This is a genomic window from Enterobacter sp. V89_11 (assembly GCF_029967775.1).
Classification (GTDB): Bacteria; Pseudomonadota; Gammaproteobacteria; order Enterobacterales; family Enterobacteriaceae; genus Enterobacter; species Enterobacter ludwigii.
Window position 1 is genome coordinate 1 of sequence record NZ_JASCAN010000016.1, and the last position, 57671, is coordinate 57671.

General features: G+C 56.8%; 50 protein-coding genes and 1 pseudogene (1 of these 51 running past the window's edge). 25 read left to right on the top strand and 26 right to left on the bottom strand.

The annotated features are described in order from the left end of the window. Positions 1–176: 176 nt before the first annotated feature. A complete protein-coding gene (locus tag QLG09_RS13580) occupies positions 177–965 on the top strand; it encodes a phosphotransferase (RefSeq protein WP_282488983.1) in 789 nt (262 codons plus the stop codon). Between the two features lie 86 nt (positions 966–1051). On the opposite strand, the gene QLG09_RS13585 is transcribed toward QLG09_RS13580, so the two are convergent. Continuing rightward, positions 1052–1507 carry a hypothetical protein gene (locus tag QLG09_RS13585; RefSeq protein WP_025204709.1) on the bottom strand — a complete coding sequence of 152 codons (456 nt, stop codon included), beginning with the start codon at positions 1505–1507 and terminating at the stop codon, positions 1052–1054. Positions 1508–1853: 346 nt separating this feature from the next. After that, positions 1854–2735 (bottom strand): LysR family transcriptional regulator, encoded by an 882-nt coding sequence (locus QLG09_RS13590; protein ID WP_014169049.1) that lies wholly within the window; start codon positions 2733–2735, stop codon positions 1854–1856. A 105-nt stretch (positions 2736–2840) separates the two neighbouring features. Here QLG09_RS13590 and budA point away from each other — a divergent pair, with 105 nt between their 5' ends. The 5 genes from budA (at position 2841) to QLG09_RS13615 (ending at position 7570) form a co-directional block, all read left to right on the top strand. After that, complete coding sequence (budA, locus tag QLG09_RS13595) at positions 2841–3620, top strand: acetolactate decarboxylase (RefSeq protein WP_025204708.1); 780 nt, start codon at positions 2841–2843, stop codon at positions 3618–3620. Next, the gene (gene alsS / locus QLG09_RS13600; RefSeq protein ID WP_086463059.1) at positions 3592–5313 is read left to right on the top strand and encodes an acetolactate synthase AlsS; all 1722 of its coding nucleotides are present in this window, start codon (positions 3592–3594) and stop codon (positions 5311–5313) included. Before budA ends, alsS begins: the two co-directional genes overlap by 29 nt. Before the next feature lie 20 nt (positions 5314–5333). Continuing rightward, positions 5334–6104 (top strand): (S)-acetoin forming diacetyl reductase, encoded by a 771-nt coding sequence (locus QLG09_RS13605; protein ID WP_040016887.1) that lies wholly within the window; start codon positions 5334–5336, stop codon positions 6102–6104. 131 nt (positions 6105–6235) lie between these two features. Beyond that, positions 6236–6709: a cold shock domain-containing protein gene (locus tag QLG09_RS13610; protein ID WP_014169053.1), complete on the top strand. Its 474-nt coding sequence runs from the start codon at positions 6236–6238 to the stop codon at positions 6707–6709. Positions 6710–6871: 162 nt separating this feature from the next. Continuing rightward, positions 6872–7570, top strand: a complete 699-nt coding sequence (locus tag QLG09_RS13615; RefSeq protein WP_050737412.1) for a GNAT family protein — start codon at positions 6872–6874, stop codon at positions 7568–7570. A gap of 46 nt (positions 7571–7616) precedes the next feature. Here QLG09_RS13615 and betA read toward each other — a convergent pair whose 3' ends face one another. Genes betA through betI form a run of 3 tightly spaced genes read right to left on the bottom strand, consistent with a single transcriptional unit; the run spans position 7617 to position 11369 of the window. Beyond that, positions 7617–9281, bottom strand: coding sequence for a choline dehydrogenase (gene betA / locus QLG09_RS13620; RefSeq protein WP_050737411.1), 1665 nt, complete (start codon positions 9279–9281; stop codon positions 7617–7619). Between the two features lie 14 nt (positions 9282–9295). After that, a complete protein-coding gene (gene betB, locus QLG09_RS13625; RefSeq protein WP_014169056.1) occupies positions 9296–10768 on the bottom strand; it encodes a betaine-aldehyde dehydrogenase in 1473 nt (490 codons plus the stop codon). 13 nt (positions 10769–10781) lie between these two features. Continuing rightward, entirely contained in the window at positions 10782–11369 is a 588-nt protein-coding gene (gene betI / locus QLG09_RS13630; protein ID WP_020885037.1) for a transcriptional regulator BetI, read from the bottom strand. Positions 11370–11497: 128 nt separating this feature from the next. On the opposite strand from betI, the gene betT reads away from it, so the two are divergent. Beyond that, positions 11498–13531, top strand: a complete 2034-nt coding sequence (gene betT, locus QLG09_RS13635) for a choline BCCT transporter BetT (protein WP_282488984.1) — start codon at positions 11498–11500, stop codon at positions 13529–13531. Between the two features lie 84 nt (positions 13532–13615). On the opposite strand, the gene QLG09_RS13640 is transcribed toward betT, so the two are convergent. The 7 genes and pseudogenes from QLG09_RS13640 to QLG09_RS13670 all read right to left on the bottom strand — a co-directional run bounded on the left by QLG09_RS13640 (position 13616) and on the right by QLG09_RS13670 (position 23337). Further along, a complete protein-coding gene (locus QLG09_RS13640) occupies positions 13616–15721 on the bottom strand; it encodes a prolyl oligopeptidase family serine peptidase (protein ID WP_044866910.1) in 2106 nt (701 codons plus the stop codon). Then, positions 15718–17850 (bottom strand): annotated as a pseudogene (locus QLG09_RS13645) (peptidase domain-containing ABC transporter). The gene QLG09_RS13640 and the pseudogene QLG09_RS13645 overlap by 4 nt, the downstream one beginning before the upstream one ends. Then, the gene (locus QLG09_RS13650; RefSeq protein ID WP_044866907.1) at positions 17843–19117 is read right to left on the bottom strand and encodes an HlyD family secretion protein; all 1275 of its coding nucleotides are present in this window, start codon (positions 19115–19117) and stop codon (positions 17843–17845) included. Before QLG09_RS13650 ends, QLG09_RS13645 begins: the two are co-directional and overlap by 8 nt. Positions 19118–19266: 149 nt before the next feature. Next, a complete protein-coding gene (locus tag QLG09_RS13655; RefSeq protein ID WP_050737410.1) occupies positions 19267–19527 on the bottom strand; it encodes a hypothetical protein in 261 nt (86 codons plus the stop codon). A 102-nt stretch (positions 19528–19629) separates the two neighbouring features. Then, positions 19630–19800 carry a hypothetical protein gene (locus tag QLG09_RS13660; protein WP_154816602.1) on the bottom strand — a complete coding sequence of 57 codons (171 nt, stop codon included), beginning with the start codon at positions 19798–19800 and terminating at the stop codon, positions 19630–19632. Positions 19801–20304: 504 nt separating this feature from the next. Then, entirely contained in the window at positions 20305–20967 is a 663-nt protein-coding gene (gene entD, locus QLG09_RS13665) for an enterobactin synthase subunit EntD (RefSeq protein WP_049023501.1), read from the bottom strand. 120 nt (positions 20968–21087) lie between these two features. Continuing rightward, positions 21088–23337, bottom strand: coding sequence for a TonB-dependent siderophore receptor (locus QLG09_RS13670; RefSeq protein ID WP_020885035.1), 2250 nt, complete (start codon positions 23335–23337; stop codon positions 21088–21090). Between the two features lie 251 nt (positions 23338–23588). On the opposite strand from QLG09_RS13670, the gene fes reads away from it, so the two are divergent. Genes fes through entF form a run of 3 tightly spaced genes read left to right on the top strand, consistent with a single transcriptional unit; the run spans position 23589 to position 28865 of the window. Beyond that, complete coding sequence (gene fes / locus QLG09_RS13675; protein WP_049023503.1) at positions 23589–24788, top strand: enterochelin esterase; 1200 nt, start codon at positions 23589–23591, stop codon at positions 24786–24788. A 10-nt stretch (positions 24789–24798) separates the two neighbouring features. After that, positions 24799–25011, top strand: a complete 213-nt coding sequence (locus QLG09_RS13680; RefSeq protein ID WP_014169063.1) for an MbtH family NRPS accessory protein — start codon at positions 24799–24801, stop codon at positions 25009–25011. Further along, entirely contained in the window at positions 25008–28865 is a 3858-nt protein-coding gene (gene entF, locus QLG09_RS13685) for an enterobactin non-ribosomal peptide synthetase EntF (RefSeq protein ID WP_049023504.1), read from the top strand. Before QLG09_RS13680 ends, entF begins: the two co-directional genes overlap by 4 nt. A gap of 47 nt (positions 28866–28912) precedes the next feature. Here entF and fepC read toward each other — a convergent pair whose 3' ends face one another. Genes fepC through fepD form a run of 3 tightly spaced genes read right to left on the bottom strand, consistent with a single transcriptional unit; the run spans position 28913 to position 31703 of the window. Beyond that, positions 28913–29713, bottom strand: coding sequence for an iron-enterobactin ABC transporter ATP-binding protein (fepC, locus tag QLG09_RS13690; protein ID WP_014169065.1), 801 nt, complete (start codon positions 29711–29713; stop codon positions 28913–28915). Further along, positions 29710–30699 (bottom strand): iron-enterobactin ABC transporter permease, encoded by a 990-nt coding sequence (gene fepG, locus QLG09_RS13695; protein ID WP_074164903.1) that lies wholly within the window; start codon positions 30697–30699, stop codon positions 29710–29712. The genes fepC and fepG overlap by 4 nt, the downstream gene beginning before the upstream one ends. After that, positions 30699–31703 (bottom strand): Fe(3+)-siderophore ABC transporter permease, encoded by a 1005-nt coding sequence (gene fepD / locus QLG09_RS13700; RefSeq protein ID WP_049023506.1) that lies wholly within the window; start codon positions 31701–31703, stop codon positions 30699–30701. The genes fepG and fepD overlap by 1 nt, the downstream gene beginning before the upstream one ends. Before the next feature lie 108 nt (positions 31704–31811). Between fepD and entS the strand changes: the two genes are divergently transcribed. Beyond that, positions 31812–33059: an enterobactin transporter EntS gene (entS, locus tag QLG09_RS13705; RefSeq protein WP_282488986.1), complete on the top strand. Its 1248-nt coding sequence runs from the start codon at positions 31812–31814 to the stop codon at positions 33057–33059. A gap of 46 nt (positions 33060–33105) precedes the next feature. Here the strand turns inward: entS and fepB are convergent, their stop codons facing one another. Beyond that, a complete protein-coding gene (fepB, locus tag QLG09_RS13710; protein WP_014169069.1) occupies positions 33106–34065 on the bottom strand; it encodes a Fe2+-enterobactin ABC transporter substrate-binding protein in 960 nt (319 codons plus the stop codon). A 187-nt stretch (positions 34066–34252) separates the two neighbouring features. Here fepB and entC point away from each other — a divergent pair, with 187 nt between their 5' ends. The 5 genes from entC to entH are packed head-to-tail and all read left to right on the top strand — an operon-like array spanning position 34253 to position 39082. Further along, positions 34253–35428: an isochorismate synthase EntC gene (gene entC / locus QLG09_RS13715; protein WP_025204697.1), complete on the top strand. Its 1176-nt coding sequence runs from the start codon at positions 34253–34255 to the stop codon at positions 35426–35428. A gap of 9 nt (positions 35429–35437) precedes the next feature. Further along, positions 35438–37048 carry a (2,3-dihydroxybenzoyl)adenylate synthase EntE gene (gene entE / locus QLG09_RS13720; RefSeq protein ID WP_020885025.1) on the top strand — a complete coding sequence of 537 codons (1611 nt, stop codon included), beginning with the start codon at positions 35438–35440 and terminating at the stop codon, positions 37046–37048. A 10-nt stretch (positions 37049–37058) separates the two neighbouring features. Then, positions 37059–37913: an isochorismatase gene (locus QLG09_RS13725; protein ID WP_282488987.1), complete on the top strand. Its 855-nt coding sequence runs from the start codon at positions 37059–37061 to the stop codon at positions 37911–37913. Next, a complete protein-coding gene (entA, locus tag QLG09_RS13730; RefSeq protein WP_020885024.1) occupies positions 37913–38668 on the top strand; it encodes a 2,3-dihydro-2,3-dihydroxybenzoate dehydrogenase EntA in 756 nt (251 codons plus the stop codon). Before QLG09_RS13725 ends, entA begins: the two co-directional genes overlap by 1 nt. Beyond that, positions 38669–39082, top strand: a complete 414-nt coding sequence (entH, locus tag QLG09_RS13735; protein ID WP_079231289.1) for a proofreading thioesterase EntH — start codon at positions 38669–38671, stop codon at positions 39080–39082. A gap of 47 nt (positions 39083–39129) precedes the next feature. Here entH and QLG09_RS13740 read toward each other — a convergent pair whose 3' ends face one another. From QLG09_RS13740 to QLG09_RS13750, 3 genes are read right to left on the bottom strand one after another with little or no spacing between them, the layout of a single operon-like run. Then, positions 39130–40242, bottom strand: a complete 1113-nt coding sequence (locus tag QLG09_RS13740) for a M20 family metallopeptidase (RefSeq protein ID WP_049023510.1) — start codon at positions 40240–40242, stop codon at positions 39130–39132. A 13-nt stretch (positions 40243–40255) separates the two neighbouring features. Then, on the bottom strand, positions 40256–40720 hold the full coding sequence (locus tag QLG09_RS13745; RefSeq protein WP_014169076.1) for a YjiG family protein: 465 nt from the start codon (positions 40718–40720) through the stop codon (positions 40256–40258). Then, on the bottom strand, positions 40717–41439 hold the full coding sequence (locus QLG09_RS13750; protein WP_020885022.1) for a nucleoside recognition domain-containing protein: 723 nt from the start codon (positions 41437–41439) through the stop codon (positions 40717–40719). The genes QLG09_RS13745 and QLG09_RS13750 overlap by 4 nt, the downstream gene beginning before the upstream one ends. Positions 41440–41720: 281 nt before the next feature. On the opposite strand from QLG09_RS13750, the gene cstA reads away from it, so the two are divergent. Both cstA and QLG09_RS13760 read left to right on the top strand, forming a co-directional pair. After that, positions 41721–43826, top strand: a complete 2106-nt coding sequence (gene cstA / locus QLG09_RS13755; protein ID WP_014169078.1) for a pyruvate/proton symporter CstA — start codon at positions 41721–41723, stop codon at positions 43824–43826. Positions 43827–43884: 58 nt separating this feature from the next. After that, positions 43885–44082 (top strand): YbdD/YjiX family protein, encoded by a 198-nt coding sequence (locus QLG09_RS13760; protein ID WP_014169079.1) that lies wholly within the window; start codon positions 43885–43887, stop codon positions 44080–44082. Positions 44083–44135: 53 nt separating this feature from the next. Here the strand turns inward: QLG09_RS13760 and QLG09_RS13765 are convergent, their stop codons facing one another. Next, positions 44136–44879 (bottom strand): 3-oxoacyl-ACP reductase family protein, encoded by a 744-nt coding sequence (locus QLG09_RS13765; RefSeq protein WP_032681438.1) that lies wholly within the window; start codon positions 44877–44879, stop codon positions 44136–44138. Positions 44880–44936: 57 nt separating this feature from the next. Then, positions 44937–46025, bottom strand: coding sequence for an oxidoreductase (locus QLG09_RS13770; RefSeq protein ID WP_049023511.1), 1089 nt, complete (start codon positions 46023–46025; stop codon positions 44937–44939). A gap of 161 nt (positions 46026–46186) precedes the next feature. On the opposite strand from QLG09_RS13770, the gene QLG09_RS13775 reads away from it, so the two are divergent. The 4 genes from QLG09_RS13775 to QLG09_RS13790 are packed head-to-tail and all read left to right on the top strand — an operon-like array spanning position 46187 to position 51014. Continuing rightward, the gene (locus tag QLG09_RS13775; RefSeq protein WP_049023512.1) at positions 46187–47689 is read left to right on the top strand and encodes a sugar ABC transporter ATP-binding protein; all 1503 of its coding nucleotides are present in this window, start codon (positions 46187–46189) and stop codon (positions 47687–47689) included. Continuing rightward, positions 47686–48681 (top strand): ABC transporter permease, encoded by a 996-nt coding sequence (locus QLG09_RS13780; RefSeq protein WP_025204689.1) that lies wholly within the window; start codon positions 47686–47688, stop codon positions 48679–48681. Before QLG09_RS13775 ends, QLG09_RS13780 begins: the two co-directional genes overlap by 4 nt. Before the next feature lie 30 nt (positions 48682–48711). Continuing rightward, a complete protein-coding gene (locus QLG09_RS13785; protein WP_020885017.1) occupies positions 48712–49776 on the top strand; it encodes a sugar ABC transporter substrate-binding protein in 1065 nt (354 codons plus the stop codon). Then, positions 49773–51014, top strand: a complete 1242-nt coding sequence (locus QLG09_RS13790; protein WP_049023513.1) for an LVIVD repeat-containing protein — start codon at positions 49773–49775, stop codon at positions 51012–51014. The genes QLG09_RS13785 and QLG09_RS13790 overlap by 4 nt, the downstream gene beginning before the upstream one ends. A gap of 54 nt (positions 51015–51068) precedes the next feature. Here QLG09_RS13790 and mtnK read toward each other — a convergent pair whose 3' ends face one another. Then, on the bottom strand, positions 51069–52268 hold the full coding sequence (mtnK, locus tag QLG09_RS13795; protein WP_049023514.1) for an S-methyl-5-thioribose kinase: 1200 nt from the start codon (positions 52266–52268) through the stop codon (positions 51069–51071). A 105-nt stretch (positions 52269–52373) separates the two neighbouring features. Here mtnK and mtnA point away from each other — a divergent pair, with 105 nt between their 5' ends. Both mtnA and QLG09_RS13805 read left to right on the top strand, forming a co-directional pair. Next, positions 52374–53390 (top strand): S-methyl-5-thioribose-1-phosphate isomerase, encoded by a 1017-nt coding sequence (gene mtnA, locus QLG09_RS13800; protein ID WP_025204686.1) that lies wholly within the window; start codon positions 52374–52376, stop codon positions 53388–53390. A 43-nt stretch (positions 53391–53433) separates the two neighbouring features. Next, a complete protein-coding gene (locus QLG09_RS13805; protein WP_014169088.1) occupies positions 53434–53904 on the top strand; it encodes an SRPBCC family protein in 471 nt (156 codons plus the stop codon). A gap of 40 nt (positions 53905–53944) precedes the next feature. Here the strand turns inward: QLG09_RS13805 and QLG09_RS13810 are convergent, their stop codons facing one another. The 3 genes from QLG09_RS13810 to QLG09_RS13820 are packed head-to-tail and all read right to left on the bottom strand — an operon-like array spanning position 53945 to position 55784. Beyond that, complete coding sequence (locus QLG09_RS13810) at positions 53945–54487, bottom strand: acireductone dioxygenase (protein ID WP_049023515.1); 543 nt, start codon at positions 54485–54487, stop codon at positions 53945–53947. Next, positions 54484–55173: an acireductone synthase gene (mtnC, locus tag QLG09_RS13815; RefSeq protein WP_041162485.1), complete on the bottom strand. Its 690-nt coding sequence runs from the start codon at positions 55171–55173 to the stop codon at positions 54484–54486. The genes QLG09_RS13810 and mtnC overlap by 4 nt, the downstream gene beginning before the upstream one ends. Continuing rightward, positions 55170–55784, bottom strand: a complete 615-nt coding sequence (locus QLG09_RS13820; protein ID WP_049023516.1) for a methylthioribulose 1-phosphate dehydratase — start codon at positions 55782–55784, stop codon at positions 55170–55172. The genes mtnC and QLG09_RS13820 overlap by 4 nt, the downstream gene beginning before the upstream one ends. Positions 55785–55907: 123 nt before the next feature. Between QLG09_RS13820 and QLG09_RS13825 the strand changes: the two genes are divergently transcribed. After that, positions 55908–57068, top strand: a complete 1161-nt coding sequence (locus QLG09_RS13825) for a pyridoxal phosphate-dependent aminotransferase (protein WP_025204683.1) — start codon at positions 55908–55910, stop codon at positions 57066–57068. Positions 57069–57222: 154 nt separating this feature from the next. On the opposite strand, the gene QLG09_RS13830 is transcribed toward QLG09_RS13825, so the two are convergent. Then, a protein-coding gene (locus tag QLG09_RS13830; RefSeq protein WP_032677673.1) for a LysR family transcriptional regulator crosses the window boundary here: on the bottom strand, positions 57223–57671 show its end. It continues 451 nt past the right edge of the window; the window shows 449 of its 900 coding nt (coding positions 452–900); the start codon falls outside the window, past its right edge — the gene reads right to left on this strand; the stop codon is at positions 57223–57225.

Genomic DNA, 57671 nt, shown 5'->3' on the forward strand with positions numbered 1-57671 from the left:
CCAGAGGGACTCTGGACGTTTTCATGTCAGTTTTACTAGAAACTCAACGTCCTCTCATCGCTCTAAGCGGACCTTCCCACAACCCGCAACACTGCCCGTAAAACACAATGCCCCTGATCCCTCCGCATCACACTACACTTATCCCTTAAAGCCAAACCTGACACAGGGAGTCATGTATGTCTGCGGAGAATTTATCCCAAATGGGTGCGGCAAAAGTGCAGCGTTTGGTGGATCAATATGGTCAGCAAGTCATAGAAAAATGCCCTGTTAGCCCTGTGGAATACGCTTTCTACGAGCATGCGGCGGAAGAGCTCAACAGCAGGGGAATCAAAATCCCGACGCTGTTGCCTGCCGATCCACATCTACGCCGGTTAAGGCTGGAATATATCCCTGGAAAAGTGTCTCAGGATGAGGTGTCGGGGGATGACATATTGAAATGCCTTTCTCATCTTCATCGCACTCCACCGGACCCAACCTGGGTGTATCACCCTCATTCCTGGCCCGAGAAAGCGCTTGAAAAATCATTGGCGCTTTTGAGATTACCGGACCGCGCGGCCCACCAGATGCGCTGTTTTCAGCAAGCGGGCAGCGTTTTGTTTCGGCAGAAATGTTTAATCTCAGGGGATACCAATGCCGGTAACTGGGGGAGAAGAGAAAACGGAGAGTGGGTTCTCTTTGACTGGGAAAGGTTTGGCACGGGCAGTCCGGCTATCGACCTCGCCCCGCTGGTAAAGGGGATGGGCTCCAGGCAAAGCATTTTACAGCTTGCGGAGCGTTACAGCGTGCATTATCTGCATATGCCTGCCCGACAGCTAGCGACGGAAATAACCCTTGCTAAAGCATGGATTGTGTCAGAGGTGGTGTCCCTGCTCTATGACCGAAATAAAACAGATTTTGAGCTGTACCTGAACTGGTACAGAGAAACGCTTCCCGGCTGGCTGGACGAGGCTATCTCAGTACTTTAACATTTCGTCTGCATGGGATTTTTATATTATTAAGGCCGAAATACTGGCTTACAGACCAGCTGAATTTCGGCCCTTACGCACTGGCCTTAGTGCGCCGTGATATACGGCTCTTTCACGAACTCCGCCAGCAGCCAGACCATATCATGTAGCAGACCGGTCAGCTCTTTTGCCACGTTTGCAGGCAATGTTCCTCCCATTACCGCCTGCGTTAACGCCAGCGCATAGTCCACCTGGAGCGACGTATCCTGCCAGCAGTCCGGAACGCAGGAGACAATCTTCTCTCCTGCAATCAGCTGTTCGACCAGATAAGGCGGGAGGGCAGAATCACAACGCGCGCGAAGGCGTTTAAGGACTGCCAGCAAACGCGTGCACAGTGTTGCATGGGTGACCGCATCGTCGGTTTCTACCAGCACGCTTACATACGCGGTGCAGGCATCGGCCAGTTCGAAGAGATCTGCAGATTCAGGCAGTTGTAGATGAATCAGATGGTGTATAGCGCTTTCTTCAGAGAGCGCGTAAGACAGGGAAGGGACAGTTGTCATGTGATTTTCCATTTTAAAAAAACTCCAGACCATCCAATAAGTTCCTACGCTCATGGGTGGTAGCGCTGACGGAGGTAGGAATACCGCACACGACAAAAACGGCCAACCTTTCGGTTGCTCCGCCAGCGCGACCGTAGTGTAACGGGATGAGCGCTGCCGCGACAAAATAATTGTCGTATCGTGATATGCGGGTTCCTACGCCCGGTTGCGGATGTGCCGCAACGCAGGCACTTTACGGCCGGGAGGAGAGTAAGAAAAGCAGTAACCCTGAATTACACAGGGTTACTTGCAGGTTTGCGAGGCGGCTTCCAGAAAGGCCTTAGCGGGCGCAAGCAACGCCGCGCCATTACCCTTCACTCAGCATCGCCAGAAACCGTTTCACCGTCCGCGAACGTTCAAAACGCCGCCAGCACAGCGCGATATCGGTATAAAGCTCCGGTGATGTCAGCGCATGGTAGGTCACATTGGGGGGTGAAATGGCGGCCATCGACTTCGGCACCAGGGCGAACCCGCCGCCAGCGGACACCATGCTCAGGGAAGAGGAAAGTTGCGAAGACTGCAGCGTGTGCTGCACGTCAATTCCGGCCCGCTCGCAGCAGCCGTAAACGCGATCGTACAGCCCTGGCGCGACCTCCTGCGGGAACAAAACGACCGGCGTATCCCGAAGTTGCTCCAGCGCCAGCGATCCACACTTCGCCAGTGGATGGTCGCGATGCAGCGCCACAACCATTGGCTCACGGTCGAGAATTTTTAGCTCAAACGCTTTGCTGCTCTCACACGGCAGACGCACAAACGCGATATCCAGCTCACCCTCCGCCAGCATCGCCGTCAGCGAAGACATATTGGCTTCTACCTGGTGCACTCTCACCGCCATGTTCTGCAGCTGATACTGGCGAATAAGGGTGAAAATTTTGGGGTGAAAGGCGTCTGAACTGGTGATCCCAATCGACAGACTGCCGTTCAGCCCGCGGGCAATGCCCCGGGCTTTCTCCAGCGCGGCGTCGCTCAGCGCCAGGATCTTACAGGCGTCCTCATAGAAGGCTTCTCCCGCTTCAGTCAGCTCCACGCCTCGCGTCAGGCGTCTGAATAACGGCGTGCCCACTTCTTCCTCGAGCCGTTTAATCTGCTGACTCAGAGGAGGCTGTGAAATACCCAGCGCTTTGGCCGCTTTGGTGAAGTGTCGCTCACGTGCAACGGCGACAAAATACCGCAGATAACGAAGTTCCATATCAAAAACGTCTCAAACCAGCATGGATTCTATATTGGAACTCTATGCTGAATCGGGTCAACATTTATTTAACCTTTCTAAATAAAGTTGAAGAGGACGAGCATGATGGTGCATTCATCTGCATGCGACTGTGAGGCCAGTTTGTGCGAGACCCTGCGTGGGTTTTCTGCCCAGCATCCTGACAGCGTGATCTATCAGACATCGCTAATGAGCGCCCTGTTAAGCGGCGTGTACGAGGGGGATACCACTATCGCCGATCTGCTTGCGCACGGCGATTTTGGTCTGGGTACGTTCAACGAGCTGGATGGCGAAATGATTGCCTTCAGCAGCCAGGTGTATCAACTGCGCGCCGACGGGAGTGCCCGTGCCGCGAAGCCGGAGCAAAAAACACCGTTTGCGGTGATGACCTGGTTCCAGCCGCAGTATCGCAAAACCTTCGATGCGCCGGTCAGCCGTCAGCAGATCCACGACGTGATCGACCAGCAAATCCCCTCCGATAACCTGTTCTGTGCGTTACGCATCGACGGTAATTTCCGCCATGCCCACACCCGTACCGTTCCGCGTCAGAAGCCGCCATACCGTGCGATGACCGACGTGCTGGACGACCAGCCGGTGTTCCGCTTTAACCAGCGAGAAGGGGTACTGGTCGGGTTCCGCACGCCGCAGCATATGCAGGGCATTAACGTCGCGGGATATCACGAACATTTTATCACCGACGATCGTCAGGGCGGCGGGCATCTGCTCGACTACCAGCTTGAGAGCGGCGTGCTGACCTTCGGTGAAATTCACAAACTGATGATCGACCTGCCTGCCGACAGCGCATTTTTACAGGCCAACCTTCACCCCAGCAACCTTGATGCTGCAATCCGTTCCGTCGAAAACTAACAGGAGAACCACCGTGAACAGTGATAAACAGGCACGTCAGTGGGCGCATGGCGCCGATATGGTCGTAGGCCAGCTGGAAGCGCAGGGCGTGAAGCAGGTTTTCGGTATTCCGGGTGCAAAAATCGACAAAGTGTTTGATTCCTTGCTCGATTCCTCCATCGAAATCATTCCCGTGCGCCACGAAGCGAACGCGGCGTTTATGGCCGCAGCGGTAGGGCGCCTCACCGGCAAGGCCGGGGTCGCGCTAGTCACCTCCGGACCGGGCTGCTCAAACCTGATCACCGGGATTGCCACCGCCAACAGTGAGGGCGATCCGGTGGTCGCGCTGGGCGGTGCCGTGAAGCGGGCAGATAAAGCGAAGCTGGTGCATCAGAGCATGGACACGGTCGCCATGTTCAGCCCGGTGACGAAATACGCCGTAGAGGTGAGTTCACCGGATGCGATTGCCGAAGTGGTCTCGAACGCGTTTCGCGCCGCCGAGCACGGCAGGCCTGGGGGCGCGTTCGTCAGCCTGCCGCAGGATATTGTCGACCAGCCCGCCACGGGCGCGATTTTGCCGGGCAGCAGTACTGCCAAAATGGGGCCAGCACCGGAGTCCGCCATTAACGACGTGGCGAAGCTTATCGAAAAAGCCAAAAATCCGGTCATTTTACTGGGGCTGATGGCCAGCCAGCCTGCCAACAGCGCCGCGCTGCGTAAGCTGCTGGAGAAAAGCCGCATCCCGGTCACCAGTACCTATCAGGCGGCCGGGGCGGTGAATCAGGAACATTTCACCCGCTTTGCCGGACGTGTCGGCCTCTTTAACAACCAGGCAGGCGACAGATTGCTGCATCTGGCGGATCTGATTATCTGCATCGGTTACAGCCCGGTGGAATACGAACCGTCCATGTGGAACAGCGGCGACGCCACGCTGGTGCATATCGATGTGCTGCCCGCTTATGAAGAACGCAATTATGTGCCTGACCTCGAGCTGGTGGGGGACATCGCCGAAACGCTGAACCTGCTCGCGAGCCGGATCGCCCACAAACTGGAGCTCAGCGCACGTGCGTCAGAAATCCTGGTCGATCGTCAGCATCAACGGGATCTGCTCGATCGCCGTGGCGCCTCGCTTAATCAGTTTGCCCTGCATCCGCTGCGCATCGTGCGGGCCATGCAGGACATCGTCAATAACGACGTTACGCTTACCGTTGATATGGGGAGCTTCCACATCTGGATCGCCCGCTATCTCTATAGCTTCCGCGCACGTCAGGTCATGATCTCTAACGGTCAGCAGACCATGGGCGTTGCACTGCCGTGGGCGATTGGTGCGTGGCTGGTCAATCCTGGCCGCAAGGTGGTCTCGGTGTCCGGTGACGGCGGCTTCCTGCAGTCGAGCATGGAGCTGGAAACCGCCGTGCGTCTTAACGCCAATGTGCTGCACATCATCTGGGTAGACAACGCCTACAACATGGTTGCGATCCAGGAAGAGAAAAAATACCAGCGCCTTTCCGGCGTAGAGTTCGGCCCGGTCGATTTCAAAGTCTATGCCGATGCCTTTGGGGCGAAAGGCTTTGCCGTCGAGAGCGCGGATGCGCTGGAGCCTACGCTGCGTGCTGCAATGGATGTCGATGGCCCGGCCGTGGTCGCCATTCCCGTCGACTATAGCGATAACCCGCTGCTGATGGGCCAGCTCCATCTCAGCCAGATTTTGTGAATCAATATAAGGACAGAGAAATGCAAAAAGTTGCTCTCGTAACAGGCTCAGGCCAGGGGATTGGTAAAGCGATTGCGCTTCGCCTGGTGAAAGACGGTTTTGCCGTCGCCATCGCGGATTACAACGAAGAGACAGCAAAAGCCGTTGCCGATGAGATCGTCCGCAATGGGGGGAAGGCCGTCGCCGTGAAGGTGGATGTCTCCAGCCGCGAGCAGGTGTTTGCAGCGGTGGAAAAAGCCCGCACCGCGCTGGGCGGTTTCAACGTGATCGTCAACAATGCCGGGGTCGCGCCTTCCACGCCAATTGAGTCGATCACCCCGGAAATTGTCGACAAAGTTTACAACATCAACGTCAAAGGGGTTATCTGGGGTATCCAGGCCGCCATTGACGCCTTCCGTAAAGAAGGGCACGGCGGCAAGATCATCAACGCCTGTTCACAGGCAGGCCATACCGGGAACCCTGAACTGGCGGTCTACAGTTCCAGTAAGTTTGCGGTACGCGGGTTAACCCAGACGGCGGCACGTGATCTTGCGCCATTAGGGATCACCGTTAACGCTTACTGCCCGGGCATCGTCAAAACGCCGATGTGGGCGGAAATTGACCGCCAGGTCTCCGAAGCGGCGGGTAAACCGCTCGGCTACGGCACTGAAACGTTTGCCAAACGCATTACGCTTGGCAGATTGTCCGAACCCGAAGATGTGGCCGCCTGTGTCTCTTATCTCGCCGGGCCAGATTCCGACTACATGACCGGTCAGTCCCTGTTGATTGACGGTGGTATGGTGTTCAACTAAATACTAATAAGCTCTGACATGAGTTTTCCCCTGCCCCCGTGCAGGGGCTTTTTTTTGTCTCCTCAGCCATTGTGGATTACACTGCGCGCTGCAAAACTTTAGTCTTAGAGATCTGACAGGCGGTAACAGCGATGAACGGTACAATCACAACGTGGTTTAAAGATAAAGGCTTTGGATTTATCAAAGATGAAAACGGTGACAACCGCTATTTTCATGTGATTAAGGTCGCCAACCCTGATCTGATTAAGAAAGACGCAGCGGTGACCTTCGAGCCCACAACCAACAACAAAGGCCTTTCCGCCTATGCGGTGAAGGTGATCCCGGAAAGCAAACACCTCTATATCGCAGGCGAGCGCGTGAAGCTCACCTCGATCAAATCGTTTGTGGTGTTCAGCGAAGAAGAGCCAGCAGATACCGGCATCGATAAAGAGAACGCGGTACTGTCCGTGGGGCTGCTGATGAACAACATCAAACCCAAGTCTGACAAAAAACCGGGTGAAATGCGCACGGTGAAGAAGCTGGCTATCACCACCTTCCAGAATACGACGATGATCTTCACGGAAGATGAGATCGACATCGACGCTACGGTGAAGCTGCTGAAATAATGCTTTGCCGGGTAGGACGACGTCTTACCCGGCGTACCGCTGTCATCCTGGCGTGCAAACGCCACTTCCCCCGTTTTCCCGAGCAGGCGATACGCCGCGTCTCTTTTCGTCCGCTTTTTAACCTGCTATAACAAAACCCTTATCCTTCCGGGAGTCAACGCCGTGCCCGAGCTTAATCAACATGGTCAAACTGTTAACGATATCGTCCCCGACTGGAAATGCGCCCGTGCGTTAACCCGCACTCCGCTCGTCGGTCAGTATTGTCGTCTTGAGCCGCTGGATGCCGAACGCCACGCGGCAGATTTGTATGAGGCCTATGCGCTGGGGGACGACAGCGACTGGACGTGGCTTGTCAGCACCCAGCCCGTGAGCGTTGAAGACACCGCAGAATGGGTCCTTGGCAAAGTACTGGATGATGAGCTGGTGCCGTACGCCGTCATCGATTTACGTACCGGGCAAGCGGTGGGGCTGGTGAGCTATATGGCAATAGAGCGCATGCAAGGGTCGGTGGAGATCGGCCACGTCACCTGGTCACGCAAGATGAAAGGCTCCCGCCTCGGCACGGAAACCGTATGGCTGCTGCTCAGGAATGCATTCGAGCATGGCTATCGTCGGCTGGAGTGGAAGTGCGATTCAATGAACACTGCCTCGCGTAATGCGGCGGAAAGGCTGGGGTTTGTCTGGGAAGGCCGGCTGCGTCAGAAGCTGGTGCGCAAAGGGCGCAACCGCGACAGCGATATGCTGTCAATCATTGATGGCGAATGGCCACAGCGGGATGCCGAACTCCGCGCCTGGCTGGCTGAAGTGAATTTTGACGGGGAAGGGCGGCAGCGTAAAAAGCTGGAGGCGTTTCGTCTGTAAAATATGCCCCTCACCCGTTGGGAGAGGGGCTGCTTAGCAAACTGCGTTACAGGCGAACCGGTGCACCGTTGGCGACATGATATGCCGCGGTACTCTTCGCCAGCGGCTCGCGTCCGCGAATGGCATCGGCAATTTTCTCGCCAATCATGATGGTGGTGGCGTTCAGGTTGCCGGTGATGATCTGCGGCATAATGGACGCATCCACCACGCGTAATCCTTCCAGCCCATGAACGCGACCCTCGCCGTCGACCACGGCCATTTCGTCATACCCCATCTTACAGGTGCCGCACGGGTGGAAGGCGGTTTCAGCGTGGTTACGCACAAACTCGTCCAGCTGTTCGTCGGTCTGGCACTCAATGCCCGGGCTGATTTCCCGTCCACGGTATTTATCCAGCGCCGGCTGGTGCATGATCTCACGGGTGATGCGGATCGCATCGCGAAACTCCTGCCAGTCCTGTTCGTGGGACATATAGTTGAACAGGATCGCCGGATGCTGATGCGGATCGCGTGATTTAATCCGTACATGCCCGCGGCTTGGTGAGCGCATGGAGCCAACGTGGCACTGGAAACCGTGCTCTTTGACCGCGTTCGACCCGTTGTAGTTAATGGCGACCGGCAGGAAGTGGTACTGAATATTCGGCCATTCAAACTCCTCGCGGCTGCGGATAAACCCGCCCGCTTCAAAGTGGTTGCTCGCTCCCACGCCGGTGCCGCCAAACAGCCACTCCGCGCCAATTTTCGGCTGGTTCCACCACTGCAGGGCAGGGTAGAGAGAAACCGGCTCTTTGCACTCGTACTGCAGGTACATCTCTAAGTGATCCTGCAGGTTTTCACCCACACCCGGGAGGTCATGTACCAGCGGGATGTCAAACTGCTTCAGCAGTTCCGCGTTACCCACGCCGGAGCGCTGCAGGATCTGCGGAGAGGCAATCGCCCCGGCGCACAGCAGCACCTCTTTGCTGGCCGTCGCTTTTGACGGAATCGTGCTCTCGCCTTCCAGCCACTCGACGCCTGCCGCACGTTTGCCGTCAAAAATAATGTGATCGGTCATGGCATGGGTGCGAATGGTCAGGTTCGGGCGTGATTTCGCCTGATCCAGATAGCCGCGTGCGGTACTGGCGCGACGGCCCTGCGGCGTCACGGTTCTGTCCATCGGACCGAAGCCTTCCTGCTGATAGCCGTTAAGGTCGTCAGTACGCGGGTAGCCCGCCTGCACACCGGCTTCTACCATCGCTTCAAACAGCGGGTTTACGCCGGGTTTAGAGGTGGTCACGCTCACCGGGCCGTCGCCGCCGTGGTAGTCGTTTGGCCCCACGTCACGGGTCTCTGCCTTACGGTAGTAGGGCAGGCAGTTGAGATAGCTCCAGTGTTCCAGACCCGGCTCAGTTGCCCAGTTGTCCAGATCCATCGCGTTACCGCGGATGTAGCACATACCGTTGATCAGGGATGAGCCGCCCAGCCCTTTGCCGCGACCGCACTCCATACGGCGGTTGTTCATGTGCGGCTCGGGCTCGGTTTCATACGCCCAGTTGTAACGCTTGCCCTGCAAGGGAAACGCCAGCGCGGCAGGCATCTGGGTGCGGAAGTCAAAACGGTAATCCGGGCCGCCCGCTTCAAGCAGCAGAACGGTGGTATTGGGATCTTCCGTCAGTCGTGTTGCCAGTACGTTGCCGGCAGAGCCGGCACCAATAATGATGTAGTCAAATTGCAAAAAAAACCTCCCGGTTAAAATATGGACTGGAATTTACCCATCTCAACCTGGATGGACTTCACCTGGGTATAACTCTGGAGCGTCATTACGCCGTTCTCGCGGCCAATGCCGGAGTGTTTGTAGCCACCAACCGGCATCTCTGCCGCGGATTCACCCCAGGTGTTGATCCAGCAGATACCCGCTTCAAGCTGGTGGATCGCGCTGTGTGCGCGGTTCAGGTCGGCAGTCACGATGCCCGCCGCCAGACCGTAATCGGTGTCGTTGGCGCGACGAATCACCTCTTCGTCGGTTTCGTACGTGAGGATGGACATCACCGGCCCGAAGATCTCTTCGCGCACGATGGTCATCTCATCGGTGCAGTCGGTGAACACGGTGGGAGCCACCCACGCGCCGTTGTCAAAGCCTTCGCCTTTCAGCACGTCGCCACCGCACAGTACACGCGCGCCTTCTTCTTTGCCTTTGGCGATATAGCGCAGCACGTTTTCGCGGTGCGGGAAGCTCACCAGTGGGCCAAAGTTGGTGCGTTCATCGAACAGATCGCCCGCGCGAATACGTGCCACGCGCTCAACAATTTTCTGCTCAAACGCGGCTTTGAATTTCGCCGGCACGAACACGCGGGTGCCGTTGGTGCATACCTGGCCGGAACTGAAGAAGTTGGCCATCATGGCGATGTCCGCCGCGAGATCCAGGTCGGCATCGTCGAAAATAACCAGCGGGGATTTCCCGCCCAACTCCATCGTCACCTCTTTCAGGGACGAGGCCGCCGAATTGGCCATCACTTTTTTGCCGCTGGCAACGCCGCCGGTGAAGGAGACTTTGGCGATGCCCGGGTGCTCGGTCAGGAACTGGCCGGTTTCTGCGCCCACGCCCGGCAGAACGTTGAACACGCCGTCCGGCAGACCCGCTTCGGTGTAGATCTCGGCAAGCTTCAGAGCGGTGAGGGGCGTCACTTCGCTCGGCTTGAAGATCATCGCGTTACCTGCGGCCAGCGCTGGCGCGGATTTCCACAGGGCGATCTGGATCGGGTAGTTCCATGCGCCAATGCCCGCGACCACGCCCAGCGGTTCACGACGGGTATAGACAAATGAGGTATCGCGCAGGGGGATCTGGCTGCCTTCCAGCGCCGGGATCAGCCCTGCGTAGTACTCCAGCACGTCCGCGCCGGTGACGATATCAACGGTGCTGGTTTCTGAGTACGCTTTGCCGGTGTCGAGGGTTTCCAGCTTCGCCAGCTCGTCGTTACGCTCACGAAGAATGTCTACCGCACGGCGCAGAATGCGCGAGCGCTCCATGGCGGTCATTGCCGCCCAGATTTTTTGCCCGCGCTGCGCGCTTTCTACGGCGCGATCGACATCCTCGCGCCCGGCGGCCTGAACGATCGCCAGGACTTCACCGTTGGCCGGGTTGATGGTCTCGAAGGTGCGACCGCTGGTGGCCGATGTATAACCACCATTGATATAAAGCTGCTGTTCTGCCATTCGGGACATAAATTCTCCTCGGTTAATCGGTCGGTAAATGCTGGCTAATAAAGTGGCTGGTGAGCGACTGGGCCAGGGTTTTATCCAGCGGTTTGCCACTCAGCGCGGCGCGCAGCCACAGCCCGTCAATCAGCGCCGCGAGCCCGTAACCCGCCTCCTGCGCCTGTTCGCGCGGCAGCTCGCGGCGGAACTCATACACCAGGTTCGACAGCAGACGGCGGCTGCTCACCTGCTGCAGACGGTAGAGCATTGGCTGATGCATGCTGCTCGCCCAGAAGGCCAGCCAGGCTTTCATTGCCGCGCCGCTGATCTGGGTTTCATCAAAATTGCCGCCGACAATCGCCTGCAGACGCTGCTCAGCGCTGCCGTGCGGTAAGGCATGCAAACGGTTCAATACCGCGTCGCGCAGCTGGCCGGTGATGTCGCGCATGGTCGCTTCCAGCAGGCCATTTTTGTCCTTGAAATAGTGACTGATGATGCCCGTGGAAACGCCCGCCCGACGGGCGATCTGCGCGATGGTCGCGTCATGCATTCCCACTTCATTTATTGCTTCCAGCGTGGCGTCGATCAGTTGCCTGCGCCGGATTGGCTGCATCCCCACTTTGGGCATTTTTGCCACTCCATTCATCAGCGTTGGTTAACCATTAAAGCGGTTTTTGATTGGACGTTCAATATAAAATGTGTCTTAATTGTTGCGGTTTTGGATTTCAATAGTTACAAAAACAGTGGGGGTACTGGATGACAGATCTTTCGCAAGACAGAGAAAAGGACAAAATCAATCCGGTTGTTTTTTATACATCCGCAGGACTGATTTTGTTGTTTTCCCTGATGACGATCTTCTTTAGCGATTTTTCTGCCGAGTGGATTGGGCGCACCCTTAACTGGGTGTCGAAGACCTTCGGCTGGTACTACTTGCTGGCGGCGACGCTCTATATCGTCTTCGTCGTCTGCATCGCCTGCTCGCGCTTTGGCTCGGTAAAGCTCGGGCCGGAACAGTCAAAACCCGAGTTCAGCCTGCTGAGCTGGGCCGCGATGCTGTTTGCCGCGGGCATTGGTATTGACCTGATGTTCTTCTCTGTGGCGGAACCGGTCACGCAATATATGCAGCCACCGGAAGGGGCGGGGCAGACGATGGAGGCCGCGCGACAGGCGATGGTCTGGACATTGTTCCACTACGGCTTAACCGGCTGGTCGATGTATGCCCTGATGGGGATGGCGCTCGGATACTTTAGCTATCGTTATAATTTACCCCTCACGATCCGCTCCGCGCTCTATCCGATTTTCGGTAAAAAAATTAACGGACCGATTGGACACACCGTGGATATCGCGGCGGTGATTGGTACCATCTTTGGGATCGCCACCACGCTCGGTATCGGCGTGGTGCAGCTCAACTACGGTCTGAGCGTGCTGTTTGATATCCCGGATTCCATGGCGGCCAAAGCGGCGCTGATCGCGCTGTCGGTGATTATCGCCACCATTTCGGTTACCTCCGGCGTGGACAAGGGCATTCGCGTGCTTTCTGAGCTGAACGTCGCGCTGGCGCTGGGGTTGATCCTGTTCATGCTGTTTATGGGCGATACGTCATTCCTGCTCAATGCGTTAGTGCTGAACGTGGGTGATTACGTGAACCGCTTTATGGGTATGACGTTGAACAGCTTCGCCTTCGATCGCCCGGTCGAGTGGATGAACAACTGGACGCTGTTCTTCTGGGCGTGGTGGGTCGCGTGGTCGCCGTTTGTTGGCCTGTTCCTGGCGCGTATTTCGCGTGGACGTACCATTCGTCAGTTTGTGATGGGCACGCTGATTATCCCGTTCACCTTTACGCTGCTGTGGCTGTCGGTGTTCGGCAACAGCGCGCTGCACGAGATCATTCACGGCAATGCGACGTTTGCGCAGGAAGCGATGGTGCATCCGGAGCGGGGGTTCTACAGCCTGCTGGCGCAGTATCCGGCGTTTACCTTTAGCGCCTCTGTTGCGACCATTACCGGCCTGCTGTTTTACGTCACCTCGGCGGATTCCGGCGCGCTGGTGCTGGGGAACTTTACCTCGAAGCTCAAGGACATTAACAGCGATGCTCCTAACTGGCTGCGCATCTTCTGGTCTGTCGCCATTGGCCTGCTGACCCTGGGCATGCTGATGACCAACGGTATTTCTGCCCTGCAGAACACCACGGTGATCATGGGTCTGCCGTTCAGTTTCGTGATCTTCTTCGTGATGGCCGGGTTGTATAAATCTCTCAAGGTGGAAGATTACCGCCGCGTCAGCGCCAGCCGCGATACCGCGCCACGCCCGATGGGTGCGCAGGACAGACTGAGCTGGAAAAAGCGGTTGTCACGCCTGATGAACTATCCGGGCACGCGCTACACCAAACAGATGATGGAAACGGTCTGCTTCCCGGCGATGGAAGAGGTGGCGCAGGAGCTGAAGCTGCGTGGTGCGTATGTTGAACTGAAAAACCTGCCGCCGGATGACGGTGAGACTCTGGGACACCTGGATCTGCTGGTGCATATGGGCGACGAACAAAACTTTGTCTACCAGATTTGGCCACAGCAGTATTCGGTGCCCGGATTTACCTATCGCGCACGCAGTGGGAAATCAACGTATTACCGCCTTGAGACGTTCCTGCTGGAAGGGAGCCAGGGGAATGACCTGATGGATTACAGTAAGGAACAGGTAATTACGGACATACTGGATCAGTATGAGCGGCACCTGAACTTTATTCACCTCCATCGCGAGGCGCCGGGGAATAGCGTGATGTTCCCGGATGTTTGAGCGGGATAACTAAGTGAATAAAGCGGTATCCTGGAGCAGGGTACCGCTTTTTTTAATGGCGTGGCACATTCGTGCTGCGCAATATTAATGATTCTGAAAATGAATACCGGTTTTCCATATAAAGAAACTCACAGTGTCGACTAATTTTGAATCAGCTTCTGCGTAGGTGGCCGCATTGTGTCCTCCTTGACTGTAAGCTAATACCAGCACCGGAACATTCCACGGTTTGTTTATTGTCTGCAATCGGGCTGCGAATTTTGCTGTCTGCCAGGTGGAGACACGTTGGTCATGCAGGCCGACCGTTAACAACACCGGGGGATAGCGTTTACCTGGAACCAGATGCTGATAAGCGTCTATTTTTAACAAATTGAGCATACCTGATTGTGTAAAAGGTGAACCCAACTCTTCAAAATTCATCTCGCCTATTGGAATTTTATCCAGTCGACTGGTATTAAGTATTCCGACGTCTATCGCCACAGCTGAAAATAGTTCTGGGCGAAGCGTCATTGCCATACCAATTATAATCCCCCCCGCGCTCTCACCACTGATCACCAATTTTGACGGTGAGGTGTATTTATTATCAACGAGATATTCAGCGCAACGAATAAAATCATTAATAGAATTTTCTTTCTTATTCGCTCTACCTCCTTCATGCCATGCTGGACCCAGTTCACCTCCTCCTCGAACATGCGCGATTGCGATGGCTCCGCCTTGTTCAAGCCAGAGCAAGCGGGAAATATCAAATTCAGGAAGGGTACTTACTCCATAAGCGCCGTAAGCTGTCAACCAGATGGGGGTGGCACCATTGTGTTCAATTCCTTTATGATGAATTAAAGTTAACGGAACGCGGACGTTATCTGCTGTGAGAACCCATATTTCTTCCGTCACATAGTCTGTAAAGGATTGTTTTACCGGTGATATTAAATTCGTATCTCTGATGCGATTATTGACCGGGTTATACTGGAAAATAGCAGGTTGCGTGAGCCAACTCTGTCGGGTGAAGAGGATATCCTTGCGGTTATTGCTGGCGAATATTGCACTCACATTTTCATCTGCTGGTGCTGGAATGAACTGGTGTTTATTCGGGTCTTCAAAAGGAATACGTACGAATTTATTGGTACCAGAGTCATGGTATGCAATATAAAGTGAATCCCGACTGGTGGTTAGCTGGGTGAGCTCACCATTTGCCCAGCTCATCACATGCTCTCGTTTTGAAGTAGGAGTACTCAGATCGACTCTTGAGATATCGTAACCTGATGATGAATTCATGTTAGCAAAATAAATCCACTTTCCAGAGCAAACAAAGGCAGAAACATTCTCATCAACATCAATGATTTTGGCCCAGTGTAATATTCCGTTGAGTGCGGGATCGTTTTTTGCAGAAAAAAGATAGCCGCCATAACCACTGATTGATTTCGAAAAATAAACGATGAGATATGCAGAGTCGGGGGATGCAAACAAATTAACGTTTTCACATTTCTTCTGTGTCAATTCCGGGAGAGTATGCCAGTCAAAAGTCATAACATCATTTTGGCTCCCTAAATGATGGTAGTAGACTTTTCCGCATGTTTGTCGCCCGGTATCATGAGTTGTATCGTTAAGACTGTAATAAAATGACTGGTTATCCGCTGCCCAGACAACATTAGGATAGCGAACCGCGGAAATTTCATCTTTTAATACGACACCATCCGCAACTCTGATGACATTTATTGCCGTAGTTTCAGTACCATTTTTCGATAATCCAAAAGCCACATAGTGACCGTCTGGAGATGGGCTAAAAAAATTAATCCCATATCCGACGGGAGGGGTAATAACCACTCGTTCAGGTTTTCCCTTTTGTTGCACAAAAAGCCGCAGATAAGGATGTTCAGTTGTCGATCGTAGGTAGAAACGACGATCGCCCGCATCATAGATATCAGATAGAGTTGGTTCTGTGTTAACCAGTATGCTTAGTCTTTTCGCCAGTGCATTTCGCCAGGGGAGGGTGTGTAATATTTTAACCGCCTGGTCTGATTGATGGCTTAGCCAACGAGCTGTCTGTTGTCCGTCGGTTTCCATCCAGCGATAAGGATCTACGTTGTTGTCAACATCAGCGTTTCTCCCATGGGCATGAGTGAAAAAAACGCAGCCAAACAAAATGACTATTATGAATAATGTCGGTTTTATACTCAGTCTTACGCAATTTTTCATTCAGAGTGCAGTCCATGCTGTTCTGTCTGTGGCATTAATCGAATCACACGCTCAACAGATGCGATGGTTGATTGTCTGTGAGCAATGATTATTCGGGTGATGTTTAGCTTTTTGATAGCCTGATTAACATACGTTTCACTCTCTTCGTCCAAGGCACTGGTTGCTTCATCCATAAATAATATCCCGGGTTTACGATAAAGTGCGCGGGCAATAAAGATGCGTTGTTTCTGTCCTCCAGACAACCCCTCACCAAGTTCTCCAACTAATGTATCGTATCCCATGGGCATTTTTACAATAGCACCATGGATAAAGCTTGCGCGAGCGCACTCTTCCATCCATTCGTAATCGGCATTTTCATCGAAGCCACAAATATTTTCTCTAATAGAACCAGAAAATAACTTATCATCCTGCATTACGCACCCGATTATTTTGCGGTAATTGTTTAAACCAAGTTGTTGAATGTCATTACCATCGATCATTACTGAATCTGTCTGCGGTTCAAACAATCCACAAAGAACCCTCATAAGCGTTGTTTTACCTGCACCTGACGGGCCTGTAATTGCCACACTTTCTCCAGCTAAAACCTGGAAAGAAAGACCACGAAAGACAGCGGCCGAATGGTCATCATATCGGTAGCTTTATGCATTTATTTCTAGGGCTACAGGTTTCATCGTTTTTAATATTTCTCTATCGGGCTTTTTCTTTTCCTGAGTATTAAGTGCAATATCTGCCACACGTTCATTATGAAGGTGCATCATGCGCAACTTAGTCAGGAAATTAGTTAATGACCAAACTCTGTCGGCAAATTGTTCTCTGAATACACCGAAAGCGATGAACATCCCAATTGTTATATCGTTATCTATAATGAGTCTTGAACCCAGCCATAGCATTGCTATCTGCTCGCAAGCAGTGATAAGGGAGTTTACGCCACCAAAAAGCAAATCCATTTTGGTGATTTTTATTTCAGTGTTAATTGTGTCAATTTCCAGGTTCAGCCAGTGGATGCTTCTTCTTTCACTAAAACCTTGCATTTTAATGGTCGCTATACCGTACAACGTTTCCATGAAATAAGATCGGGTTCGGGCGTCTCTAACGAGAATTTCCTCCGATAATTCGCGGTAGGTACTGTACGTCATAAGACGGATGAGGACATACAGAGCAGTAAAACACATAACAACGCCTGTGAGCCAGCCGCCATAAAGTGCCATCATAATGACAACACCGATCAACATCGTTCCATCGATGAGTGCTCCAACGATACTACTGGTAAAGGTTTCCCGAAGAGTGTTCAACGATCCAAAGCGCGACTGAATGTCACCTAACTTGCGTCGCTCAAAATAACTCAAAGGTAGCCGCAGTAAATGTGAAAATAACCCGGATTGCCACTGAACATTGATGAGCGTAGTCATTAATAATGAAGACCATGAACGCAGTGCGCTCAATGCCAGGCGTAAGAAAGTAAAGAGTAACAGACCAATACAAATCAGTGTCAGTAAGCCCACATCTGCAGCGGGAATAGCATGATCCAGTGCAAGCTGAGTACCTATCGGGATAAGAAGATTTATGGATTCAATAATGAGCGAATAGAAAAATATTTTCGCTAGCGTACCCTTAAGACCATGTACCTTTGCTGCAAGGGCTTTGAGGCTGAAGTGGTGACTTTCTTGCTCTTCGGTAAATGTACTTCCAGGCCATACTTCGAGTGCTATGCCAGTGAAGTATTGAGACATTTCCTCGAGATTTATCGTTCTACGGCCTCTGGCAGGGTCGTGTAGGATCACTCGATTTTGTTTCACACCGACCAGAACTACAAAATGGTTAAAATCCCAATGTAAGATGCAGGGGATCTTAAGCGAGTTGAGTTCATGAAGTTCCAGGGATAAACAGCGAGATGCAAGTCCTAATTGTTCAGCAATTTCTTTCATTCCTGCCAGTGTTGTCCCACGTGCAGATAGGTTGAATTGTTGTCGCAAGGAGATGAGATTGCTATTTTTTCCAAAGTGATTACAAATCATCGCAAGACATGCCAAACCGCATTCTGAGGATTCCGTTTGATGAACTAGTGGAACCCGAGAACGCAGATGAAGATCGAGTTGTCCGAGAAGCGTTTTAAAAGCACGTTTACTCATTTATCGGGCCCTCTATGCTATTTTTCATATCGTAGAAGGGGGAAAGCATCCACTGATAGATCTTCCTTTTTTCCAGAAATAAGGTGCTTTGAGCTTGCATTCCATTACCCAAGCTCAGACGTTTACCCGCGTACGCAATATTTTGTCTGTCAGGTTTGATAATAACTTTGTAGTAGGGTGCAGCTGAAGATGAGGCCACTTTAAGCGCCCCTTGATAGGTTTGCATTTCCTGTGGGGAGGCTGGGGAACGTGAGATGACAGAAATTGCTCCGCCAAACATACCGAATTTTTCAGCAGGAAAGGCTTCATAGCGGATGTTCACGCGGTCTCCAGCATTAAGATAGGGGACTGCGTCATTCGGTACCCAAATGACAAGAGAGAAATGATCGATATTGTATGGGATGATTTGTAGCAGACTGTCGCCCGGCTTGATCATCTGCCCGACGGTGACGCTAAGGGAATCTACCCTCCCGTTAGCCATGGCTCGGATAATAATAGCGCCTCCAGCATCAATACTCAGACGTTCTTTTTGCAATTCATAGCGCTGAAGTTCCATTTGATGAATCTGGTTATCAAATTCAGCGGCCTGCGTCTGAATTTGACTCTCCAGTGTTGTTACCTGCAACGCGTTTTGGTCACTCTGGGCAGACAGGTTAATCATGTTATTCTGTCGTTCGTAGTATAAGGCTATCTGATTAATCAGCTGATCCTGAGTAATAAGACCACGCGCCTGATAATGCCGGTAGTTCTCCATGTTAGTTTTCATTACATGGAGGCCTTCCTGGGCTTGGGTGATAATATCTGAGGAACGTTTGAGAGCAGCGCTATATTGTTCTTTTTGTTTTTTGAGCATCTCAAGAGTGTTTTTTTTATTTTCCTGGAGAAGAGACATGATTTGAGATATACGTGTCAGCTGGTTGTCAACATCCATACGCTGATTATCGCTGACGACACCGCTACGTGTGCTTTTACTAACATCGATCATGTAAATAGCATCACCTACTTTGAGCAGTTGACCTTCTTTGACAAATTGTTTAACTACCACCCCCTGAACACTGGCGTAAACGTTAGATGAACGAGGATAGGTGGTTATTTCTCCCACTACAGTTATTCTTCTCGTATAGGTGAACGTTAGGACGAAGGTTAGAAAAGCAATAACAAAAAAAACAGATAGCCCTGCAACCAACCAAACAGGGATCCCAGACAGTAATATGGCTCTTCCTTGCCATCTCAATTTTTTGTGATCAACCGCTTTTTGGCGATACACGCACTTTTTCCTTTTTTTAAAAGATTTCGTGATTTTGTGTGGTTCACCAGGTGACAATTTTAAGTCAATTGCACCTGGTTATTCTGCATATCCAGGGGTATCGTGTTTTTTCCTGCATATGTAATTTGCTTTGCTGCGCTTCGGTAATACTATTTCTTCGACGACTCAACCATCCCTACCGTTACGGCCATCGTGTCCACCGGGACCACCTTTACCGCCTTTGCCCCCTTTCCCTCCAGGGCCACCATTTCCACCATCACCTCCGTTCCCGCCTCGTCCCCCGTTACCGCCATTACCACCATTTCCAGAACCACAGGTTCCTCCATTACCTCCGCGGCCGCCATTACCGCCTGCGCCCCCGTTACCTCCACTTCCACCATCGCATTGCGAACCCCCAGAAATACCTTCACTCTCTGATTTCAGTAGTTCTCGCATTTTTACTCCTGATAAAGTAATGCATCACGCACAGCGACCCGCCATGACAAACTTACAGCGGGTCGTCGTTTTGGTTTTTAATGATGGCTATCGACGACCGCCATTATTGCCACCGCCGCAGCTTCCGCCGTTACCCCCATTACCGCCATTACCGCCGCGGCCACCATTACCACCATTGCCGCCATTACAGGTACCACCATTACCACCACTATTGCCATTGCCGTTGCCACTGTGATTACCGTTCCCATTACCGGCACCAATACCACCGGCCACAATACTCATTTCATTTTGATTTAATTCACGCATTAGACTTTCCTTAGTTATATGGAGTTAAAGTAAAACAGCCTTAACATAATGTTCCTGAAATAAAGAAAATGGAAATGACTTATTTCATCTTTCACGGTTTTTTTATCTTTGGGTTTTTGACCTACCTCTAAGTTTCGTTGCGTAATTCTGTTATGGAAAGCATGGTGGCGAGTTGTGGATTATGTTCTAAAATTAAATTGGTTTTATCTAACTATTAAAAGTAGTAGGAAGGGATAGATTCTCTTAACATTTGCACTCAAGGGGTGTATGTTTCCCACATCGAGATAGGTTGTGAGGTGCTATATTTTTTATACATGATCGTAGGCGTGATAAAGCTGCAAGGATATTTCTTTGTGGTTGGGTTTTATATTAATAATTGTTTTGTTTTCAGTAATGATATTTTATCAAAAGAGTAGGGTGTTGAATTTTTCGGATAAAAGTCAAAACTATTCCTGAACGACGAGTAACGTGCATACGCTTTCGTCCATAATTTGCCATACCAGGTTAAAACACAATCCCTCGTAATAACACCCTATGGGTTGGGCAAGTTTTAATACCAGCGTGTTCTCATTCAATGCACTGACCCGTGCGCATTCAAATCCCATATATTCCCTCACTACAGGGAAAAGCGCTTTAAACAGGCTCTCTTTGGCGCTGAATGCGAGCGTCAATGTAAGCGCGAAAGGCTTGCCCGACTGCAAAAGGCGTGTTTCTTCCTGTGCGTCGATGACACCTTCCTTTATTTCGTGAGCTTCGTTTTCGGAAAGAATGGCTTCCAGATCAATGCCGATTAGCGTATGCGGATAGCGCGCAACCACCGCCATCGCCTGTGTACCGCTGTGGGTAATGCTGCCAGTGATGCCTTCCGGCCAGAGGGGTTCCCCGCTGGGACCGATGCCGGGAACGGCGCGTTCGTTAATCGCTCTGAGTGCGTGGGCGGCGGCGAGGCGACCGGCAAGGTGTTCGGTTTTTCGTTTTCGCCCGGCGTCGGTTAGCTGGGCCTGGTGAGGAAGCCAAAGGAGGTCGGCGTTGGTAAAGGTGGTAGGATCGAAGGTAATTTGATGGACCGTGGTTCCGGCAAGACGAAATGTGGAGTGGGTGGTGCGCATGTTTTCTCGTCCTGACGTTGAGGAATAGTGCGGCCTGATGCCTTCACCCCGATCCTCTCCTGCCGGGAGAGGAAGACATTCAGCCCCTCTCCCGGCAGGAGAGGGGAGACACAGCCTGCCTTAGAAGTGCGTGTTCACGCTCATAAACCAGGTTCGGCCCGGCTCATTATAGGTGTATGCACCCGCGCCGTACATATACGCACCGGTTGTGGCGTTGCCGGTGGTCTGGGCATTACCCGCGCGCCACTGGCGTTTATCAAAGACGTTATCCACGCCGCCGGTCAGGCTGACGTTTTTGGTCACGTCCCAGGTCGCACTCAGGCCAACGATGCTGTACGGGCTGACTTCGTCTTTCTCAGACCCGGTCACCGGCTGGCCTTTGTAGTTGTACTTCTTCGGCTGCTGCTTGCCGTACCAGGTGAAGGTCGACTGCAGTGACACATCCTGATGTACCTGCCAGCTCAGGGTTGAGTTCAGCGTGTACTCCGGAATGATCGACAGACGGTCGCCGGTCTCCTTGTTCTTGCTTTGCAGCATATAGGTGATGTTGTTGGTCCAGTTGATCGTGTCGCTGACCGGCACGTTCAGGGAGCCTTCCAGACCTTCAACCACCGCTTTAGGCACGTTTTCCCACTGGTAAATATCGGTGGTCACTTTACTGGTGGAGGTCTGGCCGACTGGCGCATACCCCGCTTCAATCTTGTTGCGGTAGTCGTTACGGAACCAGGTCACGCCCGCCAGCCAGCCGTCGTGTTTCCACTCCAGACCAATCTCTTTGTTAATGCTGGTTTCGGCTTTCAGGTCGTCGTTACCCATCATGTAGCAACCCACGCCGTCGGAGCTGGCGTAGCAGCCCTGGCCTTTGCTGTACAACAGATAGTTCGGGTTGGTCTGGTACAGGCTCGGCGCTTTATAGGCGCGGGCGATACCCATCTTCAGCGTAAAGTCGTCACCCAGGCCTTGCGACAGGTTCAGGGACGGGCTCCAGTTGTTACCGACGATCGTATGGTGATCGAAGCGCAGCGCCGGGGTCAGCATGGTGCTGTCCGTCAGCTCCATGTTGTTTTCGGCGAACAGGGAGAAGATCTCCGCCGAGGTATACGGGCTACGATCGTTGCTGAGCCCCGGAATGGTCCCGCCCTGCTGGGTTTGCGAGAAGGAGGTCGAGTCCTTCATGCGCTGCTGGTTCCACTCGGTGCCCAGCGTCAGGTTCTGGTTGACGAGGAAATCAATCGGCAGGTTGATTTCGCTGTGCAGCATCACATCAGCCAGGTCGGTGTCGGTGAATTTATTGCTGTTGAACAATCCTTCCGTACCGCCTGCCAGGCCTTCGCCGAGACGCGAATTGCGGGTGTGCTCGTACTGCGCCCAGTTGCTGGTGGTAATCCCATTATCCCAGCCGCCGTTCCAGGTCACCGCAAAGTTCTGGCGATAGATACGGTTAGTCTCTTTACCGTAGTTTTTCTTCACCAGTCCGCTGGAGCTGTTGTCGTTGTTGGTGTTCTGGGTATCACCCGCGTAGAGGTTGTTCTGGCGGCTGTAACCTGCTTCAAACTCCAGGGACTGCATGGGCGCGAAGTCCCAGCGGACCACGCCGTTAATGTCTTTGTTCTCGACCCCTTCACGGCCTGCTGGCAGGGTGTCAGCATAGGTACCGGTACGATCGGACTGGTGACCCTGGTTGATGTCCCACGCATCGGCCTGGGTTTTGTCCAGGTTACCAAACATGCGGAAGCTGAAGTCGCCGCCCAGCGGGCCGCTCAGGCTGAAGTTGGTACGCTTAGTGGAACCCTCATCCTTATGTTCTGGAGCATTCAGGTAGGTGTTCCAGGAGCCATGCCACTGGTTGTCGAATTTTTTGGTGATGATGTTCACCACGCCGCCTGCCGCACCGTTACCGTAGCGAGCTGCGGCCGGGCCGCGAATGACCTCAATGCGTTCAATCATCTCTGGCGGTACCCAGCCGGTGTCACCGCGGGTATCTCGCTCGCCGCGCCAGCCCAGACGGATGGAGTTGCGGCTGGTGACCGGCTTGCCGTCAATCAGGATCAGGGTGTTTTCCGGACCCATACCACGAATATCAATCTGACGGTTATTGCCGCGCTGTCCGCTGGTGGAGTTCCCGGTCAGGTTAACGCCAGGCATGGTGCGGATGATTTCGGCCACGTCACGTGCGGGCGGGTTTTTACGGATTTCATCGGCGGTGATGGTCGATACCCCTGGTGCCTGCAGGTTCTGCTCTGCGGCGGTGATCACCATGGTGTCTTCGTGCTGCGCGTTGGCGGTGTTGTCGTCTGCCAGCGCTGGCATCGCAACGCCGTAAATCCCTAAGTTGACCAGCAAGGCCAGGGAGTGAATCTTCTTATTCATTGTACGTCCTGCTTTTCGCGCCGCATCCCCGGGCTCCATTCCCGAAAGGGAGAGGAGGCGGCATGGTGTCACCCGCAGTTTGCGTAAGCAGCCCCGTCCTCGAGCGCACACAACGCGTGGCATGGTTGTTTTATGAGCGCGCTTCCCACAGCGCGGCCACTACGCTATTGCAAATGCAAATAGTTATCAATAATATTATCAATAAAATTTGTCCTGAAACAAAAAAGACTGATAAACATGAGGTTATACGGGTGACGGGGTTAAAAACGGGAAGTGAAGCCTGGTGGCAGTCGAAAAACGGACCCGAATGGACCCGCGAGAAGGGGCACTATCGCGTCACTTTCTGGTGGCGTGATCCGGCAGGAACGCAAAAGACCTCGCCGCTAAAACGCGTCTGGCTCTACATCACCGGCGTGACCGATCACCATCAAAATGCCCGTCCGCAATCCCTTGAGCGCATTCCTGATACTGACGTCTGGCAGTGGCAGGGCGAGTTCACCCCGCAATGGCGCGGCAGCTACTGTTTTATCCCCTCAGTGAACGAAGATGATTTTGCCGACGCGGTCTTCCACGGCGAGCAACCCGATCGTTTGGCGCTGCGTGAAGGCTGGCGAAAGTTGCTCCCCGCGGCGATGGCCGATCCGTTAAATCCGCAAAGCTGGCGCGGTGGGCGCGGGCATCCCGTCTCGGCGCTCGAAATGCCCGAGGCCCCGGTTCAGCCCGGCTGGAACACGCCCGCAACGCCCGGCAACGCGCCCGTCTGCTTTGAATGGGAAAGCGTGCGTCTGAATAACCGCCGCCGGGTGTGGGTTTTCACCACCGGTGAAGACAGCCCGGAGCGGCCGCTTGCCGTACTGCTCGATGGCCAGTTCTGGGCCGAAAGCATGCCCGTGTGGTCTCCGCTGACCGCGCTGACAAACGCGGGCAAACTGCCGCCTGCCGTCTACGTCCTAATCGATGTGATCGACATGGCGCATCGCAATCACGAGTTGCCCTGCAACCCGGATTTCTGGCAGGCGGTGCAGGAGGAACTTCTCCCGCGGGTGAACAGCCGCACTTCGTTCAGCGGCCGCGCCGACCGAACGGTAGTCGCGGGTCAAAGCTTTGGCGGCCTCTCTTCACTTTATGCCGGGCTTAACTGGCCCGAGCGCTTTGGCTGCGTATTAAGCCAGTCCGGCTCCTACTGGTGGCCGCACCGTGGCGGTCAGCAGGACGGGTTGCTCATCGAACAACTTAAAGCGGGCGACCTCACCGCGCGCGGGCTGCGTATCGTTCTTGAGGCCGGGCGCAACGAGCCGCTCATCTTCCGCGCGAATCAGGCGATCTACGCCGAACTGCACCCGCAGCAACCGGTTATCTGGCGTCAGGTTGACGGCGGACACGACGCGCTTTGCTGGCGCGGTGGGCTGACGCAGGGGCTGATGACCCTCTGGCAGCCGCTTATTCACTAACGGAGTCTGTATGGAATTCAGCAACCCTTTCGATAATCCGCAGGGTCAGTTTGCGATTTTGCGTAACGACCAGGGACAGTACAGTCTGTGGCCGCAGCAGTGCCAGCTGCCGGCGGGCTGGCGCGTGGTCTGTGAAGCGCAGTCTCAGGAAGCCTGTCAGCAGTGGCTCGCCGACCACTGGCAAACCCTGCAACCGTCTTATTTTGCGGGAGAGAAAGCATGAACCGTCTTCCCCTTGTCGCCGCCCAGCCGGGTATCTGGATGGCGGAGCAGCTTTCCTCCCTGCCAAACGCCTGGAGCGTGGCGCACTACACCGAGCTGAAGGGCAATATTGACGCACCGCTGCTGGCAAAAGCCATTGTTGAAGGGATGCGGCAGGCCGACACCCTGCGCATGCGTTTTGTGCAAGAGAATGGCGAGGTGTGGCAGTGGGTGGATGACGCTATGTCACTGCCTGAACCGTCCGTGGTTCGCGCCGAATCCCATGACGCGGCGATGGCCCTGATGGCAGCGGATTTAAACCAGAACCTGCGCGTGGACAGCGGTCAGCCGCTGGCGTTCCATCAGCTGATTCAGGTAGGCGAAGGGCACTGGTACTGGTATCAGCGATATCATCATCTGGTGGTGGATGGCTTCAGTTTTCCGGCTATTACCCGCCAGATCGCCGCCATTTATCGCGCATGGCAAAACGGCGAGCCCACGCCCGCGTCGCCGTTTACCCCTTTCGCCGAGGTGGTAGAGGAGTACCAGCGCTATCGCGACAGCGAAGCGTATCAGCGCGACGGGGCGTTCTGGGCGGAGCAGCGTAAGCAGCTTCCTTCCCCGGTCTCGCTGTCGTCGGCACCGCTGCCGGGCCGTGCGGCGACCACCGATATTCTGCGTCTGAAGGTCACGGCTGACCGCCGCGCCTTTACCCGGCTTGCTCAGGCGGCGGGGCCGGTTCAGCGTACCGATCTGGCGCTTGCGCTGGTGGCGCTGTGGATCGGGCGTCTGACCGGACGGCTGGACTACGCCGCCGGGTTTATCTTTATGCGCCGAATGGGGTCGGCGGCCTTAACGGCAACCGGTCCGGTGCTGAACGTGCTGCCGCTGGCGGTGAACATCGCCCCGCATGAAAGCCTGCCTGCGCTGGCGCATCGTCTGGCACACCAGCTGAAAAAAATGCGTCGCCATCAGCGTTATGACGCCGAGCAGATCGTGCGCGACAGCGGCCGTGTCGGGGGCGATGACGCGCTGTTTGGCCCGGTACTGAACGTCAAGGTGTTTGATTATCAGCTGGATATGGATGGCGTGGACGCCATCACCCATACGCTGGCCACTGGCCCGGTCAATGACCTTGAACTGGCGCTGTTCCCGGACGAGCAGGGCGGCCTGAGTATTGAAATCCTTGCCAATAAGCAGCGCTACGATGAAGCGACGCTAACGCGCCACGTTGCACGCCTGAACGCCATGCTGATGCAGTTTGCTGCCAACCCGGATTTGCGCTGCGGCGAAGCAGAAACCGTTTCAGAGCAGGAATACCAGCAGCTGGCGCGTATCAATGATACCGGGCTGGCGCTACCGTCAACCACGCTGGCTCAGCTGGTGGCAGACCAGGCGGGCAAAACGCCGGATGCCCCCGCGCTTGCTGATGCGCACATCGAACTGAATTACCGCCAGATGCGCGAGCAGGTGGTGGCTCTTGCGACATTACTGCGGGAACGCGGCGTTAAGCCTGGCGACAGCGTGGCGGTAGCCCTGCCGCGCTCGGTGTTTCTTACCCTGGCGCTGCACGGTATCGTGGAGGCGGGTGCCGCGTGGTTGCCGCTGGATACCGGTTACCCGGACGATCGTCTGCGCATGATGCTGGAGGACGCGAAACCGTCCCTGCTGATCGCCTCTGACGATCAGCTTTCGCGCTTTAGCGATCTGCCGGTCCCTGTATTGAGTTACAACACACTATTACCTCCTGCGGGCAGTGAACCGCTGCGGCTGGCAAAGCCGGCGCACACGGCGTACATCATCTTTACCTCAGGCTCAACGGGACGGCCAAAAGGCGTGATGGTAGGGCATACCGCCATCGTTAATCGCCTGATGTGGATGCAGGATCACTATCCGCTGGACGCGCATGACGTGGTGGCGCAAAAGACGCCGTGCAGTTTTGACGTCTCGGTCTGGGAGTTCTGGTGGCCCTTTATCGCCGGCGCGAAGCTGGTGATGGCCGAGCCGGACGCGCACCGCGATCCGCAGGCGATGCAGAACTTCTTCGCGCATTATGGCGTGACCACGACACACTTTGTGCCGTCGATGCTGGCGGCATTCGTTGCCTCGCTGACGCCGGAAAATGCCGACTGCTGTCAGACCCTGAAGCAGGTGTTTTGCAGCGGGGAAGCGCTGCCGACAGAACTGTGTCGGGAGTGGGAGCACCTTACTCATGTCCCGTTGCATAACCTTTATGGTCCAACGGAAGCGGCGGTGGACGTGAGCTGGTATCCGGCGTCGGGTCCGGAACTGGCGGCGGTGGCGGGCAACAGCGTGCCGATTGGCTTCCCGGTGTGGAATACGGGGCTGCGCATTCTGGATGCGATGATGCGTCCGGTGCCGTTCGGCGTGGCCGGTGATCTCTATCTTACCGGGATCCAGCTTGCGCAGGGGTATCTCGGTCGGCCGGACCTGACCGCCAGCCGCTTCATTGCCGATCCCTTTGCACCTGGCGAGCGGATGTACCGCACCGGTGACGTGGCGCGCTGGCTGGATAACGGCGCGGTGGAATATCTGGGCCGCAGTGACGATCAGCTCAAAATTCGTGGTCAGCGTATCGAGCTCGGCGAAATCGATCGTGCGATGCTTTTGCTGCCTGACGTGGCGCAGGCCGTAGCGCACGCGTGCGTCTTTAATCAGGCGGCGGCAACCGGGGGCGATGCCCGACAGCTGGTAGGGTATGTCGTCTCCGGGTCCGGCTTGCCGCTGGACCGCGATGCGCTGCTGCACTCGCTTAAAGCTCAATTGCCGCCCCATATGGTGCCGGTGGTGCTGCTGCAAATCAGCGCGCTGCCGCTCTCTGCCAACGGAAAGCTTGACCGCAAGGCGCTTCCGTTGCCGGAATTGACCCGCAAGACGTCCGGGCGGGCGCCAGACACAGACGCTGAAGTGGCCGTCGCGCAGGCATTTTCTGCCCTGCTCGGCTGTGAGGTGAACGACATCGATGCCGATTTCTTCGCCCTCGGCGGTCATTCCCTGCTGGCGATGCGCCTGGCCGCGCAGCTCAGCCGTACGTTTGCCCGCAGGGTCACGCCGGGGCAGATTATGGTGGCCTCGACGGTCAGCATGCTCAGCGCGCTGCTGGATTCATCGATGAATGACGAGCAGGCGCAGCGTCTGGGCTACGAGACCCTTCTGCCGCTGCGTGAAAGCAACGGTCCGACACTGTTCTGTTTCCATCCGGCATCCGGTTTTGCCTGGCAGTTTAGCGTGCTGGCGCGCTATCTCAGCCCGCGCTGGTCAATCACCGGCATTCAGTCGCCGCGTCCGGAAGGGCCGATGCAGCAGTGCGCTACGCTGGACGAGGTGATCGAACAGCATCTGCAGACGCTGCGCGCGCAACAGCCGCAGGGGCCGTATTATCTGTTCGGCTACTCGCTTGGCGGCACGCTGGCGCAGGGCATTGCGGCCCGTCTGCGCGAGCAGGGTGACGCGGTGGCGTTTCTCGGCTTGCTGGATACCTGGCCGCCGGAAACCCAGAACTGGGCAGAGAAAGAGGCCAATGGTCTCGATCCGGACGTACTGGCAGAAATCGAACGCGAGCGCCAGGCGTTTATCGCCGCGCAGCAGGGGCAAGGCTCTGGCGAGCTCTTTAACGCCATCGAAGGGAATTACGCCGATGCCGTCCGCCTCCTGACAACGGCGCACAGTTCACGGTTCGACGGTAAAGCGACGTTGTTTGTTGCCGGGCGCACGCAAACGCTGGATCCGCAGCAGGCCTGGGCGCCGTGGGTGGGGGAACTGGAGGTTTACTGCCAGGATTGCGCCCACGTGGATATCATTTCACCGCAGGCGTTTGAGACAATAGGACCGGTGCTGAAGGCGATATTGGGATAGCGGTTTCCCCTCACTCTCACCCTCTCTTCCAGGAGAGGGTGAGGGCATCAGACTGCACGCTTGCCCAACGGCACCACCAGCGGCGTACCGGCCACGGGATCGTCGATAATCATGCAGCGCATGCCGTAGATCTGCGCGATCAGATCCGGCGTCACAATCTCTTTTGGCGCACCCTGCGCCACAATTTCGCCGTCGCGCAGCGCAATCAAATGCGTGGCATAGCGGCATGCCTGATTTAAATCATGCAGCACGGCCGCCAGCGTATAGCCCTGCGTGCGGTTCAGCTCGCTCAACAACTCCAGCAGATCGATCTGATGGCTGATATCCAGCCACGTGGTAGGCTCGTCCAGCAGCATGATGGCGGTTTCCTGCGCCAGCACCATCGCAATCCACGCCCGCTGGCGCTGCCCGCCGGAGAGCGTATCCACGCTTTGCCGGGCAAGATCGGTAATGCCCGTCGCCTGCATCGCCCGCTTCACCGCCTCATCATCCTCTTTACGCCAGCGAGTAAACAGCGGCTGATGCGGATAGCGCCCGCGCGAGACCAGTTCCTGCACCGTGATATCCCCGGGCGTGGTGGCGTTTTGCGCCAGCAGGCCGATACGGCGCGCCACCTCTTTGCTGGCAAAGCGCTGGATCTGCTCGCCGTCGAGATACACGCAGCCCTCAACCGGCGTCATCAGGCGGCTGAGGGTGCGCAGCAGGGTCGATTTACCGCAGCCGTTCGGGCCGATAATCGCCGTAAAATGGCCGTCCGGGATAGCCACCGTCAGGTCACGGGCAATGATTTTTTTGCCATAGCCGAGGGTTAAGTGTTCGCCGCGCAAGCGGGTTGTGCTGTTTGTCATTTCTTGCGTGACTCCTGAACTAACAAGACGATGAGGTAAATCCCGCCGAGGCTGACGGTCACGACGCCTACCGGAAGTTGATAAGGCATAAATAACCGCTGGGCGCAGAGGTCAGCGGCCAGCAGTAACGCTGCGCCACACAGCGCCGCCTGGGTTAATCCCCAGCGCGCTGTGCCGCTGATGCGCCGGGCAATGTGCGGTGCAACCAGCGCGATAAACGAGATCGGCCCGGCGATGGCGGTGGCGGCAGCGGTCAGTAACACTGCCACCAGCATCAGCATCAGGCGCGAGCGCTCAACGCCCACACCCAGCGCGCAGGCGCTGTCATCACCCATCTCCAGCAGGCGCATCCGGCGTACCAGCAACACCGCGCCAAGAAACATCACCAGGATCAGCGGGGCAGCGGGCCAGGTTTTGCCCCACGTCAGGCCATTGAGTGAACCGGCATACCACAGACCGGCAGAGAGCGCGGTGTCGAGCGAAGCCTGCAGCAATAGCCAGGTGTTGAAAGCCATTAACATGGCGCGAATGCCGATACCGATAATGATCAGGCGGAAGGTGTCGATACCGTTGCGCCAGGCCAGCGCCCAGATAATGAGCGCGGTGACTATCCCGCCGGTCATCGCGGTGAACGTGATGGCCGTCAGGTGCTGACCAAACAGCACCATCGCCACCAGCACGCCGCTCCAGGCGCCGGTGTTCAGCCCCATTACGTCCGGGCTGCCAAGCGGGTTGCGCATCAACGACTGAAAAATGGCACCGCTGACGCCGAGCGACGCGCCCACCAGAATCGCCATCGCCACGCGCGGCAGTCGCCACTCGGTGACCACCAGGGTGACATTGCGCGGCGCACTGCCAAGCAGCGCGTTAAAAATCTGCGCGAAATCGAGCGTGACCGCGCCGCTGCGCAGGCTCCAGACCGCCAGCATCAGAATGACGACGGCCAGCAACGACATGCTGGTGACTAAACGTCGGGACGGGGCCATCATGCGCCACCTCCGCGTTTACGTCGCACGAGGAAGATCAGCACCGGTGCACCGATAAACGCGCTTACCACCGAGACGCGCAGTTCACCAGGCACCAGCAGGCGACCCACAACATCCGCGAACAGCAGCAGGGCAGGGGTAGCAAGCAGCGTGACCGGCAGCGACCAGCGGTGATCGGCACCCACCAGCCAGCGTGCCATGTGGGGCATCATCAGGCCGATAAAAGCAATGGGGCCGACTACCGCAGTTGCGCTGCCGCACAGTACGGTGATCGCGACAAGACCCGTTAGCTGCGTGCGCGCCACGCGGTTGCCGAGCGCGGTTGCGGTGTCGCTCCCGAGGCTCAGGCTGTTGAGCGCCCGGCTTAAACATAGCGCGACGGCGACGGCGATGACGACCGGGATCACCACCACTTTTAAGGTTTCCAGGGTGCGGATATCCAGCGAACCGGCCTGCCAGAAGCGCAGCTGGTCGTAAACATCCGGGTTAAGCAGGGCGATGCCGTTGGATAACCCTTCCAGCACGGCGGCAAGCGCCACGCCCGCCAGCGTCAGGCGTACCGGACTCAGCTGTCCGCCACCCTGGCTACCGGTAAACGCCACCACCAGCGACGCCGCCAGCGCGCCGCAGAAGGCCATCACCAGTTGTTCAGACGGAGAGGTAAAACCGAAGAGCGCCGCGCCAAGCACAATCGCAAAGCTGGCACCGCTGTTTACCCCAAGAATACCGGGGTCGGCCAGCGGGTTACGGGTGAGCGTTTGCATTAAGGCACCGGCAAGACCCAGCGCACCCCCGGCCAGCAGTCCGGCAAGGGTACGGGGAAGGCGGGCATCGAGCACGATGGTGCAGTCGGCGCTCTGACAGCTGCCAGTGAGCGCATCGACAATAACGGACGCGGGCAGCGGCTTCGCGCCGACCAGCAAACTGAGTGCAATCGCAAGGATTAACAGTAGCAATAACACGGGCACGGCAACGGCGCGCACCGCGGAAGAGGAAAACGACATAGCAACATCCATGATTTGATAATGATAGTGATTATCGTTATCTATCTTATTTGGCTATGTTAGCATGTGCGCCAATGGAATTGGTAGAAATACACTCAAGGCCTTGTCATGAATCAAAAATCCTGGCTGCTCAACCTCAGCCTGCTGAAGACGCACCCCGCATACCGCGCTGTCTTTATCGCCCGTTTTATCTCCATCCTCTCCCTCGGCCTGCTTGGCGTTGCCGTGCCGGTGCAGATCCAGTCCATGACCCACTCCAGCTGGCTGGTGGGGCTTTCGGTTACCTTAACCGGTGGGGCGATGTTTATCGGCCTGATGGTGGGCGGCGTGCTGGCGGACCGGTACGAGCGTAAAAAACTGATCCTGCTGGCACGCGGCACCTGCGGCGTAGGCTTTATCGGGCTGTGTCTGAACGCCATGCTGCCAGAGCCGTCACTGATTGCCATTTACGCCCTCGGTCTGTGGGACGGTTTTTTTGCGTCACTCGGCGTCACGGCGCTGCTGGCAGCCACGCCCGCGCTGGTCGGGCGCGAAAACCTGATGCAGGCGGGGGCAATCACCATGCTGACCGTGCGCCTCGGGTCGGTAATTTCACCGATGGTCGGTGGCCTGCTGCTGGCGACCGGCAACGTGGCGTGGAACTATGGGCTGGCGGCGGCGGGCACCTTTATCACTACGCTCACGCTCCTGCGTTTGCCGCGCCTGCCGCCTCCGCCACAGCCGCGCGAACATCCGCTGACATCACTGATGGCCGCGATCCGTTTTCTGTTCAGCAATCCGTTGATAGGTGGTATTGCGCTGCTCGGCGGTCTGCTGACGATGGCCAGTGCCGTACGCGTGCTTTACCCGGCGCTGGCGGGCGTGTGGCAGATGAGCGCGTCGGAAATCGGCGTGCTGTACGCGGCTATTCCGCTCGGCGCGGCATGCGGCGCGCTGACCAGCGGTAACCTGGCGCAGAGTGCGCGTCCCGGGCTGATCATGCTGCTGGCTACCCTGGCGTCGTTTATTGCGATTGGTTTCTTCAGCCTGATGCCGGTATGGGCGCTGGGCGTAATGTGCCTGGTGATTTTTGGCTGGCTGAGCGCCATCAGTTCATTGCTGCAGTACACCCTGATCCAGACCCAGACGCCGGAAGGGATGCTGGGGCGTATCAACGGTCTGTGGACCGCACAGAACGTGACGGGCGATGCCATTGGCGCGGCTATCTTCGGCGGGCTGGGGGCGATAATGACCCCGGTGGCTTCAGCGAGCAGCAGCGGCTTTGTCCTGGCTATGCTGGGAGTGATATTGCTGGTGGTCCTGGTTGAGCTGCGTCGGTTCAGGCAGGAGGTTGTGTTGAACGACAGTGCGGCCTGACGCCCTCACTCCGGCCCTCTCCCGAAGAGAGGGCCGGGTTAGCCTCTTACCTGAACAGTGCGTCTAAACGCTGCAGTACCCGCATTGCACTGTAATAATCCAGGCGGAACGTCTCTGTTCCCAGTGCCCAGACGCGCTTGTTTTGCACGGCTGGAAGGTGCGCCAGCAGCGGATTGGCGTAAATCGCATCCACATCTTTCTGATCACCGGCAAACAGGAACAGCCCTTCGCCGTTCAGCCCGGTCGCCAGATTTTCCCCGCCTAACTGAATAATATCGTGACGCTGACCCTGGCTTTTAGAGGTGTGCAATCCGGCAGGCAGTTCAGCCAGCGTAAAGCCCAGCTGCTGCAATAACTGGCCCTGAGCGGATTCCGCCGTCCACAGGTTTGCCGAGTGTGCGGCGGCGGTGTAGACGATGGCGTTCACCGGCTGCGGCGGTAATGTCATCTGCTGTTTCACCTGGGCAAGCTGCTTATCAAACGCGGCGATGCGCTCGGCGGCCTGTTTTTCCTGACCCGTGATTGTGCCGAGCTGTTTTAGCAGCGCCTGCCAGCTTTTGTCGTCGTAGTTAATAACAAGCGTCGGCGCGATAGCTGAAAGCTGGTCATACAACGCCAGCGCCGAATCCCCGCCGGTGGCGCTGATCAAAATCAGGTCTGGCATCTGGGCGGCCACCGCTTCGGCGCTCGGCTCGCCAATGTACAGACGCGCAAGCTGACGCTGTTTCGCAATATCGCCCCACTGGCGCAAGAATCCCTGCGCATCCGCCACGCGGTTGTTGGGCGTGGTGGCGCCGCTGGCAATAACCGGCGCGTCAATCGCCAGCAGGGAGCCGGTCAGGGTCACGCTGGTGGAGACGATGCGCGTCGGTTTGTGCTCAAGCGTATGCACGCCACGGCTGTCTGTCACCTGACGCGGCCAGTCGGCGGCAAGCGCTGAGGTAAGTCCTAAAACAAAAAGTCCGATGAAAAGCAGGGGATTACGGCAGACGGCAAGACATTTCACAACGTGGCATCCTGTTTCTGTTGAAGTTAATGCTTCTCATTTTCATGTTTGCGATGACGGGATGCAAGCGTTACCCGAAGAAGATGTTTGCTCTGCGGTTGACAGCGACGCGATGTGAGATTAGGTTAGCGAGCGTAAATATAAATGATAATCATTATTACTGCCTTTATCATTTTAGGAGGATGAAATGGATACGTCCCTGGCTGAGGAAGTTCAGCACACCGCCAGCACGCTGCAATCAGACAGCTTTTTCTTTATGTCGCCTTACCGCAGTTTTACCACGTCCGGCTGTTTTTCCCGCTTCTCTGAATCCGCCGTCGGGGGTGACGATCCGGCAGGACAGTTTCAGCAGAAATTAGCCCACGCTTTTCGCAACGCAAAAGCCAGCGGCATTGCCCATCCTGTGATGGTGGGTGCCATTCCGTTTGATACCCGCAAGCCGTCGTCTCTGTTTATACCGCAACGCTGGCAGACCTTTTCTCGCCCGGCGCGTCAGCAGTCCGCCCGCTATGTTGCTGGCTCACAGGCGCTGAAGGTGGAAAAACGCACCGAGATCCCGCCGCAGCCGGTATTTGAAGAGATGGTCGCCCGCGCGGCTGCCCTCACCGCCACGCCGCAGGTGAACAAAGTGGTGCTGTCGCGCCTGATTGATATCGTCACCGACAAACCGATTGATAGCGGTGCGCTCATGGAGCGGCTGATCGCCCAGAACCCGGCCAGCTACAACTTCCACGTACCGCTGGAAGACGGTGGCGTGCTGCTCGGCGCAAGCCCGGAACTGCTGCTGCGTAAAGAAGGGGCGCATTTTAGCTCTCTGCCGCTGGCAGGCTCCGCGCGTCGTCAGCCGGATGACGTGCTGGATCGCGAGGCGGGCAACAAGCTGCTGGCGTCCGAAAAAGATCGCCACGAGCATGACCTGGTGACCCAGGCGATGAAAGCCATTCTCAAACCGCGCAGCCATCACCTCAGCATGCCGTCCTCCCCACAGTTGATCACCACTCCCACGCTCTGGCATCTGGCCACGCCGGTGGAAGGTGAGGCGCGTGAAAACGAAAACGCGCTGACGCTGGCTTGCCTGCTGCACCCGACGCCAGCCCTGAGCGGTTTCCCGCATCAGGCTGCTAAGGCGTTGATCGCCGGGCTGGAGCCGTTCGATCGCGAGCTGTTCGGCGGCATCGTCGGCTGGTGCGACAGTGAAGGCAATGGCGAATGGGTGGTCACCATCCGCTGCGCACGTCTGCAGCAGAATACCGTTCGCCTGTTTGCCGGCGCGGGCATTGTCCCGGCCTCTTCACCCGTGGGCGAGTGGCGTGAAACCGGCGTAAAACTCTCCACCATGCTCAATGTTTTTGGTTTGCACTAAGGAACACTCATGACCCTTCCCTTTACCCGTTGGCCCGAGGATTTTGCCCGGCGCTACCGTGAAAAAGGCTACTGGCAGGATCTGCCGCTGACCCACATCCTGACGGATCAGGCGAATAACGATGCGGTGGCGATCGTCGACGGTGACCGTCGCATAACGTACCGCGAGTTTAACCAGGCCGTGAATAATCTGGCATCGCGGCTGCAGGCGTTGGGGCTTCATCGCGGTGAAACGGCGCTGGTGCAGCTTGGCAACGTGTGCGAGTTTTACATGACCTTTTTCGCCCTGCTGCAGGTGGGCGTGGCGCCGGTCAATGCGCTCTTTAGCCATCAGCGCTCGGAGCTGAACGCCTACGCCGCGCAGATCAAACCTGCACTGCTGATAGCCGATCGCGAGCACGCCCTGTTTGCGGGGGATGACTTCCTCAATACTTTTGTCGATGAGCACCGTTCGGTGCGCGTCGTGCTGCTGCGCGGCGACAAGGGTGAACATGCGCTGGACGCGGCGATTGCGCATCCGGCAGAAAATTTCATTCCGAACCCGACCCCTGCCGACGAAGTGGCGTTCTTCCAGCTCTCGGGCGGGAGTACCGGCACGCCGAAGCTGATCCCGCGTACGCATAACGACTATGACTACAGCATCCGTCGCAGCAATGCGATCTGCGGGATTACCGCGGACACGCGTTATCTGAATGCGCTGCCAGCGGCCCATAACTACGCCATGAGCTCACCCGGCTCGTTAGGCGTCTTTACGGCGGGGGGCTGCGTGGTGCTGGCAAACGATCCGAGCGCCACAATCTGCTTCCCGCTGATAGAAAAACATCAGATTACGGTTACCTCGCTGGTGCCCCCGGCGGTCAGCCTGTGGCTGCAGGCGATTGCCGACGGTGCAGGGAATGCTCCGCTCTCATCGCTGACGCTGCTGCAGGTCGGTGGGGCGCGCCTGTCCGCGTCGCTCGCGGCGCGTATTCCGGCAGAAATTGGCTGCCAGCTGCAGCAGGTGTTTGGTATGGCGGAAGGGCTGGTGAACTACACCGCGCTCGATGATACGCCGGAACGCATTATCAATACGCAGGGGCGCCCGATGTGCCCGGATGACGAAGTGTGGGTGGCGGACGAGCACGGTAATCCGCTCCCGCGCGGTGAAGTCGGGCGTCTGATGACCCGCGGGCCGTATACCTTCCGCGGCTATTTCAACAGTCCGGAGCACAACGCCAGCGCCTTTGATGCGGACGGCTTTTACTGCTCCGGGGATCTGATCGCCATTGACGAACAGGGCTACATCACCGTTCAGGGACGGGAGAAAGATCAGATCAACCGCGGCGGCGAAAAGATTGCCGCAGAAGAGATTGAAAACTTGCTGCTGCGCCACGACGCGGTGATCCACGCGGCCCTGGTGAGCATGGAGGACAGCCTGCTGGGTGAAAAGAGCTGCGCGTATCTGGTGGTGAAAGAGCCACTGCGTGCGGTGGAGGTGCGCCGCTTCCTGCGTGAGCAGGGCGTTGCAGAATTTAAACTGCCGGACCGCGTGGAGAGCGTTGATGCGCTTCCGTTAACGCCCGTCGGCAAAGTCGATAAGAAACAGTTGCGCCTGTGGCTAGCTGAACGCGCCCGGGGCTAAGGAACAGAGTATGGCCATTCCACAATTAACCGCTTATGCGCTGCCGACGGCCGCAGACCTGCCAGACAACAAAGTGAACTGGGCGTTTGAGCCAGAACGTGCCGCGCTGTTGATCCATGATATGCAGGAGTATTTCCTGAACTTCTGGGGCGAAAACAGCCCGATGATGGCCCAGGTGGTCGCGAATATCGCCAGACTTCGCGATTACTGCAAGCAACACAATATTCCGGTTTACTACACCGCTCAGCCGAAAGCGCAGAGCGATGAAGACCGCGCCCTGCTGAACGATATGTGGGGACCGGGGCTGACCCGCTCACCAGAGCAGCAGCGCATTGTGTCTCAGCTGACGCCGGATGAAGCCGATACGGTACTGGTGAAGTGGCGCTACAGCGCGTTCCACCGCTCGCCGCTGGAGTTGATGCTGAAAGAGACGGGGCGCAACCAGCTGCTGATCACCGGGGTTTACGCCCATATTGGCTGCATGACGACCGCTACAGACGCCTTTATGCGGGATATCAAACCGTTCTTTATCGCCGATGCGCTGGCCGATTTTTCCCGCGATGAGCACCTGATGTCCCTGAACTACGTCGCAGGGCGCGCCGGCCGGGTGGTTATGACGGACGACCTGCTGCCGTCCATTCCGGCCACGAAAGCGGCGCTGCGTGACATCATCCTGCCGCTGCTGGATGAATCAGATGAGCCGATGGATGACGAAAACCTGATCGACTACGGCCTGGACTCGGTGCGCATGATGGCGCTGGCCGCCCGCTGGCGCAAAGTGCACGGCGATATCGACTTCGTGATGCTGGCGAAAAATCCCACCCTCGACGCCTGGTGGGCGCTGCTCTCCCGCGAGGTGAAGTGATGGCCGGGTTCGATTTTACCGGCAAAACCGTCTGGGTAACGGGCGCGGGTAAGGGCATCGGTTACGCGACGGCACGGGCGTTTGTTGAAGCGGGCGCGCAGGTCACCGGATTCGACCTGGCCTTCCCGCAGGAAGCGTATCCCTTTGCCACCGAAACGCTGGACATCGCGGATGCCGCACAGGTCCGCGAGGTGTGCGGGCGCGCGCTGGCGAGGCTTGAGCGTCTGGACGTGTTGGTGAACGCGGCGGGAATTCTGCGTATGGGCGCGACCGACCAGATTGCGCAGGAGGACTGGCAGCAGACCTTTGCGGTTAATGTCGGCGGGGCATTTAACCTGTTCCAGCAGACGATGGGCCAGTTCCGTCGCCAGCAAAGCGGGGCGATTGTCACCGTGGCGTCTGACGCGGCCCACACGCCGCGTATCGGCATGAGCGCCTACGGTGCGTCGAAAGCGGCGCTAAAAAGCCTGGCGCTGACCGTCGGGCTTGAGCTGGCAGGCAGTGGCGTGCGCTGTAATCTGGTGTCGCCTGGGTCAACGGATACCGATATGCAGCGCACCCTGTGGAAAAGCGACGATGCTGAGCAGCAGCGTATTCGCGGCTTTGGCGAGCAGTTCAAGCTCGGTATTCCGCTGGGCAAAATCGCCCGTCCGCAGGAGATTGCCAGCACGGTGCTGTTCCTCGCCTCCGATGCTGCCAGCCATATCACGTTGCAGGATATCGTGGTGGACGGCGGCTCCACGCTGGGGGCGTAGATGATCTGGAAACGTCATTTATCGCGTGAAGAAATGAACGCCACCAGTCTGAACTCCATGGTGACGCATCTGGGCATCGTCTATACCCGCATCGGTGACGATACGCTTGAGGCCGAAATGCCCGTGGATGCGCGTACCCATCAGCCGTTCGGTCTGTTGCACGGCGGGGCGTCGGCGGCGCTGGCGGAAACGCTGGGGTCGATGGCCGGGTTTCTGATGACCCGCGACGGACAAAGCGTGGTGGGAACGGAGCTGAACGCAACGCACCATCGCGCGGTATCGCATGGGAAGGTGCGCGGAGTGTGTCAGCCGTTGCATCTTGGGCGAACCAGCCAGAGCTGGGAGATTGTGGTGTTCGACGAGCAGGGACGGCGGTGCTGTACCTGCCGGTTGAGTACCCAAATTTTGGGCTAGCGTTGCACGGTCAACACCCCTCTCCCCGTTGGGGAGAGGGGTAAGGCTTACAGCATTGAGATCACCCGCTTCAACAAGCGTATTCTCGGCGCAATCGACGCTTTATCCAGCCACTCCGCCGGGCTGTGGAACCCGGCACCGATCGGCCCCAGTCCGTCCAGGGTCGGAATGCCCAGCGCGGCGGTGTGGTTGGCATCACTGCCACCACCGACCGCCTGCCAGGTAATGGCTATTCCTTCCGCCTGACCTGCCGCTTCAACCTGCTGCATCAGCGCCTGCGTGGCTTTACTCGCTGCCATCGCCGGTTTGTGGTTCACGCGCGTCAGCGAGGTCGTGACGCCCTCTAAAAAGCCTTTTTCACACAATGCCTCCAGCGCCTGGTTCACCCGGCTGTACTCATCGTTTTCCCAGAAACGCACGTCCAGCTCGGCAACGGCTTTATCGGCCACCACGTTTGCCGCGCTGCCGCCGTGGATCGCGCCGACGTTGAGCGTGGTGCCACGTTCCTGGTCGGTCAGGGCATTAATGGCAATAATGCTGTTTGCCAGGGCGGTTATCGCCGAGCGGCCTTTCTCCGGTTCGTTACCTGCGTGTGCCGCCACGCCGCTGAACGTCAGGTGATAGCCCGCCATCCCTTTGCGAGCTTTCACCAGCGAACCGTCGGCGCGCGCGGCTTCGCATACCAGCACGCAGCGGGCGCGTTTTGCCAGTTCGCCAATCCATTCGTGTGAATAGACGGAGCCGGTCTCCTCGTCGGGATTCATGGCGATCGCAATGGCCAGACGATCGTGGTCGGCTGCGTCCAGCTCACGCATCGCCCACAAGATATTCAGCAGACCGCTCTTCATATCCGATACGCCAGGGCCATAAAGACGGGTGGCGTCCTCGCTCAGCGGGCGCTCGGCGACGGTGCCGGGGGCAAATACCGTATCAAGATGGCCGACCAGCAGAACGTCGAACTGTGCCGCCTGTGGCTTATTACTGACGAATACGCCCGGGCCGACCTTGTCGCCCAGATTGACCCGTTCGGTGTGCCAGCCTTCGCGCTGCCAGAGCGTTTCAATAATGCCAGCCACGGTTTCGACGCCTGCGACAGTACGGGTGCCGCAGTCCACGTTCACCAGGGTTTTCAGCTCTTCAATATAATGGTCAAGGTTCATAATAACGTCCTGTTCAGAGAATAATGCGCATCAGCAGCATGGCTAAGAAGGCGTTGATGACCGAAATGGCAATCATCAGCGGAATACGTTTAGCGCGGGTGCCGATCACACCCAGAATGCGGCCGAGATACTGCACCTGTGAGCCCATCAGATAGATAGCAGGTGCCAGAATCGCCAGGTGCTCGCCGGTAATAATGCCTTTATCAAACAGGCCGATCGCCACGCCGATCCCACCGCCCATCGACATCCAGCCGCCAATCAGCACGGCAGCCGCTTCACCCGGCAGGCCAAACAGGCCCATCAGCGGGGAGAAGATCATCCCCAGCCCTTTCAGTGCCCCGGTAATTTCCAGCGCCTTGATGATGATAAAAGCCATGACCACGTTGGGCAGGGTGCTGCCGGTGGCAATACTCCAGCCCTTGCGTGCGCCTTCGACAAACACATCGGTAATCACGGGATGAGATTGTGGGGCACTCATACGGTCTCTCCTTGTGTCGGTTGTTGCTCAGGGGCATCTTTGCCGATGACGGTCAGGATCAGGCGCAGCAGATTCGCGCCGACAATCTTCATGATGAACATCACGGCGATGCAGGCACCAATGGAGGTTGGTACCGCGGCCGTCCCGTCAACGGCGACCAGGGTAAAGAGGATGGCACCAGAGGAGAAAAAGTTGGTGATCATCGCCCCGGCGGAGAACTGGAACATGGCGAAAACGTCTTTCTCTTTTTCGCTAATCTGCCCTTCATCGGACAGGTTGCGGGTGAGGGATGCACCCACATCGGTGCTCTGCAGGCTGCCAATCAACGCCAGCCCGGTGGTGCCTGGAATACCCAGCAGCGGGCGCAGCAGCGGCGTTAACAGCTTACGTGCCGCACGCAGCGCACCATAGTGCTCCAGCACGTTGATCATCCCGAGGGCAAACATCACGGCCGGAATTAAACCGAGCGCAAAGAGAAACCCGTCCATTGCGCCACTGCCGCCGGTACCGCGGAAGGCGCTGGTGGCGGTGGTCAGGGTGCCGTCTTCAAGACTGGCCTTGCTGACCACCTTGCCAAACGCACCGTTGAGGGTGGTGAAATCAAACACGCCGTACCACTCTTTTCCGCCCAGCAGGCCAGAGAAGAAAACGGCTGCGAATGCCAGCGCAACGTACGCGCCGGGCCCGACCTTGAGATCCTGAGGTACTGAACTGTTCATATCCTTTTCCTTGTATGCACGCGATTGCGCAGGGTCATTCTGGCGAGGTTTTGAGCAAAAAAAATGATACAAATCATTTCGTAAGGCGGTGTCGGGACGAAAAAGGCAAAAGTGTGACCCGTGGCGGCAGGGGTGTTTCAGCGGAAGGTGATCGGCTTAACAATGTGGTGTAAATGTCTGGTTTGACCACGCATTATTGCGTTTCAAAGTTGTTAAATTTTGAGCGTTGTTCTAGAAACAAAATGTAACATCTCACTGTTTCACAACAACGGACAACAACTATGAACAACTCAGGGAAATACCTTACGTGGGCAGGGCTCTCCGTTGTGGGAGCATTTGCCCTGGGCTATATCGCCCTCAACCGGGGGGAACAGATCAACGCGCTGTGGATCGTTGTCGCCTCGGTCTGTATTTATCTGATCGCGTACCGTTTTTATGGCCGCTATATCGCGAAGACGGTGTTAGGGGTCGACGGCACGCGCATGACGCCTGCGGTTCGTCATAACGACGGTCTGGACTATGTGCCTACCGACAAGAAAGTGCTGTTCGGTCACCATTTTGCGGCGATTGCCGGCGCGGGCCCGCTGGTGGGGCCAGTCCTGGCGGCGCAGATGGGCTATCTGCCGGGGATGATCTGGATCCTCGCGGGCGTCGTGCTGGCCGGTGCGGTGCAGGACTTTATGGTGCTGTTCGTCTCCACCCGCCGCGACGGACGTTCGCTCGGTGAGCTGGTGAAAGAGGAGATGGGAGCCACGGCCGGGGTGATCGCCCTGATCGCGACCTTTATGATCATGGTGATCATCCTCGCGGTGCTGGCAATGATCGTGGTGAAAGCGCTGACCCACAGTCCGTGGGGAACCTATACCGTGGCCTTTACCATTCCGCTGGCGCTGTTTATGGGGATCTACATTCGCTACCTGCGTCCGGGACGCATTGGTGAAGTGTCGGTCATCGGCCTGGTCTTTCTGGTGTTTGCCATTATCTCCGGCGGCTGGGTGGCTGAGAGCCCGACGTGGGCGCCGTTCTTCGATTTCACCGGCGTACAGCTGACGTGGATGCTGGTAGGGTACGGATTTGTGGCGGCGGTGCTACCGGTGTGGCTGCTGCTGGCCCCGCGCGATTACCTCTCCACCTTCCTGAAAATCGGCACGATTGTGGGGCTGGCAATCGGCATTTTGATTATGCGCCCGACGCTGACCATGCCTGCGCTGACCAAATTTATTGATGGCACCGGCCCGGTCTGGACCGGCAACCTGTTCCCGTTCCTGTTTATCACCATCGCCTGTGGCGCGGTATCTGGCTTCCACGCGCTGATTGCCTCCGGTACCACGCCGAAAATGCTCGCCAATGAGAATCAGGCCTGTCTGATTGGCTACGGCGGCATGCTGATGGAATCGTTCGTGGCGATAATGGCGCTTGTCTCGGCCTGTATTATCGACCCGGGCGTTTACTTCGCGATGAACAGCCCAATGGCGCTGCTGGCACCGGCCGGCACCGTTGACGTGGTGGCGTCTGCCGCGCAGGTGGTAAGCGGCTGGGGCTTTGCCATTACCCCTGACACGTTGACCCATATCGCCAGTGAAGTGGGCGAGCAGTCAATTATTTCCCGTGCGGGGGGCGCGCCAACGCTGGCGGTGGGCATGGCGTATATTCTGCACGGCGCGCTGGGCGGGCTGATGGACGTGTCGTTCTGGTATCACTTCGCCATTCTGTTTGAAGCGCTGTTTATTCTGACGGCGGTGGATGCAGGAACGCGTGCGGCACGCTTTATGCTGCAGGATCTGCTGGGGGTGATCTCACCGAATCTGAAACGTACCGATTCATTACCGGCGAACCTGCTGGCAACGGCGCTGTGTGTACTGGCGTGGGGATATTTCCTCCATCAGGGCGTCGTCGATCCGCTGGGGGGGATTAACACCCTGTGGCCGCTGTTTGGTATTGCCAACCAGATGCTGGCGGGCATGGCGCTGATGCTCTGTGCGGTAGTGTTGTTCAAGATGAAGCGTCAGCGTTATGCGTGGGTGGCGTTACTGCCAACCGCATGGCTGCTGATTTGTACCCTGACGGCAGGCTGGCAGAAAGCCTTCAGCCCGGACAACAAGGTGGGCTTCCTGGCTATCGCCAACAAGTTCCAGGCGATGATCGACAGCGGTAAGATCCCGGCGCAATATACGGAATCGCAGTTGTCGCAGCTGGTGTTTAACAACCGTCTGGACGCCGGACTGACCATCTTCTTTATGGTGGTGGTTGTGGTGCTGGCGTTGTATTCTCTGAAGACTGCACTGGCGGCGCTGAAAGAAGACAAGCCGACGGCAAAAGAGACACCGTATGAGCCAATGCCTGAGAACCTGGAAGAGATTGTGACCCAGGCGAAAGGGGCGCATTAATCGCTCAACCTCACCCTCTCCCCGCCGGGGAGAGGGGATAAAAGACGAGACATCCACTATGTTCGACACCCTCTCCAAAGCAGGAAAATACCTGGGCCAGGCCGCCAAAATGATGATCGGCGTACCGGATTACGACAACTACGTCGAGCATATGCGCGTCAACCACCCTGACCAGACGCCAATGACCTATGAAGCTTTCTTCCGCGACCGCCAGGACGCCCGCTACGGCGGCAAGGGCGGCGCGAAGTGCTGTTAACCCTCTTTCGGTAAACAAAGGCTGATCTGCTTTTGTTTACATTCAACATGCGATCAGGCGTTTAACCCGCCATCGACATCCAGTCCCGTGCCGGATATTTGTCCGGCGGCAGGACTGGCCAGGAAGGTGACCGCGGCGGCGATGTCTTCCGGCTGGCCGTAATGTCCCACCGCAATCATCTGGCGCTGAGATTCAGCCTGTTCTCCATCCTCCGGGTTCATATCGCTGTTTGTCGGGCCAGGATGCACAAGGTTCACGGTAATGCCGCGCGGGCCGAGATCGCGAGCCAGACCCCGGGTAAGGGAGTTGAGTGCAGATTTGGTCATCGAATAGACGGCAATACCTGGCATCGCCACACGGTTTGCCAGACAACTGCCGATGTTGATAATGCGCCCGCCGTCAGACATATGCACCAGCGCTTCCTGAATGGCGATCACCACGCCCCGGATATTGACGTTAATCAGGGCGTCAATATCCGCCAGCGTCATGGACTCCAGCGGACCGCCGCGTGCGATCCCGGCGTTGTTGACCAGAATATCCAGCCCGCCCAGGGAGCGTGCCGCATGGGTAACCGCATCCTGAATGGCCTGTGCGCTGGCGCTGTCGGCCTGAATCGCCTCGCTGTGGCGCCCAAGCGCCTTTATCTCTTCGGCGACCGCCTGGGCTTTGTCGGCGGATTTTTCATACGTAATAACCACATCGGCACCGGCGCGTGCCAGTGAAAGTGCGATGGCACGACCCAACCCACGGCTGGCGCCGGTAACCAGCGCCTTCTTACCTGTTAAATCGATCTGCATGATGACCTCGTTGCGAGAGTGATGAGAATCATCATTAGGTATAGTCGGTCGGAACGATTAATGGCTGAAGGATTCCACTTTCTCAAACGCGGCGCGCAGAACCGCAGGGGTGAGCGCGACCGGCAAATAGTGGATAGATTCCACCGGGCGCAGCGTATGGGCAATGACCTTGTCCAGCTCGTCGCGGTTGTTGATATCCACCTCCAGTTCGCGAAGCGTGGTGGGCAGGGTAAAGCGCTGATAGGCCGCCACCAGCTCGGCCAGCACGTCATCCTGGCCGAGCAGCGCACTTTGCACCAGGATGCCGTAGGCCACTTTGGTACCGTGCAGGTATTTTTCCGTTTGCGGCAAAACGGTTAAACCGTTGTGCACCGCATGCGCGGCCGCCACGCGGGTATAGCGCTCGCCCAGACCGCCCACCATTCCGCCCCCGGCAATAATGGCATCCACAACGTCCCTGAACGCCTGCGTCGCTTCGCCACGCTGCTGGTCGGCCAGCGCCTCTTCGCTACGGGAAAGCAGCACGTCGCGGATCGCCAGCGCGCCGTTGATCCCCAGGCGTACGGTCAAAGGCAGGTGTTCGGGTTGTGGGGCCAGGACCACCGCTTCATACCACTTCGCCAGCGTATCGCCGATGCCTGCCAGCAGGTACTCCGCTGGGGCATTGAGGATAATGTGCGGTTCCACCAGCACCAGGAAGTTAGCATCGTCGAACACCTCAAACTGCAGCGCCTGACCGGCATCGTTATACCAGACGGAGAGCGGCGTCCAGGCGGCGCAGGTGGCGGCGATGGTGGGAATAGCCACCACCGGCACGCCGAGACGGCGCGCCACCGCTTTGGCGGTATCAAGCAGTGCGCCACCGCCGACACCAATCACCACGCTGGCGTTATTGCCAGACGCCGTCACCAGATCGGTGACGTCACGTTCGCTGCAGTGCCCTTTAAAGCGCAGATGTTTCGCCCCCGGTGTGTGAAAGCTTTCCGGCAGGAAAGGGCGCGCGCCTTCAATGGCGCGTTCGCCATAAATCCACACCGCGCGGGAGAGCTGTTCCGGCGTAAAGAATTCATTCAGGTGCGCAAGGCTTCCCGGATGCGAGAAATAGTTCGCCGGGCCTGGCACGACGCGGATATCGGTGTTGCTCATGTGTTGTCCTTTTTTTTAGCAAGCGCTAACCCGATGTTATGTCTGGACATCCGGATGGCTAATAATATTTCGCTTTATCTTATGCCTTTTCCGTCGTTGTCAGTCAACCGGAGCTGTGAAAAATTCGATAAATCACAATATGAAAGAAGGATTTAACGCGGATGGTTTCCAGTCGCCTTGAGATGCGCGGTATCAGCCTGGCCTTTTCCGGCTTTCAGGCATTGTCGCGCGTGGATTTGACGTTAATGGGCGGCTCCGTGCATGCGCTGACCGGCGCAAACGGCGCGGGGAAATCGACGCTGATGGCGGTGCTGTGCGGCACTTACGATCGCTACGAAGGTGAGATCTGCATTAATAACCAGCCGGTGACGATCCGCGAGCCGCTTGATGCCAAACGGCTGGGTATCCACCTGGTGCAGCAGGAAGTGGACGTCGCGCTGATACCAGGGCTGAGCATTGCCGAAAACATCATGCTCGATCAGCTCGCACAGCCGGGACATCGCTATCGCTGGCGCGCAATCCGCCAGCAGGCGAAACAGGCGCTGGCGCAGCTGGGTATCGCTCTGGATGTGCGACGCATCGTCGACACCTGCACGCTGGCAGAAAAGCAGCAGATTTTGCTGGCGCGGGCGCTCTCACACCACTGCCGTTTTCTGATTCTGGATGAACCGACCGCGCCGCTGGATAGCCATGAAAGCGAACGGCTTTTCGCCGTAGTGAGACGTCTGCAAAAGCAGGGGATTGGCGTGGTGTTTATCTCTCACCGTATTCACGAACTGAACGCTATTTGCGACACCTTAACCGTGCTGCGGGACGGCAAGCTGATTGAATCCGGCCCGATGGCGAACCTCAGTGGTGACGAAATCGTTGAGAAGATGCTTGGCCATGAGCTTAACGATATCTATCCGCCGGTCCGTCCTGCGCACAGTGACGAGACATTACTGCGCGTGGAAGGGCTGCACGATGACGCGCTGTTGAAAGATATCTCCCTGCACCTGCGAAAAGGCGAAATTCTGGGCATTGCCGGGCTGGCGGGAGCGGGCAAAACGGAACTCTGCAAGGCGCTGTTTGGGGCCAGCAAAAGCCGTGTAGCGCGTGGTGAGCTAAATCATCAGCCCTGGCAGCCGCGCGATCCGGCGGATTCGGTATTGCGCGGTCTGGCGCTGGTACCGGAGGAGCGGCGCAAAGAGGGCATTTTTATTGATGAACCGGTGAGCATGAACCTGGCGGTCACCGCGGATAACAGCTTCTCGCGCTGGAGCCTGTTCGGCCACCGTCAGGCGTGGCGCTGGGCGGAAGAGGTGATTGCCCGCGTCGGCGTGCGTGCGCGTGGGCCGGGGCAGGTGCTGCGTCGTCTGTCGGGGGGCAACCAGCAGAAGATTGCCATCGGCAAGTGGCTGCGCAACGACGCCAGCGTGTTGATTTTCGATGAGCCGACCAAAGGCGTCGATGTCAAAGCGAAAACCGATCTGTTCCAGTTAATTGACGGCCTGGCGCGCGAGGGCAAAGGGGTGATTTACGCCTCCGGTGAGTTCGCTGAACTGGTGGGGCTGTGCGATCGCATTTGCGTGCTGTGGGACGGACGTATCGTGGCGGAAATCGCCGGGGCTGAGGCCCACGAAGAGACACTACTTTATTATTCAACCGGAGGAACGGCGTCGTGAGCAAGGCCCTTTCAGTGACGGCGGCGGCGTCTGGCCGTCAGCAAATTTTTGATTTTCTCTACAAGTGGGGCATGTTGCTGACCGTGGTGGCGCTGGTGGCCATCTTTGGCCTGGCGTCGGACAACTTCCTCGATCCGAACAACATTATCAATATCCTGCGCTCAATTGCCATCGTGACGGTGATTGCTATCGGGGTGTCAATTTCGCTGACCATCGGCGGGTTTGACCTGTCGGTTGGTTCAACGGCATCGCTGGCTAACGCGCTGGTGGTGTCACTGTTCGTCTGGTACGGCTTCGGCACCACCGAATCGATACTGATTACCCTGGCGCTTTGTACTCTGGTTGGCCTGTTTAACGCGTTTCTGATTGTCATCCTGCGGATCCCGGACATGCTTGCCACGCTTGCCAGCCTGTTTGTTATCCAGGGCGTGGCGATGACCTACAGCTACGGTGGGTCAATTACCGAAAACATGGTGCTGCCGAGCGGCGACATGGCTGAAGGGACCATTCCGGCGGCATTCAGCCTGCTGGGACAGGTGCCGACTATCGTGATCATCATGCTGGTGGTGACGATCCTCGCACAGCTGGGGCTGTCACTGACCACCCACGGACGACGCATGTATGCCATCGGCGGTAATCCGGAGGCGGCACGTCTCTCCGGTATTCGCACCACGCGCTACAAGGTGGCGGCCTACGTGATTGCCTCTCTGCTCGCCGGATTAGGCGGCATTTTACTGGCCTCGCGGATTGGCTCGTCACAGGTGAATGCGGGCGGCGGCTATCTGATGGATGCGGTTGCGGCGGCGTGGATTGGCTTCTCGCTCGCCGGGTCCGGAAAACCGAACGCGCTGGGTACGCTCGTCGGGGCAGTCATTCTTGGCGTGCTGTCGAACGGTCTGGTGATGCTTTCCGTACCCTATTACGCGATGGACATTATAAAAGGGCTGGTGCTCGCCGTGGCGCTGGCGATTACCTACATACAAAAACGCTAACGATTGATCACAACACAACGGGAAAACAGAATGAAAAAAATCACCCTCTCTCTGGTGGCATTAGGGTTACTGACGTCGCTGCCAGGCCTTGCGGCAACCCCCGCACCGCTTCCGCCCGCCATTGCAAATCATGACGGCCCCATCCGCATTGCGGTGATCCGTAACCTCGGCTCTGACGACAACACCACGCAGTTTGTCGCCGGTGCCATTCAGGAGGGCAAAAAGCTCGGCTTTAAGGTCAGCACCTTTTTGAGCAATGGCGACGACGCCAAATTCCAGGACTTCGTTAATCAGGCGATCAGCCAGAAATATGACGGGATTATCCTCTCTCAGGGGCGCGACCCCTATGCGACCGCGCTGGTGAAAAAAGCCGTCGATGCCGGCATTAAAGTGTCGGTGTTTGATACCGCCGTTCAGGGCGACATTCCCGGGGTGACCGTGACCCAGCAGGATGATGCTTCCCTGACCCATCTCTCCTTCGGCCAGCTGGCGAAAGATTTCAACGGTAAAGCCAACATCGTGAAGCTGTGGGTTGCCGGTTTCCCGCCGATGGAACGTCGTCAGGCAGCCTATAAAGCGCTGCAGAAGCAGTATCCGGACATTAAAGAGCTGGAGTCTATCGGTGCCGTTTCGTCTGACGTGCAGGGAGATACCGCGAATAAAGTGGGCGCTATTCTGGCGAAATACCCGAAAGGCAAAATTGACGCCATCTGGGGAACCTGGGATGCCTTCAGCCAGGGGGCCTACAAAGCCCTGAAAGAGAATGGCCGCACCGAAATCAAACTCTACAGCATCGATATCTCAAACCAGGATCTTCAGCTGATGCGCGAGCCAGGCAGCCCATGGAAAGTGAGCGTGGCGGTGGATCCGAAGCTGATTGGTGCAACCAACGTACGTCTGATTGCCAACAAGATTGCCGGTGAAACCACACCCGCCACGTATGATTTCAAAGCGGCGGCGATCCCGCAGGCGCTGCTGACCGCCCAGCCAGGCGCAGTGAACGTGGCGTCGCTGGGGAAAATCATTCCAGGCTGGGGTCAGACAGAAGATTTTATCGCCCCGTGGTTTGCGACGCTTGAAGCGAAACATCAATGAGTGTGCTTCCCACGCCTGAATACAGCCGCAATATGCGGCTGATTGGCCATAGCGACCAGGGCGGTCGCCCGGACGGCGTGCAGCTGATGGTGCATCGCGGTTTCGCGTACATCGGGCATATGGTCTCGCAGGGCTTTTCCATTGTGGACGTGCGCGACCCGAAACATCCCAAACCGGCAGGCTATATGCCCGCGCCGCCCGGCACCTGGAACGTTCATCTTCAGGTGCACGACGATCTCCTGCTGGTCATTAACGCGCGAGACTTGTTCGCGGATGCCCGTTTCGCTGACGAAAAGGTCTACTACACCCGTCAGGTAGGGGAAACCGTACGCGACGTGCAGGACAAGGGCTGGAGCGCCGGGTTGCGGGTGTTTGATATCTCCACCCCTGACAAACCGCGTGAGATCGGCTTTTTATCCCTGAGCGGCATCGGCATTCACCGTATCTGGTACGTCGGCGGGCGCTGGGCGTATGTTTCGGCGCTGATCGACGGCTTTACCGACTATATTTTCCTGACGATCGATCTGACCGACCCGCAAAAGCCTGAGGTGGCCGGGCGCTGGTGGCTGCCGGGGATGAACCAGGCCGACGGTGAGCAACCCAATTGGCCGGAAGGCAAACGCTACGCGCTGCACCACGCGATTATCGCCGGGGATACCGCTTACGGGAGCTGGCGCGACGGGGGACTGACGCTGCTGGACGTGAAGGATCGCACGCAGCCGAAGCTGATTAGCCATCGCAACTGGAGCCCGCCGTTTGGAGGTGGCACGCACACCGCGCTGCCATTGCCGGATCGTGACCTGCTGGTGGTGCTGGATGAAGCGGTACTGGATAACCAGGAGGACGGTGAGAAGTTCATCTGGCTGTTTGATATTCGCGAGCCGTCGAACCCGGTAAGTATTTCCACATTCCCGCAGCCGCAGGAGCGGGATTATGTGGCGAAAGGGGCGCATTTTGGTCCACACAACCTGCACGAGAACCGGCCGGGAAGCTTTGTCAGCTCTACGCTGATTTTTGCGACCTGGCAGAATGCGGGTGTGCGCGCGTTTGATATTTCCAATCCTTACCGTCCGGTTGAAACCGGTGCGCTGGTGCCGGCGGCGCCTGAGAGGATGATGGATACGCGGCCGAATCGACCGCAGGTGATCCAGTCATGCGATGTGTTTGTCGATGCGCAGGGCATTATCTACAGCACGGATTATAACGGTGGATTGTCGGTGATTGAGTATCTGGGGTAACGGCGCGCTGGTGTCTTTCTGACGGCCCTCTTCATCGGGAGAGGGCCGAGGCGTTTAACTGTACTGACGCACCCGCGCCACCAGATCTTCAGCGGTGTCGATACGGTCGGAAATCACAATCAGCGCCTTGCCAAGCGTAATCGCGTGGCGCAGGCATTCGTGGCGCATTGCTTCATCCTGAATGGTCTCGATATCCGCCACGTGCGACAGACCGACACTGCGGCGAATCAGCTCCGTGCCGCAGAATCCGATCGCGTCTTTCCAAACCTTTTTCAGGAATTCAGAGGCGTAGCCCGGGGCAGCAAGTGCCGCATCGCGCGTTTTCTCACTGGCCAGGATCTGGAAGCGCTCCGCGAAGGTGTTCCACAGCGTCTGAATGTCGGTCAGACGCTGTTCACGGGCCGCGGCGGCATCGCGAATACCCAGATGCCCCGGCAGGCCGCAGAAATTGAGCAGCAGGTTGCCGATGGCGGTGCCGACGTCAAAACCGATGGGACCGAAGTAGCCGAACTCTGCGTCGATGGCTTTCAGACTGCCGTCTGCCACGAAAATCGAGCCACTGTGAATATCGCCATGCAGCAGGGCTTCAGCGTGTGAGAAGAAGCGGTGCTTCAGCGAGGCCACGGCAATTTTTAACTGAGCGTCATCGCGCAGGGCGGCAACGTCTTTTTCCAGTTCAGCAGGGTAGTTGTTACGTTCGTGGACCTGGTACGGATCGTTGAAGAACAGATCTTCGGTGATCTCGCACATCTCCGGATTAATGAATTTCGCGACCTGCGCTTTCTTGTCATGCGGGTGCAGGTAAAAGTCGCTGGTATGGAACAGCGTGTGCGCGAGGTATTCACCCAGCTGACGCGCCGCCTGCGGGTAGTAGGTATTTTTGATCAGCTCCCCGCGCCAGATGGCATGGCTGGAGAGATCTTCCATCACCATCACCGCCAGTTCGGGGTCGAAGTGGTGGATTTTCACCGTGTGCTGCGGGCTGTGCTGGTAGTGTTCGACCAGCGTTTGCGCCTCCAGGCGGGCGCGATCCAGGGTCAGTGGCCAGGATTCGCCGACGCAGCGCACATACGGCAGCGCCTGCTTAACAACGATGCGGCTTACGCCCTCGGTATCGTAAATTTTGAACACCAGATTGAGGTTACCGTCGCCCACTTCCTGCGCCTCCACCAGCGATGAGGGATCATCAAGGCCGCCGAACTGCTTTGCATACTCCACGGCATCCTGGGCGGTAAAGGTACGGTATTGCGACATTGCCTGTTCCTCACTGGTTTAGCTAATAAAGACATTTAGACGTCTATACATCTGGATTTCATCCTGACACAATGTGCTACAACAACGCAACAGGGAATTAACGACATGCAGACATTACAGACGACCAGCCTGCGAGTGGCGGAGAATCAGTTATTTATTCTCGATCAGCAGGCGCTTCCTCAGGAGAAACGCTGGCTTGACGCCTCGACGGTAGAGGCGCTGGTCGGCCATATTCACGCCCTGCGCGTACGCGGAGCACCGCTGATTGGTCTCTCTGCAAGCCTGCTGCTGGCCCTTCTGGCGGAAAACGGCAAAAGCCGTGATGAACTGGCTGTGGCGCTGGAGACCCTGCGGGCATCCCGCCCGACGGCGGTGAACCTGATGAACAACCTCGACCGCATGAAGCTGGCTCTCTGGCAGGAGGATTTTGTGCCTGCGCTGGTGGCGGAAGCGCTGCGTCTGATTGATGAAGACAAGCAGCTGTGCGAGGCCATCGCGAATGCCGGCAGTACGCTGGTGAAACCCGGCAGCCGTCTGTTGACCCACTGCAATACCGGCGGGCTGGCGACGGCAGGGGTCGGCACCGCGCTCGGCGTGATTGCCCGCGCGCATCAGGAAGGACGCGTCAGCTCTGTCTGGGTGGATGAAACCCGCCCCCTGTTGCAGGGTGGAAGACTGACGGCATGGGAGCTCGGCGAGCTGGGCGTGCCGTATCAGCTGATCGCCGATTCCATGGCCGCCAGCCTGATGGCAAAAGGGCTGGTTGACGCGGTGTGGGTGGGCGCAGACCGTATTGCGGCCAACGGCGACGTGGCGAATAAAATTGGCACCTATTCTCTGGCAGTTCTGGCAACGTTCCACGGTATTCCGTTCTATGTCGCCGCCCCGCATACCACGCTTGACCCGGCGTGCCCGAACGGTGAGGCAATCCCCATTGAACAACGTGCGGCCAGCGAAGTGACGGGCGTGGCCGGGAGCTTTGGCGCGGTGCAGTGGGCTCCTGAAAACGCGCAGGTCTACAACCCGGCCTTTGACGTCACGCCAGCGGCATTGATAAGCGGTTGGGTGCTGGATACGGGCATCGTCACGCCGGAAGAGGTGGCAAAAGGGAAATTCGCCTGAGGACGACTATCCTTTAAGGGGTTCCCTTTAGGAGGACAGTCACGTGACGCTTGATCCTGATACAGACTTAAAACTGGAACGCGTGGTGGATGCCCCGCGCGATCTGCTGTGGCTCTGCTGGACGACACCCGAGCACATCAAAAACTTCTTCATTCCGGTTCCGCACAAAGTGACCGAGTGTGACCTTGACCTGCGCGTTGGCGGGCGGTTTAACACGGTGTTTGAGGTAGACGGGCAACGGATGGATAACCGGGGTGTGTTTCTCGAAATCGATCCCGGCAGGAAGCTGGTCTTTACCGACGGTTACACGGAAGGCTGGAAGCCCGCCGAAAAGCCGTTTATGACGGCCATTCTACTGCTGGATGATGTGGGGGAGGGCAAAACGCGTTATACCGCCATTGCTCGCCATCCAACGGCGGAAATCCGCGAGCAGCATGAACAGATGGGCTTCCACGAAGGGTGGGGCATTGTGCTGGACCAACTGGTGGCGTATACGAAGGGATTGAAACACTGACGTTTTTTCGCCCCCTCTCCCTGGAGGGAGAGGGGAAAAATCATGCCAGACGCGGATACGCATCCGCAATCGCATCGCCGGTGAACTGCGCAATCCACCCCTCGGGGTTATCAAAAATACGAATGGCGGTAAAGTTCGGCTCTGAGCCCATATCAAACCAGTGCGGCGTTCCGGCAGGCACGGAAATCAGGTCGTTTTTCTCACACAATACCTGACACACCTCGTCGCCAATGTGCAGGCAAAACAGCCCCGCACCCTCAACAAAGAAACGCACTTCATCTTCCCCGTGGGTATGCTCGTTCAGGAACTTTGCGCGCAGCGCCTCTTTTTGCGGGTTGTCGGCACGCAGGCTGATGACATCCCAGCTCTGATAACCTTTCTCTGCCACTAACGTGTCGATCGCATGCTGATAAGCCGCGATAACCGCATCGGGGGCAGGATCGCGGCCTAAGTCGCGGTCTGCGGCCCAGCGTTCAAAACGCACCCCTCTGGCGTTGAGCTGTTGGGCGATGTCGGCAGCGTCGGTGCTGTGCCAGCGAGGTTGACTGGAGTCTTTATCGGAATAAATGGTCAATGCGCTCATGAAGGGATCTGCTCCGGGTTAATCTCGTCGAACTGGTGTACCTGATGGTGATGGCTTGCACCGTCATCATCGCCGCGAATCAGCTGCAGGGTGCGAAAACCTGCCTGCTCAGCGGCGTCCAGCTCCTGATGTATATCCGACAGGAACAGGATCTGCGACGGGGGGATACCCGTTTGTGCCGCAATGTTCTGGTAAGACTGGACGTCGCGCTTGGCACCGATGTGGGTATCAAAATAGCCGCTGAACAGATGAGTAATATCACCTTCGTCGCTGTAGCCAAATAACAGTTTCTGCGCCGCGACGGAGCCTGAGGAATAAACATAGAGATCAATACCCTGCGCTTTCCATTTTTCCAGCGCAGGCAGTACGTCCGGGTAGAGGTGGCCGGTAAAATCGCCGTTAACGTAGCCGTCGTGCCAGATGATCCCCTGTAGCGCCTTCAACGCGGTTGACTTGCGGTCTTCATCCATAAACGTAAAAAGTGTGTCAATAAGATCGCTTACGCTGGCGTGCGGGTGGTTAATTTCATCACGCAGATTGTCCAGAATCGATTTGACCGGCTCGGCGTACTGCTGCGCGGTCACAAAGGCCGCCAGACGCTCACGCGCGTAGGGGAACAAAACATCATGGACAAAACGGATATCGCTGGTGGTCCCTTCAATATCCGTCACAATCGCGCGAATCATACTCTCTCCCAGTGTCGTAAACGCATTTCGCATTCAAATAAGAATTCCAGTCCTTCCAGATGACGGCGGGCCTCGGCCACATCGCGTCCCCAGCAGGTTAAGCCATGACCGCGCAGAAGAAAACCATAATTAAACGGGTGCGTCTGAGCGTATTCGGCAATGCGCACGGCGAGCGCGTCGATATCCTGGTCGTTATCAAACACCGGGATGGCGACCGTATCCAGATGCGTGCTCTGCCCGGAGAGGGATTTTTGCATCTCAAAGCCGGTGATCTTCAGCTCAGGCTCTTTGACCAGTCGCGACAAGACCGTGGCATTGACGGTATGGACGTGCAGAACCGCGTTGGCTTCGGGAAACAGACGATAGATGAGCGTGTGAAGCCCGGTTTCAGCCGACGGCGTGCGGCCAGAGGGTGCACGGTTGGTCGCAATCTCCACCTGCAGAAAATCGTCGGTGGTCAGGCTGCCTTTATCTTTACCGGATTCACTGAGCCAGCACAGATGCGCATCCTGACGCACGGACATGTTGCCGCCGGTCGCGGGAGCCCAGCCTTTGGCGCCGATCCAGCGGCAGGCGTCGACCAGGTATGTGAGTTGCAGGTTGTCGGTCATCTTCCTTTTTCCCTCTCGGTCAGGAATATTCATATTGTTTAGACGTCTAAGCGTCTTGATTGCCAAAGACTAACATCGTGTTATAGTGTCAGCAACATAAGTATTACATGCAGGCACAACACAATGAGCAATAACGCATTGATTCCTCAGAGTAAACTTCCCAGTCTTGGTACCACCATCTTTACGCAAATGAGCGCACTGGCCCAGCAGCACAACGCCATTAATCTCTCGCAAGGGTTCCCGGATTTTGATGGCCCGCGTTATTTGCAGGAACGTCTGGCGTACCACGTTGCGCAGGGGGCGAACCAGTATGCACCGATGACGGGCGTGCAGGCTCTGCGGGACGCCATTGCAGACAAAACGGCTGAGCTGTATGGCTATAAGCCAGACGCTACCAGCGACATCACGGTGACGGCAGGGGCGACCGAAGCGTTGTATGCCGCAATTACCGCGCTGGTGCGCACGGGTGATGAGGTGATCTGCTTTGACCCGAGTTATGACAGCTACGCGCCGGCGGTTGAACTCTCCGGCGGCGTGGTGAAACGTATCGCGCTACAGCCACCGCATTTCCGTCCGGACTGGCAGGCGTTTGCTGCCTTGCTGAGCGACAAAACCCGTCTGGTTATTATCAATACCCCACACAACCCGTCGGCGACCGCATGGCAGAAAGCCGATTTCGCTAAGCTGTGGCAGGCGATTGCCGGGCGTGAAATTTACGTGCTGAGCGATGAAGTGTATGAGCACATCTGTTTTGCGCAGGAAGGGCATGCCAGCGTGCTGGCCCATCCGCAGCTTCGCGAGCGTGCCGTGGCGGTATCGTCATTTGGTAAAACCTATCATATGACCGGCTGGAAGGTGGGGTACTGCGTGGCTCCCGCGGCCATCAGCGCTGAGCTGCGTAAAGTGCACCAGTACCTGACGTTTGCCGTAAACACGCCGGCCCAGCTGGCCCTGGCTGATATGCTGCGCGCCGAACCGGAGCACTACCGCGACCTGCCGGCATTCTACCGTCAGCGTCGGGATCTGTTTGTGAATGCGCTAAGCCAGAGCCGTCTGGAGATTTTACCCTGCGAAGGGACCTACTTCCTGCTGGCGGACTACAGCGCGATTTCGGATCGGGATGACGTGAGTTTTTGCCAGTGGCTGACAAAAGAAGTGGGCGTTGCTGCCATTCCGCTGTCCGTATTTTGCGCCGACCCGTTCCCGCATAAGCTGATCCGGCTCTGTTTTGCGAAACAGGAATCGACGCTTCTCGCGGCGGCGGAGCGGCTGAATACACTCTGAGCGTGTCATCCCTCTCGCGTTAGAATAACGGCGGTCTGCCCATAATAAGTGAGAGTAATATCAGTCAAAATAACGCGAAAGCGCGTTATAAAATATAAGTCAGGATTATGTATTAACAAAGAGAACGGGCTGTGAGCGACACAGCCCGTCGCTGTTATTTTTCTGTTACTTCGTTAATAAATTTCGCGAATGCCGTACTGTTCAATGCCGAACGATTATAAATCATAAAAATGTCAAGCGAGGGAAGGGTGAACGGTGCAGTGATTTTTTTGAGTCTTAGCACTTCACTGTATTTATCAAATAAAATTTCGGGTACGTAACCAATTAAATGAGAGGCACTTATCATCGAAATAATAGTAAATACAGAGTCACAGCGAAAACCGATTGTCTTTTCCGCATGCACTTTTTCTGCCATCGATTGATAGGTTTTAACGCCCGGCTCATCACTGAGGAATATCGTAAACTTCTCTTCCTGAAGCTCTTCCATGGTGGCCACCTCTTTCATCCGCGGATGATCCTGGCTGCAGACCAGCAGGACGGAATAAGATGCATATGGCACACAAATCATTGAACGGTTGCTAACCGGGGCCATTGAGAAAATTA

Coding starts and splice junctions, on each gene's coding strand:
- mtnK (WP_049023514.1), bottom strand. CDS start 52,268: ATGTCGCAATACCGTACCTTTACCGCCCAGGATGCCGTGGAGTATGCA.
- entD (WP_049023501.1), bottom strand. CDS start 20,967: ATGCGCACCACCCACTCCACATTTCGTCTTGCCGGAACCACGGTCCAT.
- entF (WP_049023504.1), top strand. CDS start 25,008: ATGAACCGTCTTCCCCTTGTCGCCGCCCAGCCGGGTATCTGGATGGCG.
- betT (WP_282488984.1), top strand. CDS start 11,498: ATGACAGATCTTTCGCAAGACAGAGAAAAGGACAAAATCAATCCGGTT.
- budA (WP_025204708.1), top strand. CDS start 2,841: ATGGTGCATTCATCTGCATGCGACTGTGAGGCCAGTTTGTGCGAGACC.
- QLG09_RS13585 (WP_025204709.1), bottom strand. CDS start 1,507: ATGACAACTGTCCCTTCCCTGTCTTACGCGCTCTCTGAAGAAAGCGCT.
- entE (WP_020885025.1), top strand. CDS start 35,438: ATGACCCTTCCCTTTACCCGTTGGCCCGAGGATTTTGCCCGGCGCTAC.
- QLG09_RS13680 (WP_014169063.1), top strand. CDS start 24,799: ATGGAATTCAGCAACCCTTTCGATAATCCGCAGGGTCAGTTTGCGATT.
- QLG09_RS13670 (WP_020885035.1), bottom strand. CDS start 23,337: ATGAATAAGAAGATTCACTCCCTGGCCTTGCTGGTCAACTTAGGGATT.
- QLG09_RS13825 (WP_025204683.1), top strand. CDS start 55,908: ATGAGCAATAACGCATTGATTCCTCAGAGTAAACTTCCCAGTCTTGGT.
- betB (WP_014169056.1), bottom strand. CDS start 10,768: ATGTCCCGAATGGCAGAACAGCAGCTTTATATCAATGGTGGTTATACA.
- mtnC (WP_041162485.1), bottom strand. CDS start 55,173: ATGATTCGCGCGATTGTGACGGATATTGAAGGGACCACCAGCGATATC.
- QLG09_RS13785 (WP_020885017.1), top strand. CDS start 48,712: ATGAAAAAAATCACCCTCTCTCTGGTGGCATTAGGGTTACTGACGTCG.
- entC (WP_025204697.1), top strand. CDS start 34,253: ATGGATACGTCCCTGGCTGAGGAAGTTCAGCACACCGCCAGCACGCTG.
- QLG09_RS13775 (WP_049023512.1), top strand. CDS start 46,187: ATGGTTTCCAGTCGCCTTGAGATGCGCGGTATCAGCCTGGCCTTTTCC.
- QLG09_RS13760 (WP_014169079.1), top strand. CDS start 43,885: ATGTTCGACACCCTCTCCAAAGCAGGAAAATACCTGGGCCAGGCCGCC.
- betI (WP_020885037.1), bottom strand. CDS start 11,369: ATGCCCAAAGTGGGGATGCAGCCAATCCGGCGCAGGCAACTGATCGAC.
- QLG09_RS13810 (WP_049023515.1), bottom strand. CDS start 54,487: ATGAGCGCATTGACCATTTATTCCGATAAAGACTCCAGTCAACCTCGC.
- alsS (WP_086463059.1), top strand. CDS start 3,592: ATGCTGCAATCCGTTCCGTCGAAAACTAACAGGAGAACCACCGTGAAC.
- QLG09_RS13820 (WP_049023516.1), bottom strand. CDS start 55,784: ATGACCGACAACCTGCAACTCACATACCTGGTCGACGCCTGCCGCTGG.
- fepD (WP_049023506.1), bottom strand. CDS start 31,703: ATGTCGTTTTCCTCTTCCGCGGTGCGCGCCGTTGCCGTGCCCGTGTTA.
- QLG09_RS13770 (WP_049023511.1), bottom strand. CDS start 46,025: ATGAGCAACACCGATATCCGCGTCGTGCCAGGCCCGGCGAACTATTTC.
- QLG09_RS13590 (WP_014169049.1), bottom strand. CDS start 2,735: ATGGAACTTCGTTATCTGCGGTATTTTGTCGCCGTTGCACGTGAGCGA.
- QLG09_RS13660 (WP_154816602.1), bottom strand. CDS start 19,800: ATGGGAACGGTAATCACAGTGGCAACGGCAATGGCAATAGTGGTGGTA.
- QLG09_RS13580 (WP_282488983.1), top strand. CDS start 177: ATGTCTGCGGAGAATTTATCCCAAATGGGTGCGGCAAAAGTGCAGCGT.
- fepC (WP_014169065.1), bottom strand. CDS start 29,713: ATGACAAACAGCACAACCCGCTTGCGCGGCGAACACTTAACCCTCGGC.
- fepG (WP_074164903.1), bottom strand. CDS start 30,699: ATGGCCCCGTCCCGACGTTTAGTCACCAGCATGTCGTTGCTGGCCGTC.
- cstA (WP_014169078.1), top strand. CDS start 41,721: ATGAACAACTCAGGGAAATACCTTACGTGGGCAGGGCTCTCCGTTGTG.
- entS (WP_282488986.1), top strand. CDS start 31,812: ATGAATCAAAAATCCTGGCTGCTCAACCTCAGCCTGCTGAAGACGCAC.
- QLG09_RS13765 (WP_032681438.1), bottom strand. CDS start 44,879: ATGCAGATCGATTTAACAGGTAAGAAGGCGCTGGTTACCGGCGCCAGC.
- QLG09_RS13610 (WP_014169053.1), top strand. CDS start 6,236: ATGAACGGTACAATCACAACGTGGTTTAAAGATAAAGGCTTTGGATTT.
- entA (WP_020885024.1), top strand. CDS start 37,913: ATGGCCGGGTTCGATTTTACCGGCAAAACCGTCTGGGTAACGGGCGCG.
- QLG09_RS13790 (WP_049023513.1), top strand. CDS start 49,773: ATGAGTGTGCTTCCCACGCCTGAATACAGCCGCAATATGCGGCTGATT.
- QLG09_RS13750 (WP_020885022.1), bottom strand. CDS start 41,439: ATGAACAGTTCAGTACCTCAGGATCTCAAGGTCGGGCCCGGCGCGTAC.
- mtnA (WP_025204686.1), top strand. CDS start 52,374: ATGCAGACATTACAGACGACCAGCCTGCGAGTGGCGGAGAATCAGTTA.
- QLG09_RS13640 (WP_044866910.1), bottom strand. CDS start 15,721: ATGAAAAATTGCGTAAGACTGAGTATAAAACCGACATTATTCATAATA.
- QLG09_RS13605 (WP_040016887.1), top strand. CDS start 5,334: ATGCAAAAAGTTGCTCTCGTAACAGGCTCAGGCCAGGGGATTGGTAAA.
- entH (WP_079231289.1), top strand. CDS start 38,669: ATGATCTGGAAACGTCATTTATCGCGTGAAGAAATGAACGCCACCAGT.
- QLG09_RS13745 (WP_014169076.1), bottom strand. CDS start 40,720: ATGAGTGCCCCACAATCTCATCCCGTGATTACCGATGTGTTTGTCGAA.
- QLG09_RS13725 (WP_282488987.1), top strand. CDS start 37,059: ATGGCCATTCCACAATTAACCGCTTATGCGCTGCCGACGGCCGCAGAC.
- QLG09_RS13740 (WP_049023510.1), bottom strand. CDS start 40,242: ATGAACCTTGACCATTATATTGAAGAGCTGAAAACCCTGGTGAACGTG.